At 39.2% G+C, this 57,671-nt stretch carries 48 protein-coding genes, 1 tRNA gene and 1 pseudogene (1 of these 50 running past the window's edge); 15 read left to right on the top strand and 35 right to left on the bottom strand.

Annotated elements, in window-relative coordinates:
* On the top strand, positions 1-373 hold the 3' portion of the coding sequence (gene rnjA / locus H9649_RS02220) for a ribonuclease J1 (RefSeq protein WP_191693028.1). The gene continues 1,295 nt to the left of window position 1, outside the view; 373 of the gene's 1,668 nt are visible here — the last part of the coding sequence; its start codon lies beyond the left edge, outside the window; its stop codon occupies positions 371-373.
* 57 nt (positions 374-430) lie between these two features.
* On the opposite strand, the gene H9649_RS02215 is transcribed toward rnjA, so the two are convergent.
* From H9649_RS02215 to H9649_RS02205, 3 genes are all read right to left on the bottom strand, one after another.
* Positions 431-1,090: a potassium channel family protein gene (locus H9649_RS02215; RefSeq protein ID WP_191693027.1), complete on the bottom strand. Its 660-nt coding sequence runs from the start codon at positions 1,088-1,090 to the stop codon at positions 431-433.
* Positions 1,091-1,209: 119 nt separating this feature from the next.
* Positions 1,210-1,659 carry a TlpA family protein disulfide reductase gene (locus H9649_RS02210; RefSeq protein ID WP_191693026.1) on the bottom strand — a complete coding sequence of 150 codons (450 nt, stop codon included), beginning with the start codon at positions 1,657-1,659 and terminating at the stop codon, positions 1,210-1,212.
* 75 nt (positions 1,660-1,734) lie between these two features.
* Positions 1,735-2,277 (bottom strand): peroxiredoxin, encoded by a 543-nt coding sequence (locus H9649_RS02205; protein WP_191693025.1) that lies wholly within the window; start codon positions 2,275-2,277, stop codon positions 1,735-1,737.
* A 284-nt stretch (positions 2,278-2,561) separates the two neighbouring features.
* Here H9649_RS02205 and H9649_RS02200 point away from each other — a divergent pair, with 284 nt between their 5' ends.
* The 6 genes from H9649_RS02200 (at position 2,562) to H9649_RS02175 (ending at position 9,330) form a co-directional block, all read left to right on the top strand.
* On the top strand, positions 2,562-4,022 hold the full coding sequence (locus tag H9649_RS02200; RefSeq protein WP_225229625.1) for a hypothetical protein: 1,461 nt from the start codon (positions 2,562-2,564) through the stop codon (positions 4,020-4,022).
* A gap of 197 nt (positions 4,023-4,219) precedes the next feature.
* The gene (locus tag H9649_RS02195; RefSeq protein ID WP_191693024.1) at positions 4,220-5,326 is read left to right on the top strand and encodes an ABC transporter ATP-binding protein; all 1,107 of its coding nucleotides are present in this window, start codon (positions 4,220-4,222) and stop codon (positions 5,324-5,326) included.
* Positions 5,316-6,140, top strand: a complete 825-nt coding sequence (locus H9649_RS02190; protein WP_191693023.1) for an ABC transporter permease — start codon at positions 5,316-5,318, stop codon at positions 6,138-6,140. Before H9649_RS02195 ends, H9649_RS02190 begins: the two co-directional genes overlap by 11 nt.
* Entirely contained in the window at positions 6,124-6,924 is an 801-nt protein-coding gene (locus H9649_RS02185; RefSeq protein ID WP_191693022.1) for an ABC transporter permease, read from the top strand. The genes H9649_RS02190 and H9649_RS02185 overlap by 17 nt, the downstream gene beginning before the upstream one ends.
* Positions 6,921-7,994 (top strand): ABC transporter substrate-binding protein, encoded by a 1,074-nt coding sequence (locus H9649_RS02180; RefSeq protein WP_191693021.1) that lies wholly within the window; start codon positions 6,921-6,923, stop codon positions 7,992-7,994. Before H9649_RS02185 ends, H9649_RS02180 begins: the two co-directional genes overlap by 4 nt.
* Positions 7,995-8,169: 175 nt before the next feature.
* Positions 8,170-9,330: an MFS transporter gene (locus tag H9649_RS02175; protein ID WP_191693349.1), complete on the top strand. Its 1,161-nt coding sequence runs from the start codon at positions 8,170-8,172 to the stop codon at positions 9,328-9,330.
* A gap of 265 nt (positions 9,331-9,595) precedes the next feature.
* On the opposite strand, the gene H9649_RS02170 is transcribed toward H9649_RS02175, so the two are convergent.
* The 16 genes from H9649_RS02170 to H9649_RS02095 all read right to left on the bottom strand — a co-directional run bounded on the left by H9649_RS02170 (position 9,596) and on the right by H9649_RS02095 (position 28,742).
* Positions 9,596-10,168, bottom strand: a complete 573-nt coding sequence (locus H9649_RS02170) for a hypothetical protein (protein ID WP_191693020.1) — start codon at positions 10,166-10,168, stop codon at positions 9,596-9,598.
* Between the two features lie 69 nt (positions 10,169-10,237).
* Positions 10,238-10,426, bottom strand: coding sequence for a hypothetical protein (locus tag H9649_RS02165; RefSeq protein WP_191693019.1), 189 nt, complete (start codon positions 10,424-10,426; stop codon positions 10,238-10,240).
* 31 nt (positions 10,427-10,457) lie between these two features.
* The gene (locus H9649_RS02160) at positions 10,458-13,052 is read right to left on the bottom strand and encodes a VWA domain-containing protein (protein WP_191693018.1); all 2,595 of its coding nucleotides are present in this window, start codon (positions 13,050-13,052) and stop codon (positions 10,458-10,460) included.
* The gene (locus tag H9649_RS02155) at positions 13,036-14,799 is read right to left on the bottom strand and encodes a vWA domain-containing protein (protein WP_191693017.1); all 1,764 of its coding nucleotides are present in this window, start codon (positions 14,797-14,799) and stop codon (positions 13,036-13,038) included. Before H9649_RS02155 ends, H9649_RS02160 begins: the two co-directional genes overlap by 17 nt.
* Positions 14,800-14,813: 14 nt before the next feature.
* Entirely contained in the window at positions 14,814-15,686 is an 873-nt protein-coding gene (locus H9649_RS02150; protein WP_191693016.1) for a DUF58 domain-containing protein, read from the bottom strand.
* On the bottom strand, positions 15,686-16,678 hold the full coding sequence (locus tag H9649_RS02145) for an AAA family ATPase (protein ID WP_191693015.1): 993 nt from the start codon (positions 16,676-16,678) through the stop codon (positions 15,686-15,688). Before H9649_RS02145 ends, H9649_RS02150 begins: the two co-directional genes overlap by 1 nt.
* Positions 16,679-16,699: 21 nt before the next feature.
* The gene (locus tag H9649_RS02140; protein WP_191693014.1) at positions 16,700-18,160 is read right to left on the bottom strand and encodes a hypothetical protein; all 1,461 of its coding nucleotides are present in this window, start codon (positions 18,158-18,160) and stop codon (positions 16,700-16,702) included.
* A gap of 13 nt (positions 18,161-18,173) precedes the next feature.
* On the bottom strand, positions 18,174-19,022 hold the full coding sequence (locus H9649_RS02135) for an ABC transporter permease (RefSeq protein WP_191693348.1): 849 nt from the start codon (positions 19,020-19,022) through the stop codon (positions 18,174-18,176).
* Positions 19,019-19,945: an ABC transporter ATP-binding protein gene (locus tag H9649_RS02130; protein ID WP_191693013.1), complete on the bottom strand. Its 927-nt coding sequence runs from the start codon at positions 19,943-19,945 to the stop codon at positions 19,019-19,021. The genes H9649_RS02135 and H9649_RS02130 overlap by 4 nt, the downstream gene beginning before the upstream one ends.
* Entirely contained in the window at positions 19,942-22,359 is a 2,418-nt protein-coding gene (locus H9649_RS02125; RefSeq protein ID WP_191693012.1) for a hypothetical protein, read from the bottom strand. The genes H9649_RS02130 and H9649_RS02125 overlap by 4 nt, the downstream gene beginning before the upstream one ends.
* Positions 22,360-22,440: 81 nt before the next feature.
* A complete protein-coding gene (locus H9649_RS02120; RefSeq protein WP_191693011.1) occupies positions 22,441-23,331 on the bottom strand; it encodes a LysR family transcriptional regulator in 891 nt (296 codons plus the stop codon).
* The gene (locus tag H9649_RS02115) at positions 23,318-24,757 is read right to left on the bottom strand and encodes an MDR family MFS transporter (RefSeq protein ID WP_191693347.1); all 1,440 of its coding nucleotides are present in this window, start codon (positions 24,755-24,757) and stop codon (positions 23,318-23,320) included. Before H9649_RS02115 ends, H9649_RS02120 begins: the two co-directional genes overlap by 14 nt.
* A 151-nt stretch (positions 24,758-24,908) precedes the next feature.
* Positions 24,909-25,346, bottom strand: a complete 438-nt coding sequence (gene cbpB / locus H9649_RS02110) for a cyclic-di-AMP-binding protein CbpB (protein ID WP_191693010.1) — start codon at positions 25,344-25,346, stop codon at positions 24,909-24,911.
* 113 nt (positions 25,347-25,459) lie between these two features.
* The gene (locus H9649_RS02105; protein WP_191693009.1) at positions 25,460-25,696 is read right to left on the bottom strand and encodes a hypothetical protein; all 237 of its coding nucleotides are present in this window, start codon (positions 25,694-25,696) and stop codon (positions 25,460-25,462) included.
* A 79-nt stretch (positions 25,697-25,775) separates the two neighbouring features.
* Positions 25,776-26,534, bottom strand: a complete 759-nt coding sequence (gene fadH, locus H9649_RS02100) for a 2,4-dienoyl-CoA reductase (RefSeq protein ID WP_191693008.1) — start codon at positions 26,532-26,534, stop codon at positions 25,776-25,778.
* Between the two features lie 156 nt (positions 26,535-26,690).
* A complete protein-coding gene (locus H9649_RS02095) occupies positions 26,691-28,742 on the bottom strand; it encodes a bifunctional diguanylate cyclase/phosphodiesterase (protein ID WP_191693007.1) in 2,052 nt (683 codons plus the stop codon).
* Between the two features lie 275 nt (positions 28,743-29,017).
* On the opposite strand from H9649_RS02095, the gene H9649_RS02090 reads away from it, so the two are divergent.
* A complete protein-coding gene (locus H9649_RS02090; protein ID WP_191693006.1) occupies positions 29,018-29,494 on the top strand; it encodes a YkyB family protein in 477 nt (158 codons plus the stop codon).
* Positions 29,495-29,537: 43 nt separating this feature from the next.
* On the opposite strand, the gene H9649_RS02085 is transcribed toward H9649_RS02090, so the two are convergent.
* The 5 genes from H9649_RS02085 to H9649_RS02065 form a co-directional block, all read right to left on the bottom strand.
* On the bottom strand, positions 29,538-30,407 hold the full coding sequence (locus H9649_RS02085) for an NAD(P)-dependent oxidoreductase (RefSeq protein ID WP_191693005.1): 870 nt from the start codon (positions 30,405-30,407) through the stop codon (positions 29,538-29,540).
* A gap of 145 nt (positions 30,408-30,552) precedes the next feature.
* Positions 30,553-31,791 carry a hypothetical protein gene (locus H9649_RS02080; protein ID WP_191693004.1) on the bottom strand — a complete coding sequence of 413 codons (1,239 nt, stop codon included), beginning with the start codon at positions 31,789-31,791 and terminating at the stop codon, positions 30,553-30,555.
* 6 nt (positions 31,792-31,797) lie between these two features.
* Positions 31,798-33,030: a hypothetical protein gene (locus H9649_RS02075; RefSeq protein WP_191693003.1), complete on the bottom strand. Its 1,233-nt coding sequence runs from the start codon at positions 33,028-33,030 to the stop codon at positions 31,798-31,800.
* Positions 32,973-34,181 carry a DUF58 domain-containing protein gene (locus tag H9649_RS02070; protein ID WP_191693002.1) on the bottom strand — a complete coding sequence of 403 codons (1,209 nt, stop codon included), beginning with the start codon at positions 34,179-34,181 and terminating at the stop codon, positions 32,973-32,975. Before H9649_RS02070 ends, H9649_RS02075 begins: the two co-directional genes overlap by 58 nt.
* A complete protein-coding gene (locus H9649_RS02065) occupies positions 34,181-35,116 on the bottom strand; it encodes an AAA family ATPase (RefSeq protein WP_191693001.1) in 936 nt (311 codons plus the stop codon). The genes H9649_RS02070 and H9649_RS02065 overlap by 1 nt, the downstream gene beginning before the upstream one ends.
* Before the next feature lie 245 nt (positions 35,117-35,361).
* On the opposite strand from H9649_RS02065, the gene H9649_RS02060 reads away from it, so the two are divergent.
* The gene (locus H9649_RS02060) at positions 35,362-35,547 is read left to right on the top strand and encodes a YkvS family protein (RefSeq protein ID WP_191693000.1); all 186 of its coding nucleotides are present in this window, start codon (positions 35,362-35,364) and stop codon (positions 35,545-35,547) included.
* 52 nt (positions 35,548-35,599) lie between these two features.
* Positions 35,600-36,229 (top strand): hypothetical protein, encoded by a 630-nt coding sequence (locus H9649_RS02055; protein WP_191692999.1) that lies wholly within the window; start codon positions 35,600-35,602, stop codon positions 36,227-36,229.
* A gap of 59 nt (positions 36,230-36,288) precedes the next feature.
* On the opposite strand, the gene H9649_RS02050 is transcribed toward H9649_RS02055, so the two are convergent.
* Both H9649_RS02050 and H9649_RS02045 read right to left on the bottom strand, forming a co-directional pair.
* Positions 36,289-36,729 (bottom strand): MarR family winged helix-turn-helix transcriptional regulator, encoded by a 441-nt coding sequence (locus H9649_RS02050; RefSeq protein WP_191692998.1) that lies wholly within the window; start codon positions 36,727-36,729, stop codon positions 36,289-36,291.
* Positions 36,730-36,804: 75 nt separating this feature from the next.
* Positions 36,805-38,238 (bottom strand): ATP-binding protein, encoded by a 1,434-nt coding sequence (locus H9649_RS02045; RefSeq protein WP_191692997.1) that lies wholly within the window; start codon positions 38,236-38,238, stop codon positions 36,805-36,807.
* Positions 38,239-38,383: 145 nt separating this feature from the next.
* Between H9649_RS02045 and H9649_RS02040 the strand changes: the two genes are divergently transcribed.
* A complete protein-coding gene (locus H9649_RS02040) occupies positions 38,384-40,129 on the top strand; it encodes a B12-binding domain-containing radical SAM protein (protein WP_191692996.1) in 1,746 nt (581 codons plus the stop codon).
* 38 nt (positions 40,130-40,167) lie between these two features.
* Here H9649_RS02040 and H9649_RS02035 read toward each other — a convergent pair whose 3' ends face one another.
* The 6 genes from H9649_RS02035 to H9649_RS02010 form a co-directional block, all read right to left on the bottom strand.
* The gene (locus tag H9649_RS02035; RefSeq protein ID WP_191692995.1) at positions 40,168-41,520 is read right to left on the bottom strand and encodes a TrkH family potassium uptake protein; all 1,353 of its coding nucleotides are present in this window, start codon (positions 41,518-41,520) and stop codon (positions 40,168-40,170) included.
* 124 nt (positions 41,521-41,644) lie between these two features.
* The gene (locus H9649_RS02030; protein ID WP_191692994.1) at positions 41,645-42,400 is read right to left on the bottom strand and encodes a TerC family protein; all 756 of its coding nucleotides are present in this window, start codon (positions 42,398-42,400) and stop codon (positions 41,645-41,647) included.
* Positions 42,401-42,814: 414 nt separating this feature from the next.
* Entirely contained in the window at positions 42,815-45,886 is a 3,072-nt protein-coding gene (locus H9649_RS02025) for an efflux RND transporter permease subunit (protein ID WP_191692993.1), read from the bottom strand.
* 195 nt (positions 45,887-46,081) lie between these two features.
* Positions 46,082-47,656: a peptide chain release factor 3 gene (locus tag H9649_RS02020; RefSeq protein WP_191692992.1), complete on the bottom strand. Its 1,575-nt coding sequence runs from the start codon at positions 47,654-47,656 to the stop codon at positions 46,082-46,084.
* A gap of 130 nt (positions 47,657-47,786) precedes the next feature.
* Entirely contained in the window at positions 47,787-49,277 is a 1,491-nt protein-coding gene (locus H9649_RS02015) for a UDP-N-acetylmuramoyl-L-alanyl-D-glutamate--2,6-diaminopimelate ligase (RefSeq protein ID WP_191692991.1), read from the bottom strand.
* 13 nt (positions 49,278-49,290) lie between these two features.
* Positions 49,291-50,340 carry a M42 family metallopeptidase gene (locus H9649_RS02010; protein ID WP_191692990.1) on the bottom strand — a complete coding sequence of 350 codons (1,050 nt, stop codon included), beginning with the start codon at positions 50,338-50,340 and terminating at the stop codon, positions 49,291-49,293.
* A 98-nt stretch (positions 50,341-50,438) separates the two neighbouring features.
* Here H9649_RS02010 and H9649_RS02005 point away from each other — a divergent pair, with 98 nt between their 5' ends.
* Positions 50,439-51,710 carry an ATP-binding protein gene (locus tag H9649_RS02005; protein ID WP_191692989.1) on the top strand — a complete coding sequence of 424 codons (1,272 nt, stop codon included), beginning with the start codon at positions 50,439-50,441 and terminating at the stop codon, positions 51,708-51,710.
* Positions 51,711-51,764: 54 nt separating this feature from the next.
* Here the strand turns inward: H9649_RS02005 and H9649_RS02000 are convergent, their stop codons facing one another.
* Positions 51,765-53,150, bottom strand: a complete 1,386-nt coding sequence (locus H9649_RS02000; protein ID WP_191692988.1) for an aldehyde dehydrogenase — start codon at positions 53,148-53,150, stop codon at positions 51,765-51,767.
* 337 nt (positions 53,151-53,487) lie between these two features.
* Here H9649_RS02000 and H9649_RS01995 point away from each other — a divergent pair, with 337 nt between their 5' ends.
* Both H9649_RS01995 and H9649_RS01990 read left to right on the top strand, forming a co-directional pair.
* On the top strand, positions 53,488-53,649 hold the full coding sequence (locus tag H9649_RS01995; RefSeq protein ID WP_191692987.1) for a hypothetical protein: 162 nt from the start codon (positions 53,488-53,490) through the stop codon (positions 53,647-53,649).
* A 166-nt stretch (positions 53,650-53,815) separates the two neighbouring features.
* A tRNA-Val gene (locus H9649_RS01990) sits at positions 53,816-53,888 on the top strand.
* Positions 53,889-54,159: 271 nt separating this feature from the next.
* Here H9649_RS01990 and H9649_RS01985 read toward each other — a convergent pair.
* Positions 54,160-55,437 carry a vWA domain-containing protein gene (locus tag H9649_RS01985; protein ID WP_318241638.1) on the bottom strand — a complete coding sequence of 426 codons (1,278 nt, stop codon included), beginning with the start codon at positions 55,435-55,437 and terminating at the stop codon, positions 54,160-54,162.
* 120 nt (positions 55,438-55,557) lie between these two features.
* Entirely contained in the window at positions 55,558-56,742 is a 1,185-nt protein-coding gene (locus H9649_RS01980) for an AAA family ATPase (protein WP_191692986.1), read from the bottom strand.
* Positions 56,743-57,082: 340 nt separating this feature from the next.
* Between H9649_RS01980 and H9649_RS01975 the strand changes: the two are divergent.
* A pseudogene (locus H9649_RS01975) lies at positions 57,083-57,671 on the top strand (collagen-like protein); the annotation flags it as partial.

Raw genomic sequence — 57,671 nt, 5'->3', positions numbered from 1 at the left:
TGGTAAAGTACCTTCTGGTGATGTCTATATTGATGGAAGCGGTATCGGAGATATTGGTAGCGTTGTACTTCGGGACCGAAAAGTACTATCTGAAGATGGACTTGTCATCGTAGTTGCAACAATTGATAAGAAGCGCAAAAAGGTTGTAAGTGGACCAGACATCATCTCCAGAGGATTCGTATATATGCGAGAATCAGGACTTATGATTAACGAAGCCCAACAACTTCTCTCTAAAGAGATGCAAAAGAAAGTTCATAGCTCTCCCGCAGATGTAGCTTCATTGAAGAACGACATTATAGATATTTTGTCACCGTTTTTATATGATCAGACAAAGCGCAGACCAATGGTTTTACCCGTTGTAATGGAAGTATAATACACAAAGCCCGATATCCTATTTGGATATCGGGCTTTTTCAATGATGACGATTCATTTAGTGTAACGCTTTCTTTTCAAACCGATGAATATCGATGTCTGAACCGATCACAATTAATATATCATTCAATTCAATCTCTTCTATTGCCTGTGGAGAAACTAAAATTTGTGTATTACGTTTAATAGCGACAATATTGACACCAAACTTCGCACGAATATCTAAATCAATTAAAGTTGAACCTGCAAGTTTTTCATTCGCCCGAATTTCCACAATGGAATATTCGTCCGAAAGCTCGAGATAATCCAGGATATTGTTAGATACCATATTATTCGCTATTCGTTTTGCCATATCCCGTTCAGGATGGACTACTTGGTCGGCACCAATTTTCCGTAACACTTTTTCATGATAATCATTTTGCGCTTTAACCGAAATATGCTTCACACCGACCTCTTTTAATATTAGAGTCGTCAATATACTAGCTTGGATATTTTCACCTATTGCGACAACGACATGTTCAAAGTTACGGATGCCTAACGAGCGCAAAGCTGATTCGTCTGTTGTATCAGCAGTAACTGCAGTTGTTGCAATCTGTGCGTATTCTTCTACACGATCCGATGAAATATCAATCGCCATCACTTCGGCGCCAAGTTCAACAAGCTCGGTTACAATACTTCCCCCGAATCGTCCTAAACCAATGACAACAAATTCTTTTTTCATAGCTTTCGCTCCAATTCCTAGATGGATGAAATAAGTGTATCACAAGAGTCGTTGTATCCTCAACGACAATAACCCAAATGAAAAAGCGACCAATAGAGGCCGCTCTTTCCATAGGTATCTTATTTTCTCATTTCATCCAGTACTCGGTTGACACGTTTTTCAAGCATTTTCATACCACTTCCGCCTGCTTGAAAATGTCGTAGTTGCCCATCTTTATCAAATACATAATAAGCGGGTACATATTGATTGTCGAATGCATCCGTCAATTTCAAGTCGCTGTCAACGAAAATCGGTTGAGTAATATCGTGCTCAGCAGCAACTTCTTTAATATTTCCCAGATCTACATCGTCTTCTGAGCGTGGCATATGCACAGCCATTACGTTCAACTCATCTTTATACTGATCTCTGAAGTTATTCACATCAGGCATTGCTTCCTTGCAAAGATGACAGCTGACAGACCAAAAATGAATGAGCGTAGGTTTTTCGCCAACGAGCTCTGATTTAGTAACTTCACCGTTAAGCCATGCTGTAGCGCCAGTCAATTCTGGCATTTGTTCACGTAATTTCATACTGTATCTCCTCCGGTTTAAAAGATCCCCACTGCTTATTCTATGCGTGGGGATCCGAAATGGTTGTAAGGAAAATTATAGTGTCTTCTGGCCAGGTCTCCAGTTTGCAGGGCAAAGTCCGCCTGTTTGAAGCGCTTGAAGTACACGAAGTGTTTCATCAACGTCTCTACCAATGTTATTGTGGAACACTGTCTGGTATTGCAATTCGCCTTCCGGATTGATGATGAATAGACCACGAAGCGCGATTCCTTCATCTTCAATCAATACACCGTAGTTGCGTGAAACTTCATGGTTTGTATCAGCAGCAAGTGGATACTTCAACTGCTCTAGGCCATTGTCTTTGCGATCTGTATTGATCCATGCAAGATGTGTGTGGATTGTGTCAGTTGACACACCGATCACTTCTGCATCAAGATCTTCGAATTCGTCATAACGATCTGACATTGCAGTGATTTCAGTCGGACATACAAAAGTGAAATCCATTGGATAGAAGAAAAGAACTGTCCATTTGTCATTCTTAATATTCTCTTCCAAACTTACTTTCCCAAAAGACTTGTCCGCTAATACAGCTTCCATTGTAAATTCTGGTGCTTGTTTACCAACCATTCGTTCTACCATGAGTAAATCCCTCCAATATTTCTTCGTTCAGTTCTTATTATCTCCTGAACAATCCTTATCAAGAATACCAAATCCTTAAACTAATTTCAATTATAACATCTCGAATGTAATAATGATTATCATTAAATGTGTCAAATGCTTGTATCCACTAGTTTTAAATTGATATATCCAAGCGAATCTAGCACGATTTAAATGTTTAACACATTGCACAATTAGGGAATACTAGTAATGACAATTCTTAATGGAAGCCGGTTAATTGAGAATGATTGGAGGCAGTTCCACTCTTGAGTATAATAAAACCATTAGATATCTTAAGTATTCATCAATCCTATATGACCTTTCTCATGCCTTTTAGCTATAACCAATCAGAGAAAAAGTCCATTACCGAAAAGCTGGAACAGAATAGTTTTACATATTTCCGCTTAAATGAAACTGAAAAACATAAAAATACTAAGGCGTATGGTGAACATATTAAAGTAGAAGTTCAAGAACTCGAACAATATTTCTTTCCTTATGTTGAACATAAACTGTTTCCCGCATCCATTACAGAAAGAGGTTTTCATCGCTTCACAAAGGTTGTTAATGAAAACTTCCAATTCGAAATTCATGAGTCGATTCAAACGTTTATTGTACGTAGTATCGATGTAATATTGGCACCGTTCGGTATTGCATTTCTATCGTTACGGACGGAATTGGAACAAGACAAAGAACTTTCTGACATTCTTGAATTTGCACAGCATTTTAGAGCTGTGGAATCACGGTTAGATGAAAACAAAGGCTCCAAAGTGATAGTTTCAACAAATTCGAAGAAATTATCTGTCCATGACTTCATCTTTAAACACTTATGCCCTTACTTAAAACCAGTAATTCTCCAAGACAAAAAACTTAAAGGTTATTTTGGCTCACTTCCCTATATTGAAGATGAAAGGATGTTCGTAACAAGCTTTTTATTGACGGAGGTAGACGCTACTATTGAACAAGAGCATCTATTCAGGATAGGCAATCTGAATGGAAAGACACCAGAAGGTCAACCTTTCATCTCCTCGACGAATCCTGCCTATATTAAACAATCATTGTCTGACACGCTCCATGACCGGTGGGCGCCAGAATTATATATGCTTACAACTGATCATGCTTTTTCAACGATATCCAATCGTTCTTCCGACGAGCTTACAATTGAACTGTCCCATTATATGGGAACGCACTATTATAATCTTCTTCTCCACTATTATTATAAAATCATGTTGCTGCGCATGTCTTTTGAATACAGTGAAATTGAATGGAAGAAAGATGAATACTACGTGAAATCACTCATAAAATTGATTACACTTTTTTCTTCTTGGTACTATTTCCTCCAGATTAGCACGCGAACAGAAGGAAAAGAATTGGCGGCATTATTTAGGAAGTCCTTCAACTTGGATTGCCTATACAATGAAGTAAGTGGAACATTGCAACAATTGTATAAAAGCCAAGAAAATAGCCGTGCTGACAGAGTAAATACATTACTTTTCATCTTGACCATCTTCACAGTCATTTCAGGAATTTACGGCATGAATCTAGTGATTTCAGATTGGGAAGCACCTTCCGGTTGGAAAAAATATACGACTTATACGGTTTTTGAATGGATTTCCCTTATTACCGCCGTTACAGGTATAGGCTTATCAGGTTATTTAATTTTCAACACTTTCGGTCGGATGTTTATTCAAAAGATACGAAGTTTGAAGCGAACAATTGATGTAGAATGAACACATATGTACGGCCGAAATCATTTCAACAGTGATTTTGGCTTTTTTTGATGAAAAGCTTTGATTTCCAAATAGTAACTTGTATAATTAAGCATCTATGCACAGCTAGGAAAAAGCATACTAAGTTAGGCGATCATACATATATGACATCCTGATATGATGTCCTGCAATGTGATGAATGAAGGAGGAACTTATGGATGAAAACAGAACCGATTATTCGCTTTGACAATGTTTTGAAAAGATATGGGGCTGATACTACTGTATTAGACAACGTTTCATTTGAAATGGAACGAGGGAAATTCTACACCTTATTAGGACCTTCGGGATGTGGCAAGACAACGATTCTTCGTCTAATTGCAGGTTTTATTGAGCCAACTGAAGGTACGATTTATTTTAATGGCAAAAATATTAACAATGTGCCTGCAAATGAGCGTCAAGTGAATACAGTGTTTCAGGATTACGCCCTATTCCCCCATTTGAATGTGTATGAAAACATTGCATTCGGATTACGCATTAAAAAAGTGAAAAAAGCAGAAATTGATACACGAGTGAAAGAAGCGTTGAAATTCGTCAACTTGGCGGATTATGAGAACAGAGAAATCACTGAAATGTCAGGTGGCCAAAGACAGAGGGTTGCAATTGCTCGTGCTATCGTTAATGATCCGGAAGTTATTCTGCTCGATGAACCGCTATCCGCACTTGATTTAAAACTTCGTTCTGAAATGCAATATGAGTTGCGTGAGCTGCAACAACGGTTAGGCAAGACGTTCGTTTTCGTCACACATGATCAGGAAGAGGCTCTTGCTATGTCTGACGAAATTTTCGTTATGAATGTCGGAGCAATTCAGCAGTCCGGAACACCACACGATATATATGATGAACCGATTAACCGTTTCGTTGCTGATTTCATAGGTGAATCCAATATTGTCTCAGGACGGATGATCGAGGATTATATCGTTGAATTTACAGGTAAACGGTTCGACTGTGCGGATGCAGGTCTACAACCAAATGAAAAAGTCGATATTGTATTGCGTCCAGAGGACTTGGAAATTACGACAGTAGACAAAGGAAAATTGAATGTCACTGTCGATACCCAACTCTTCCGTGGTGTTCATTATGAGTTGTCGACGTATGACAATGACGGCAATGAATGGCTCGTCCATTCCACAAAAAAAGCGGATGTCGGTTCGGTCATCGGTCTAGATTTCAATCCAGAAGATATTCATGTTATGCGTTTGAATGAATCTGAAGAGGATTATGACGCTCGACTTGAGGCGTATGGAGCTATGGATGATGAAGAATAATAATTTGCGCTCCATTTATACGATTCCTTATGCGGTTTGGATTCTACTATTCGTTCTTGCGCCCATCGGTTTAATCGTCTATTATTCATTTTTCGACCTATCTGGCAATTTTACACTGATGAATTATAAGAACTTTTTCTCATCAGTCTATTTGACTTTGACAATCAGTTCGTTCTGGTATGCTTTTCTTATCACGTTTTTCTCGTTACTCATTGCATACCCGACTGCATATTTTTTGACTAAGACAAAACACAAACAATTATGGCTGTTACTAATTATTATCCCATCTTGGATCAATCTTCTGTTGAAGACGTATGCATTTATCGGTTTAATGGGCTTATATGGTCCACTGAATGCCTTTCTAGAAATGATCGGAATCGGAAAACAACAAATCCTGTTCACAGACTTCAGCTTTGTATTCGTGTCTGTCTATATTTTCATCCCATTCATGATCTTGCCGATTTTCAATGCGCTTGACAGATTGAATCCTGCACTAATCGACGCTTCACGTGATCTCGGTGCAAATTCATGGACGACTTTTAAACGAGTCATTTGGCCACTTACGATAAATGGTGTTAAATCAGGTGTACAAGTTGTTTTCATACCGGCATTGTCACTTTTCATGATTACTCGACTTATTGCAGGTAACAAAGTTATTACACTCGGAACTGCCATCGAACAGCAGTTTCTTGTTACACAGAACTGGGGAATGGGTTCGACAATCGCAGTGTTCCTCATTTTGTTCATGTTTATCATCATGCTCGTTACAAGTGGCAACGAAAGGGGGATGAAAGTAAATGGAAAGAATCGGTAAACTCCCTAAAGTGTTTTTGGCAGTCGTCTTCATCATTTTGTATGCGCCGATTTTCTATTTGATCTTCTACTCTTTCAATTCGGGTGGAGGTATGTCTAATTTCGAATCGTTCACTCTTGAGCATTATGCAGCAGTTTTTGAAGATAAACGGCTCATTATCATTGTTATCAATACGATTGTCATCGCTCTTCTGTCAGCTTTGCTATCTACTGCCATAGGCGTAATGGGTGCTCTAGCTATTTATTTTATGCGTAATAAGAAGATGCGCAATGCAGTCTTGTCACTCAACAATATTTTAATGGTAAGCCCTGATGTTATTATAGGTGCTTCTTTCTTAATTCTATTTACGCTTATTGGGGTGAAGCTAGGATTCGCTTCGGTGCTCATTTCCCATATCGCTTTCAGCATTCCAATCGTTGTCATTATGGTGCTTCCGAAACTAGCGGAAATGAATCCCACTTTAATTGATGCAGCACTCGATCTTGGTGCTTCCAAAAAAGACATTATGAAACGGGTTATCATCCCTTTCATCCAACCTGGCATTTTTGCAGGTTTCTTCCTTGCATTGACGTATTCACTAGATGATTTCGCCGTTACATTTTTCGTCACAGGCAATGGATTCACAACATTGTCAGTAGAGATTTACTCAATGGCTAGAACAGGCATTAGTTTAACGATTAACGCTCTCTCAGGTCTCATTTTCATCGTTACGGCTGGATTAGTCATCGGTTATTATTTACTTAACCAAAAGTTGAAGACTCCATTTACGGGGGTGAGAAAATGAAATCGATCACACAATCAGTCATTCTCATCCTACTCATTTCAGGTGTTCTTCTTCTCTTTAATCGGGAGCTTAATGAAGGAAGTAAAACTGGAAAAGATACAATTACCGTCTATAACTGGGGACAATACATCGACCCTGACTTATTAAAACAGTTTGAAGAAGAAACCGGAATCAAAGTCATTTATGAAACATTCGATTCCAACGAAGCAATGATGGGAAAAATTGAGCAAGGTGGCACTTCATACGACGTGACCATCCCATCTGAATACATGGTGGAAATGATGAAAGAAAAAGACCTTCTTATACCTATTGATTATAGTAAGGTTCCAAATAGTAAAAATATCGATCCGTACTTCATGGATTTACCGTTTGACCCTAAGAACAAATACTCCATTCCGTATTTCTGGGGAACAGTCGGAATTGCTTTCAATCCTACCCTGCTGGAAGGACAGACGTTTGAAAGCTGGGACAATCTTTGGGATCCTTCTTTAAAACAGCGAGTGATTCTTGTTGATAGCGCTCGGGAAACGGTTGGAATGGGATTGAATTCATTAGGCTACTCACTGAATTCGACAGATACAAAAGAGTTGCGTAAAGCGACTGATAAATTGAAAGCTTTGAGAACAAATGTAAAAGCCGTTATCGGAGACGAAGTGACACAGTTGATGATTAATAACGAAGCTGCCATATCACTTACTTGGTCTGGCCAGGCAGCTGATATGATGTTTGAGAATGAAGATATTGATTATATCGTGCCTGAAGAGGGTTCAAATCTATGGTTTGATAATATCGTCATACCAAAAACAGTCGACAATATCGACGGAGCTCATGCTTTCATTAACTTCATGCTCGACCCGGAAGTTGCAGCGCAAAATGCTGATTACGTCGGATATTCAACGCCAAATCTTTCAGCACTAGACTTAATGGATCCTGAAGTCGTTGCAGATGAGCGGTTTTATCCTGATGAAAATACACGCAGCCACTTGGAAGTGTACAAAAACCTTGGACTTGAACTGCTCGGTGTCTATAATGAGCTTTTCCTTGAATTCAAGATGAGTTTGAATAAATAAAAACAATCGCTATTCACAAGCATTCTACAAGCTTGATGAATGGCGATTTTCCAATCTTTATGAAGTGTGTTTACTAAGTTACTATGGTAAACTATTTCAATAACCCGAAATAGTTTTGAAAGGCGGAGTGCTGTTGTCAAATTCTAAATCCACAAATTTCGCACTCTATGTCCTGATGTTCAATATGTTCATTGCGATGGCCGGTATCGGATTGATCATTCCGATTATGCCAGAGTTTTTAAAGACATTTGGCGTTGCAGGAAAAGTGCTTGGTTTTCTTATAGCTATATTTTCTTTTGCACAATTTATTTTCTCACCCTTATCCGGTGTATTATCTGACAAACATGGTCGCAAAAAAATTATCATTATTGGACTTTTCATATACGGAGCTTCTCAATTAGCATTCAGCCTATCGACTGAATTATGGATGCTATTTGTATCACGGTTCTTCTCAGGTATGGGTGCGGCTTTCCTAGTTCCACCAATGATGGCTTTTGTCGCTGATATTACTCCTCTTGAAAAAAGAGGAAGAGGGCTTGGTCTTCTTGGGGCCTCGATGTCTTTAGGTTTTATGATTGGACCGGGAATAGGCGGTTTTTTATCGACAATAAGTATTCACTTCCCTTTTTACGTGGCAGCAGGAGCTTCTTTCTTCGCGGCGATTTTATCCATTTTCATATTGCCAAATCCTACACCAAGCATTGCGATTGAAAAAGCGCTCGTGAAATCAGAGAATCTGATTAGACAACTGATCAGATCGACAAAATCCTCTTATTTTGTTTTATTAATTGTCATGTTCACTTTTTCATTCGGATTGGCCAACTATCAGTCCACGTTATCATTATATGCCGACCAAAAATTCGGCTACGACGCAACTCAGATTGCCATTCTCATAACTGTCGGTGGCTTTGTAGGAGTTGTTGTGCAGACATTTGTCATCAATCCATTATTTAAGCGCTTTGGAGAGATGCGGATTATTCTCGTTAATCTTTTTGTCGCTGCATTATCCATGTTCGCCATATTATTCGTGAACACATTTTTCACCATTTTGCTTGTAGCTACAATCTTCTCAACAGCGACTTCCCTTCTCAGACCCGCAGTGAACACGCTTGTTTCAAAGCTTGCTGCTGAGGACCAAGGGTTTGCCGCAGGGATGATGAACGCTTATATGAGTTTAGGCAATATGATCGGTCCTGCACTAGCCGGTTACATTTTCGACAAAAATTATTCGTTTCCTTATATACTCGGGACAATAATTCTTCTTATATGCTTCACAATTGCTACGACGTGGTCTAAGAAAAATACCGCGATGCTTGATGCATCTCGAACGCGATAAAACCTTATCTCCAATGCTTTTTGCATATGGAGATAAGGTTTTTTATTTACGCTCCAATCAACTTAGTGTCTGCAAAAAAATCTTTTGCGATAAACGCCCTCGTATTTGGAATAGTGTTAGATACGTTGATTTACGTTCCAGCCGTACGCTTTCCGGAGGGCGTGCCGTCTGGAGGGTAAAGCAACACTTTATATACTGCATAGTGGCCTGTTTATTTGCGATACTTTATTCGTAATTCTATTCACTCCTATGGCTGCACTTGACATTACGGTGTAATCAGAATTTCAATGTCGCCCTCATGCTCTGTCATCCAATTTTTCAAAAATAGATCAAGTTCCGCGTTGTACGCTTCCAATTCTTCATCTACACCATCATAGAGCCGAAAAGCCTCTTCATAAAATCTGAGCAAATACCACGTCATTTCAGTATGCATGACCATATACTTTTTGAAATAATCATTCACGTCCATGTTCAGCTTTTCTGACTGGGATAGGATGAACTTGCGCTCCTCTTCTTCCATCGGCTGTTCTTTGAAAGTAACGGATTCCATTGATGCCTTTACTGAGGCGATTTTAACAGAGAGATCGTCGTTGACATTCTTTGCTTTCGCTTCCTGGATCATCAGCTCCGTTTGCGCAGCAGCTTCAATGCCTGTGAGGACATCTTCATCCGCATAAAGAAATCGCAAGTCGCCAATTGTGATTTCTTTCCCTCTGACAATAGCTGCCACATCCGAATCCTCATATCCTTCCAACCCACTAGGAGCAGCCGTATTTCCGCAGCCTATGAGCGAAGCGATTAAAGCGATCGAACCGATGATAAGTGCAATTTTTTTCAAGCTAATCCCTCCTGTAAAATCACTTACTTCATATACGTTACCGTAGATAAAAAGTTTCAATTTTCAGCATTAAAAAAAGCACCGCGCCAGGCGATGCCGATCAATCATTTGTTTAGATGTTGCGCGTTGTGTCACTTTAACGCGAAGCCCCATCAGCTCTTCATATTCCATCAAGCTGATTTGACAGGATCGGAACTCTTCCAAGACCCATTGCGTAATGACTGGTACAATTGATAAAGAAACCAAATGAGCAAACATCTTTTCCCCCATCAACCGAACCAGTATTATTCTATCGTCTTCTTTTCTTTTTCAACAATTCTGCCACATGATTCTCAGACGTCGGCTGGGTTACAGTATCGATCGGAGCAACCGTTCGGGTCATTAATCCTGAGAACATCCCGAACCTGCGCAATGTAATATCAATGAAGAACAGAATCATCGCAGTCAAGATGAGCCAGTTCGCAATCGGAAGTCGATCACCACTTTTAAATGGATGCGCCCTAAATGCGTCAGCGGGTGAATCCAATACCATTCCGCCTGTTCGTTCTGCAATCTTTGCAAGCAGTGCAGAATCAGGCACTGATGGCCTATATTCATCGCTGTACGGGACTGAGACACCAGCTTCAAATAGTCCGCCTTTGTCATCAGACACTCCGAAGAACACAAGACCCGGTTCAGCATCTAGTTGAACCCTTACTTTCCCGGGAGCTAACGGTTCCATTTGAAACGGCACATCCACTCCTTTTTCATCTACAATCGAAATGTCAAGAAAAGCTGAATTCCGCGATGTGTCCGTAACTGTATACGTTCCGCCCCGGTCATGTGTGATGACATATGGCACATCCTCATAAGACGGCAGCAATCTTGAAACAGCAGCATTCCAGAAATCTGCGTACCCTTCCCACCTTGCCAGATCACCTGACCATTTGCCTGATGAATCGGAAGTGAAAGCGACTGTGCGCCCGAGACCATACATCCATTCTGCAATGACTGGATCCTCTTTCGGACTTTCAGCAACAATTGTTGCTGTCCCTTTTGGCGTAGCAGCAATATACGCATTCATTTGCGGAACGCCTTCACTAAAGATTGAAGTCCATTCGGGTACATTATTTAAGTTAACGTAGAAAGGATCGTCCTCAATATATGTCCTCGTTAACATGGATGTTTCCCTTGTTAAAATGGAAGGAACGGTCGACTCGTCGACTGCATCATAGAAACGCCCGCCTCCGATTTCCGCTAATTCTTCAAGAAGACTTACATCCGCATCTGAACCGATTGAAACCGTAGACAATGTGATATTTGAGCTTTTCCCTTCGGAAATGACATCTTCATAGTCCGCCGGCATGTCTGATTGTCCGTCTGTCAGTAAAATGATATGTTTTCGCTGTAGTTTCAAATCAGCCAAGTCTTCATATGCTTTCCTTATAGACGGAAAGATGTCCGTACCACCAGCAACAGGCACTGACAAGATTTGATCAATCGCTTCCTGTTTATCTTGAAGCGGTCCGACAGGAATCACTTCCCAGATCTCATGATCGAATGCCGTAAATCCGAACGTATCATCATTTCTGAGTAATTCCACTGCTCGTGCGGCCGCTTCCCTCGCTATGACGATTTTTGAACCCGACATACTACCTGAGCGGTCCAGTGAAATAACTAGACCAAGGGACGGCAACTGCTCTTTCCCCTTCACTTCCATTTCAACCGGCAGTAGCCGTTCAATCGGTGATTTGAAATAGCCGCCAAGGCCAAAACTGTCTTCTCCACCGACCATCATGAAACCTGTGCCGAATTTTTTCACAGCCTGCTCGATCACCGTCATTTTATGTTCGCCGACAAGATGACCGGGGACATTATCGAAAATGATTGCCCCATAACCTAAATAGCCAGACAGTGATTCAGGCAATAGGTCTGCATCAACAACATCTACATCCAATGCATTGTTGTCCAGCAGGGATGGAATGACTGAAGGATTTCGATCCGTCTGGACGACAAGAATCCTCGGTGACTGTTCAAGCTTTGTAATGGATAGCATCCGATTGTTTTCCAGGAAAGCATCATTAGGTACAATTAGTTTCGCTTCGTATTTCAATAAACCTTCGCCTCTTGCTTCCATATTGAATGCAAAAGAGTTGCTGCCTTCATCCAAAGTGACGTTCTCTTTTATGATTTCTTCATCATTCCTGTAAATCAGAAGCTGGCCTTCTGTTTTTGTTGACGAATCCACTTCCACACGGACCAATTGTTTTTCGCCTTCATATGCACTTCTCGGAGTTTCAAATAGGGAAACGGAGGCATCTGCCAAGTTTAATCTTTTTAATTCGACAGTATCTATTTGAACATAGCTGCCCTCGTATTTAGGCAGTAATTCCTCGATTGAGCCTTCTGTTTCCAGCCCATCTGACAATAATACAATACGAGTCGCCATCCCAGATTTCGCAACGGATGATGCTAAATCGACCGCATTGGCAATATTCGTTGCGCCACTCGTTTGCATTGGTTCATTTCCTGGTTGTAACAATTCTTTATGAGTGAGTTGTGTATCGGTACGGAATGTACCTGCGAACGAGTATAATCCCGCAGATTGGTTCAATTTCCGAGTTTTTAAACTTTCGGCAACCCATTCATCTGCAAGCTTCTGTGCTTCTCCTACAGAAACGGATCTGTCTACGACGAACAGTATCTGCTCCTCCTCATTTGGCAAAAGCATGTAAGGGACTGTAAGTGCAAAGACTATGCACAGGATTGTGATACTCCTTAGAGCATAAAGAATTGTCCCTCTGCTTTTAACTCTCATTTTAGATTTCATCCATGTGAAAGCCATGAATATGGCGATTGGAATTAGCAACAGCAGCCATAACGGTTCTTCAATTCGGATATCCACGACGTCTCTGCACCTCCCACTCAATCAGTAATAGAAGGAGTACAGGCAATAGAATTAGCCATCCAATCGTATTCTTACCTTCTTCTTTATCGTTCAATGTACTAATTCCTCCAAGAGAATAACTTGCACCATGTTTGACCAGTTTTTCAGATGATTCCAACTGAACTGTTAGCAGCTCTTCTTTTCCGTTATCCAGAAGCTTATAGATGCCGGGTTTGGCAGGAGCTACAAAACTGCCGCCGTCCGGATAAGTTGCGATATATTTGTCGTCGATTGTAAACACTTCGATACTTTCAGAACCGCCGCTCGTTAACAAAGCTTTCCGTTCATTCGGCGTAAAAATACCTGCGATATTATTATCTGTTGTTAGCATTTCAGCAGCACTCCAGAAAAACAATGGGAATGAGGGATGCAGCGGCCAATCCGTCAATCCGATATCTGTCAGTATGATGATATCGCCTCTTGGTGAACGTTGAATGAAAGGCTTACCTGAAACACTCGCTATCGTTTCATAATTCTCAAACGGCGGATATAAACCGCTAACATAAACGTCCTCAACCTGTGCAATCGTGAATAGTGCATCATTGGCTGTATCGACACGGCCTGACACTTGATCGGTTACAGAGTCATTCCTTCCTATCAACAGTATCGGTGACGTCCCTTCATTCAAAAACTTCGTTTCATTCGTCACAAGCAATGCCTGCTCACGTGCAATGTTCATTTCATTTACGGAACCCGATGTCACATCGAGTCCGATCGCTTCAAACGCTTTCTTTACAAGTTCATGCAATTGCTGATCAACAATAACTTCCGACGATTCATTGCCAAGCAGCACAAATGCTTCGTTATCCAAACTAAAATCATCATCGGTTTCAAGTACAGCTTTCACTGCAGATAATTCAGGAAGTTCCTTAAAAGATAGCAGCGTGTCGGATAGTCCATCCAAAGAGAATTCCTGTTTCGTCAGCTCTTCTCCGGTTATTTCGTTGCGAATGAGTATAGTGCCTGCCTGGACTGATGATTTTTGGTTTGACAGTTTAACGATTGCCTCGGTACCTTTGGTTGTTGAAACTACACCGAATTTTTCAATGCTTATATTCTCAAGTGGCAGATCATTCGTATGGACAGTCCATCTGATGCCGTTCTCACTTTCCATAAATACGGAACGATCCAAATAATCCGTGAAAAAATGTACATCTACACCGCCTTCTGCAGCAAGCGATTTCACAAAATCCAATGAGCGTGCCATATGCTCTTGCTCATACGTCAATTCGAGTTGATCGATAGCACCTAGAACAGTTCGCTCATCCGATTCTTCACGAATGACAAGTTTCGGTTCTTTACCCGTTGTCACAATCGTAAATTCAGTTCCTGTCCTTTCTTCAGCAAGTTCCATAATCTTCTTTTTATTGTGCTCAAACAATGAAAGATTGCCGTCCATCGCAGCCATACTTGCAGACGTATCTACTACAAACACTGTATGTGCAGCAGTATGCTCATCCTTTGGAAGATATGGTCCTAATAAGATGAAAACCAATAATAACAACGCAGCCATCTGCAAATAAAACAAAGCATTACGCTGCAAATTCTTTAAATAGGGAGAAACCTTCGTCTCCCGCATTGATTTCTCCCAGAAAAGTGTTGAAGAAATTGTTGCCGACCTATACTTTTTCCTAAAAAAATAATAAAGAAGGACGGCCAACGGAAATATTGCCGTCCACATCCCACCCAGATGTTCGAATCCCACTTAGCCGCCTCCTATCAACGTAGCCATCCGCTATGACGCATTTGTCTAGTAAACACATCCATTGCGCCGTCTGATACTTCCGTTCGCATAAGCTGTATGCCGAATTTGTTTGCTAATGCTCTTAATTCAGCTTCATGTCTGTTTTTCTTTTCACTATAATCTTGCATAACGCGTCTAGTCATCGACACTTCAACAGCTGCCTCATTTTCGACATCGATAAGCCGCATATCCCCTTCGTAAAGAGGAAGTTCTTCTGCCGGAGAATGTACCGTAATCAAACGTATATCTTTACAAATACCAGGCATCCTTTTAAACAAGGTTTCCCATTTCCTCAACTCCTCAAGTCCATCTGTAATTATAAATAGGACAGTAACAGCTTTTGGAATGTGACGTAGCGCTTGTTCTGCAAAACCCGTATCAGATGCTGGTTGTTCTAATTTAGAGATAAACTTCTTGAAAGAAGCGCGGTGCAAAACGCCTTTCTTTCTGAAGAAGTAATTCTGTTCTGCAGTCCAAGTTGAAAAGGATACAGTATCCCCACTTTTTAATGCAACCTGACCAAGCCCAATGGCAAGTTGGCGTGCAAACTTCCATTTTCCATCTGTACCCATCGATTTCGTGGAATCGAGCAATATATGTATTCGCATTTCCTGTTCATCTAGGAATTGTTTAATGAACGGCTTATCTGTACGCGCAAACACATTCCAATCGATATGCCGCAGATCGTCACCGGGATGATATTCCCGGAAATCAGAAAAGTCCAAAGAAGTTCCAGTTTTGCTAGATCGATGTGTTCCTTTATGCTGACCGAGACGTCTAGACCGTGTTGAAATCGATAAGGCTCCAAGCCTCTTCGTCAACCGATCGGGAAACAGTTCTTCTGTCATCAGATAGACGCCCCTTGGCGAATCTCTTCTACTAATTTATCAATGAGCTTATCCACATCTACCCCTTCCGCTTCCCCTTCATAATTAATGAGAATACGGTGTCTCAGTGCAGGCTTAGCAACTGTCTTAATATCAGCAATTGACACATGGAAACGTCCAGCCATAAGAGCTCTCGCTTTCGCCAATCGGATGATTGATTGTAAGCCTCGCGGTCCGCTGCCATATTGGACATATTGGGTCCATGTATCTCCCGTCTCTGCTTTATGATGAGTTGCTGCAACTAGATCAACGGCATAGTCCATCATTTCATCCGCAATGACGACCGTTTTCGCCATTTCCTGTGCCTCAATAATTGTTCTAGTATCCATCACTTTCTGGATTGGAATGGAATTCGGGCCAGTTGTCCTAATCATTATTTGCTTCAATTCTTCCTTAGAAGGATAAGGCAATAGAACTTTACATACAAACCGGTCCATCTGTGCTTCTGGCAACGGATACGTACCTTCCATTTCGATTGGATTTTGGGTTGCCAACACGAAAAATGGTTTAGCCATCTTACGTGTTTCTCCTAGGACAGTCACGGTTTTTTCGCCCATCGCTTCCAGCAAGGCACTTTGCGTTTTTGGTGTCGCACGGTTAATCTCATCCGCTAATACCATCTGACTGAATATCGGTCCTTCTTTGAAAACAAATTTTTGGATACCTTCTGGAGAACGCTCTAAAATACTTGTTCCAGTTATATCGGCCGGCATAAGATCCGGTGTGAACTGAATACGAGAAAAAGACAAATCCAACACTTCCGATATTGTTCTGATTAACATCGTTTTACCTAACCCTGGAAGTCCTTCTAGTAATGCATGACCATCCGCTAGTATCGAGTAGATGGAGAACTCTACGGCTTCCTCTTGCCCTACGATAAATTTTCCGATTTCGTTTCGCACCTCAGCAAGCTTTTTGCTCATTTCTTCAAATTGTTCAGGTGAAAATGACATATTCCCATCTCCTATCAAAAATTATTCAATTGACGAGAAATAATCAGATAAAACCCGTTGAAGATCTGGAGGCAACTTCATTTTATCGGCGCCTTTTAGATAGGCATCTTTATACGTGCCCACGACTTCTTTGTATGGTTTTATCGTTCCACGCTCTGTCAATCCTTCACGCTCATTTTCTTCGATGAATTCACCTTCACCGAGTTCGCCTCCAACAATCGAAGGATCTCCAGGTGTACCAATCCTATCGACAGGAATGGAAAGGAGATCTCGACCGCCTTTACCAGATCCTTGGCCCTGACCTGACCCTTGACCTTGACCTTGACCTGACCCTTGACCTTGACCTTGACCTTGCCCTTGACCTTCGCCTTGACCTTGGCCTTGACCTTGACCTTGCCCTTCGCCTTGGCCTTGGCCTTGGCCTTGACCTTGTCCTTGACCTTCGCCTTGCCCTTGACCTTGCCCTTGACCTTGCCCTTGACCTTCGCCTTGACCTTGGCCATCTCCTTGGCCTTCGCCTTTGTTCTCTCCCTGACCTTGCCCTTGTTCACCAGAAGGATTTTGACCACTTCCAGGCTTTCCAGTAGAACCTTGCAGTGCATTTCCACTCGGATTTTTATTCCCTGCGCTAGCTAATGCAGGCAAGGATGGCGCTTTACCGATTTTATTCAAAGCACTTTGCGTTTTTCCAGCTTGCTGGGCTAACTTATCTGCAAGGGGTTGCAATTGAGCCAACTGATCCTCTTCCTCGTCGCTTAAACTAGCAGCGTCATCTTTTTTCTTTTCCGCCAGTCGTTGTTCTTTCAGTTTGAATTCTTTTTGCTTCTTCACTAATTCCTTCAAAAGTTGTTCGGTCGTTGCAGTGTCCTTAAGTTTCTCGGCAAGCTCAATAAGCTCTTTTTGCAACTCAGGATTTTTTTCTTTCTGTGCCAGTTGTTGAACTTCTTTCTTCAGTTCTTCTGCAATTTCTTTCTCTTTTACAATGGTTTGTGCTTCCTCCTGTGTTGCTGAAGGAAACATAAAAAGAAATGTTGAAAAGCCGAATAAAACAATAAAACTAATTAGCATTTTCCCATTAACAAAATTCTTCTTTCGTTTCTTGAATTGTAAATAAGCGCCACCTATATTTTTCACTGCATGCCGCTCGATTGCATTTGCAAATTCGCTTTTCCTAACTCCAGGATCCATTGCCGTCACGAGCAGATTATCAGGTAAGTATTGATCCAACTGCCAGAGTGCTTCTTCTTTTCTTGTTCGTTTTATGAAAATAACGCTTATCGTCAGTAAAAGAGTGGCGACTCCTGCCCATAATGCAATCAAATCGTAGTAAGGCAAGACGAAAAGTCTGGATGCGGCAAGCAACAAAGCATATAAGAGAGCGGCAAAGAACAAGCCTGTTTGAAGTTTATAAATCGATTGTTCAAAGCGCAACGCTCTAAGTGTTTTAATTAAATAGTGGTGTAATGGCATTTTCCGTTCCATACTTGACACCTCCTCACTTATGACGTCTCATATTCACACGTAATTTCTTCACTGCAATGAAAATAGAAACTATCGATAGTAAAACATAAAATAGTAGATAACCCGCCCAAATTGGGAAATCGATAAGTGTCGTTTCTGACAATGTTCGGTTTAGTTCGGGCGATAAAAAAGTTGCAAATAATACGGCTGGATTTATAGATGCCAAGAAATGACCTAAGTATGAAGGACTAGTAACAGTCCCCATCTGACTGAACATTTTCACTTGCATCGTTATGATAAATAGAAAACCCGTTACAACGGATAAGAAGAGCATCGTTCCGTATGTCGCAATCATCGATACAATTGTCCTTCTGATTAATGTTGAAAACATAATTCCAATACTTCCTACCGCTAATAACGTGACAAAAAGAAAGACAAGGATTTTCACGAAATCCCATGGTGAAATGCCACCAAATAGGAAGACAAGGCTATAGACCGGCAGTCCCGCCACAATTAGAAGCAAAAGGAATGCAACAGAAGAAAGTAACTTTCCGGAAATAATCTGAAAAGAACTTTGAGATGTTGTCAATAGTATCGGCAAAGTTTGCTTTTCCCTTTCCGAGCTAATTGAACCAGCTGTTAGTCCGGGAGCGGTAAATAACACTAATCCGAGTTGGATGAATGACAGAAAAGCAAACAGAACAAAACTTTGGCTCGGTCTAAAATAAGAATTCCCACCAAGATTGACGGTCAGAAAAATATAACCGAATACAAATATACACATTGCAAGTAAAAAGAATAGTATTCCATTGAAGCCTTTAAATGACCGAAACCTTAACTTTAGTTCTTTTGAAAGAACCGGATTTGAAAAATTCATAGTCAGTCGGCTCCTTTCGTGATTTCCATAAAGATATCTTCTAAATCAGTTACGTGTTCATTAAAAGAAACGACAGGCAGATCATTATTCATTGCACTTTTCAGCATAGAAATTTGCTGCTCGTCACTACCTCTATACGTAAAGGAAAGTTCATCGTCTGATGGGAGTTCGATATTTGTAACGAATGGTTGCTCTTCAAAAAAGTCAACATGACGAACTGCTTCTCCTGCCAAACGGACTGTAATTACCTTTTCACCTTGTAACTTTTTTTGAATTTCTGCAACCGATCCATGAGCAATCAATTTCCCATTGTCAATTACACCAATCTCATCACACATCTCTGCCAGTTCAGGAAGGATATGTGATGAGATCAATATTGTCTTACCCATGCTTTTAAGCGTTTTTAAAATATCCCGCATTTCCACTCTTGCCCGTGGATCCAAACCAGAAGCAGGCTCATCCAAAATGAGAACTTTAGGGTCATGTATTAAACTTCTTGCTAAACATAGGCGTTGCTTCATCCCTCTTGATAACAAGTCAACATACGCATAACGCTTATGTGTTAGATTTACTAATTCAAGCAGTTGAGGGATTAATTTTTTCCGTTCTGCTTCAGGAATGCCATAACTAGCACCATAGAAGTCCAGGTACTCATCCGCCTTCAACTGATCATACACTCCAAAAAAGTCCGGCATATAGCCAATCATTTTCCGGATTTCAGCTGGTTTTTCTCTAACACTAATCCCATTAATGCGCACATCACCAGAAGTAGCTTGTAGCAAAGTGGATACTATGAGAAAAGTTGTCGATTTACCTGCACCATTTGCTCCGACAAATCCGAACACTGTTCCTTCATCCAATGTCAAGTTCAAATTATCTAGAGCAGTGAACTGCCCGTACTTTTTTGTCAACCCAGTAATTTCAATCATTTTTTCACCTCACCATGAAGCTTGATTTCTGGTGGTTGAGCTTCACTTCCATATTGGTTGTTAATGAATTCTAACCGTAAACTAAGCGTTCCCTCATCTGTCAAATAAGGACCGGCTGAATCGATTGATAGTTTTCTTTCAGATGCTAATTGCTCATATTCACCTGTTTGGTTATTTAAAATACTCACATCATAAATTGTTTTTTGTATTTTAGAAATATCAATTGATTTCCATTTGCTTACTTGCTTCAATAAATCATCTGGTACAGTCCACGTTTGTATATAGGTATCTTCATCAAAATAATATATATTTCCTTGATAATCCGAAGTATGCGCTTGAATATTATTCTTTTCTGACATCAGGTTCAATGTCATCATTTCTGAGTCGATTGTCATATCGCCACTAAATTCAACAACTGGACTGAAAGCTTGAGAAACCATAGTCAATGAATCCATAGATGCTTTGGATCCTTCCATTTCAAGCGGAGCAATTTGTGAATCTGTATAGCCGATAATTGTAGGTTTCATATGATTGTTCATATTGTTTCCAGAGAAACTAATGATTCCTTCTTTCCTCATTTTCATCAAATCATCTGTAGATGATGGATTCTGACCCATATACATCGAGTTTGTCGGTTGTTTTCTAACTAAACTTGATGTTTTCAATGTTTCATCCACTTTTAACGTTTCGCCTGGTCCAAGGTCTCCTAATACAATTTGTTTCGCACCAGACCAAATGGATACATCTTTTAGCTGAAACGGGAAATTGTTTGTCACTTCCCCCGTCAATTTTTTATCCTTCACAGATAAATCCACTTTATAAGTTCCGACATTTTCAACCGTCGCTTGCCCATACACTGTCGCTACGTTCCAATAACCGATGTCTCGCAAATACAACTTCGATCCTGCAGCATCTCGTTCAATGATTGCTTTTTTATGCGCGCTTGAGTTCGACTGTGAAGTGCCGAACAGACCAGATGAGTATGGTGTGTATGTAGATATTGTTACTCCTTTAGGAACTGAAAACAGGAAATCTCCGGCTTTGTTCGTCAAAACCGATTCAACAAAATAACCTGATAGAGTTCCGTCCTGATCTACATCAAAAACGGATGTCTGTTGTAGTTGAGCTTTCCCAATTCTGTCTTTAGCACCATAGGAGAAGATGAAAAGCGAAACTGTTATAGCTATAACAGGAATGATCCACCACGCATGTTCGCGTTTGTCTTTCCGTTTTAGAATGAAATATAAAATAGGTATTATTAAAATGATATAGATAATAATTACTCCAAATATAAATGGTGCAGATACTTTAAATGATGGAAATAGTTCGTTAGGGTTTCCAATTGTCCAAGTTAACGCTTCCATCGGTTCATCATAGTATGGAGTCATACCTGACGACATTCGTTGCTGATCTGCCGCATCTATTACTTTACTCCAAACTTTCGATGCGCCTGCCATTTTCGAAAACGGCTCATCCCCCAATGAAAAAGAAGTCTGAATGACAAAACCTTTTCCAAGCTGTTTAGATGCCGCTAGAATATCTTCACCAGCTACATAAATGATGTGCGAGTCATTGTTTAATGTCGACTTTGCAACTGTCACTTCTTTATCAAAAGTTTCGCCGCCAATCCATTCATTGAAAACTTCTCCACTTACTGTTTTTCTTTCACCAAGCGTTAATGGAAGTGATTCGCCAAAAGTTCCCGTTTCTGTCATTACATCGTCTGATCCACCAACAATCAGCATTCCCCCTGCACGTACCCAATTGAGTAGAGCTTCCTGCTCAGCTGAAGTTAAGTCTGCTATTGGATATTCATCAATGACAATGATGTCTGTTGGTCCCCAACCTGATGCTTCATCTGGCAACTTAACCGAAGAGATTTTGGAGGCATCAATGATTTGCAAATTCCCATGATTCGCTAATCTAGCACTCTTTAATAATGAGAGTCTATCGATGTTATCAGTGAATGCTGTAATGATTTTCGTGTCATCATGATACATCGCAACCGTAATTTGTTGCGCACCTTTATGCTTAATTTCTTTTCCGTTTTTCCAACCACCTTCGTAAAAATATATCGACTTTGTATTCATACCGTACATATTGAAATCGAACATCTTCGGCACAATGAAAGTAATTGTTTTTGTTTCCCCTGCCTCAAGTTCCAATGGGAATACTTCACCTACACCAGATTCATACGTCTGCTGCGTGTCAATGACCATATCACCGCTAAACGATGAAGTTCCCTTGTTTTCAACTTCCACTGTTATTGGCGCGCCTTTACCATATTTGGCTTTACCATCAAATCCGGCAGTCACTTTCACATTCAGTGCAGAATCAGCCGAAGCATGGACAGTCGGTAGGAATATACATACTACAAAAAGTGCTATAATTATTCCCAACTGTTTCTTCCACATTACACAATCCCCCTATTAGCTCTCGCCAAGTTCTGTAAACCTTACATAATTAGTACGTTATTAAGCAAGTAAAGTTCCTGCCTATTCAGATTCTTTTCTGAGCTTTTCTGCATATATATTGACGACTTCTGTAAAAGCGCTTACTTGTTTTAAAGCAAAAGTTGAATCATATCCTATCAACCATGTATCACGTGTCAATTCGAACTCTTCTTCACTATTAAGCAAGGGGATTTTATTCACTTTTTCATCCCCCGCCAGCGTGATATTCGGTAGTATTGCATATCCAATTCCATTTAGTGCTAACTGTTTGCACGTTTCAATCTGATCGACTGTAATTTGCCTGCCAGGATACTGTGAAAAATGACGGTGCCACCACCGTTGGATTTCCATATAGTAATTTGAATCACTTTTAAACTGGATGAATGGACGTTTTGTATGTTTCAACTCATCTATGGAAGTGATTTCCTGATCAACCAGATACAACCGGTCCCTGAACAAATAGGTCTTACTGCTTTTCCAATCAACCTGTCCGCGCACAATTCCTACATGTGCCTCTCCTTCATACAGCGCCTTCATAATTTCCGAGCTCCACCCTGTCATAAGCGAAATTTTAGCATCAGGATATCTTCTCACAAACTCCTTTAAAACTTGCGGCAGCCATGTTTGACCTATAATGGATGCACAAGCAATCTTCAGTGTCCCATGAACTTTATCCGCTAGAGATGCTATCATTTCAGCAGTATCCTCTTTCCTCTGAATCGTCTCTTTTGCATACGTAATTACAAGTTCACCTGCTGGCGTAGGTTCCAACCCTTTTTGAGAACGGATGAATAACAATGAACCCCAGTCTTTCTCAATTGTCTGCAACCTTTGGGATAAAGCTGGTTGCGATAGAAATAAGCGTTCAGAAGCTTTTCTCATATTTCCTTCTTCCGCTAAAGCTTTTATAATTTCCAGTTCAGTTGTCGTCATGTTGAACCACCTTCCCTTTCGGAATACGCAATATAAGCAGAAAACTAATAACCGCGAATAGCAACACTGTCCAATACACCCATTGCAATGAACTATCAAGTGCAAATTGTAAATATTCCGATTTACCATCGATTAACGTATTCCTAGTTTCCTCAGTTAACAATGAATTAATGTCATCTACGTTGTAATCTAAACCAGATTTCTTAAATAAGGCTAGTAACGTTGCATTCAATACTGCTCCAAATATTGCCGCGCCAATTGTATTTCCGAAATTCCTCATGAACATATTGGCGGCTGTTGCCACTCCGCGTCGCTCTCGGCTTACATTCCCTTGTATCGTTACAATGAATGATGTACTCGTCAGTCCCATTCCAACTCCTATGAAAAAACTGGAGATTGCTGCCCATAATGGTCCTGAACTTGCATTCATTAAGACAAATAACACAGCCCCGATGATCAAAGACAAACCACCCGTAAACGACACTGTGTAAGGACCAAATCTAATCAATAGATGCCCTGCAACTGAGGAGGCAATAGGCCAGCCTATTGACATTGCTGTCAATGTAAAACCAGCTATAATAGCAGGTTGTTCCATAACTCCAGTGACATAAGTCGGTAAATATGAAGATACGCCAATTAAAATTACGCCTGTCGTTAATGAAACAAGATTGGCATACAGTATGACCGGGTTCTTCCAAATTGCAAAAGGCATCATCGGATCTTCTGCTCTTTTTTCCACAAGGATAAATAAGATAAATAGCGAAATACTTAGTACAATAATAGCAAAACTTATGATCGATATACGTTCGAATAATTGTCCACCTTCAACCAGCCAATAAAGAAATCCTGATAATGAAATCATCAGGAGCACTGCACCTTTTATATCTAGAGACACTTTACGATTCATTTTAGGTTCACGGAGAAAAAAGAATACTCCCGCCATTGCTAATAAACCAAGTGGAATGTTAACCCAAAACACATATTTCCAATCCATAAATTGAATAATCAAACCTCCGATTACCGGTCCGGAAACTGCTGAAATACCCCATACACTCGACAAGTATCCTTGAATTTTGGCTCTCTCTTCTGTCGAATAAATATCTCCGACAATTGTCGTCGCAATTGGCATGACAGCGCCTGCACCAAAACCTTGGATTAAGCGGAAGACAATTAACATCTCCATGGATGTTGCAAGACCACAAAGGATTGAACCAACTAAAAACACGGATAATCCAAAGAAAAATACAGGTTTTCGACCAAATACATCAGCCAATTTTCCATATATCAGCACAGTGACTGTACTCATGAGCAAGTAAGATGAAAATATCCAACTATATCTGGAGAATCCACCCAACTCAGCAGCAATTGCCGGCATTGCAGTCGATACAATTGTCGCCTCAACTGCTCCAACGAACATGGCTAACATAACTGCTATGAGAACAAATGTCCGTTTTGTTTCTTTCTGCTGTTTCAATGAAATACAACTCTCCTTTCAACTTCGCTTTACATAATCCATTAAACAGCAAAAGGCTCCTAATAGGAGCCTTTCCATAAATGGACTTTTCGGTCCCACTTCATTAATTTGTGTAAATGTACTTCTTAAATTCTTTCAGCATGACTCTTCTCGTCAATATGCCTGCAAATGTGCCATCTTCTTCAGTAACACATAAAAAGGTATGATTGATAAGCAGATCTAGCCCCTTTTGGAATTTATCAGTTGTTATAATCCGAGGAATAGCTACGTCCATGATGTCATCGACTCGCAAGTCTTCGAGACGCTCATATTCGATCCGCTCCATCCCTAAAATGGAATCTGTTATCATGCCGATTCCAAGTAGCCCTTTTAGGTGGTTTTTCGTATCAAGTACTGGAATTGCAGAATAACCTGTTTTCGTTAAGACGAGAAGGGCGTGTTCAGCATTGTTACCGATTTGCACATGCGCCACTTTCTCAGCCGGAATAATATAATCGGCAATCGGCACATGTAGAAAATCCCTGTTATTTACAGAAATCATAAAGAATCGCTCCTTCAGTTCATAAGCTGTTATGAAACTCATACTACTCTATCATATCATATTAGAAGGAGAACGGCTCATTGAAAAAGCGATGTACTATATAAAAACCTCTTCTATATAGAAGAGGCCCAGTAGTAAAATATTATAAACAATACAAACAAAGACACGATAGCAATAATCCAGATGATTGGATTTACTGTAAACGGGTGATCTTCTATCGCTTCAGGAATACGCTGATCTTGTTCATTAAGCCTGACTACTGGCGAATTCCAATTTCTAACCGACTTAACAGCAATAAAAACACTAATAGCGATTACAATTACAACAGGTATCAACCAAATGTCCATCATACTTCTATCTCCTCCTTACCAATAAGTCACTGGTAGGATGGATAAATTCGCAGCAATCATACTATAGTGGTTTTAAAAATTAAAAAGGATATTGATTTAACCATTGTCCACCATCTAACGTAACAATCTCACCATTCATATAAGATGCTTTTTCGGACATGATGAATGCTGCTAATTCTGCAATTTCTTCAGGTTGACCAACTCTACCTAGCGGTACAGAGTTGATTGTACGTTGAACTGCTTTCTCCGATTGGAATAATTTCTCAGCTCCACCCGTTCTCTCAATCGGACCTGGCGCAATACCGTTAACTCTAAATCCATATTTACGTCCCCATTCAACAGCTAACGTTCTCGTAAGAGACATTACCCCAGCTTTTGCTGCTGCCGAGTGGACAACACCTGGTCCTGCGTCCCATGCGTATGTCGCAAGCATATTCAAAATCGATCCTTTTTGACCTTTTTTTATCCAATAGTTGCCGACCGCACTTGAACAATAGAATGTCCCATTCAAGACTATGTCAATCACAGAATTCCAGCCGTTTGGTGAAAGGTCTTCTGCTTGCACAATAAAATTCCCAGCTGCATTATTCACTAAACCATCAATTTTGCCAAATGTCTTATCCGCAAACTCAATGAGTCCCTGTACATTTTCAACATTTCTCACATCCATTTGAAAAATGTGTGCATTATCCCCAATTTCTTTTTTTGCAACTTCAAGTTTCTCAAGATCGCGACCCGTAATAATTACATCGGCACCTTCGTCAGCAAATTTCTTCGCCATATATTTCCCCATTCCACTTGAACCACCCGTTACGATCATAACTTGTCCTACATACATATAATGATCCCCCTTTTTAATGAATGAATATTCACTCATAATTGTAACATACTATTCTATTAAATACGACAGTCATTCTTATATAGAAATAAAGAAAAAAGAGATTCACTTTGTAATTCACAAAGTAAATCCCTTATGTTAAAAGCTTATATTTATCTAATTAAAGTACTTTTGTACAATTACTCCTGCAGGCACCGGTCTACTGAAAAGAAATCCTTGAGCTTTGTGGCAATCAGCTTCTTTAAGAATTTGTGCTTGCAAATCTTTCTCTACACCCTCTGCAATGACTTCCATTCCAAGATTATGGGCAAGATTGATGATCGTCTTAGCAATTGCTTCGTTTTTTTGATCCATTTCAATATCTTTGATGAACGATCGATCAATCTTGATAATATCAATTGGATATTGCTTTAAATAACTTAGAGATGAATAACCCGTCCCAAAGTCATCAACTGAAATTGTCACGCCTATATCTTTTAGTTTTTTGAGTGTAGCTAATGTATCATTCATGTGCATCAATGCAGTTTCTGTTATTTCAACTTCAAATGAAGAAGGATGGATGCCATGTTTTTGAATTAGCACTCCCGTTTTCTCCGCGAAGTCACTTGTTCTAAATTGTTTTGGTGAAATATTAACAGCAATACGAACTGGACGGAATTCTTTGTCTTGCCATTCTTTAAGCTGCTTGCAAACACCTTCAAGAACCCAATTACCAATAGAAAGAATCAAATCTGATTCTTCAGCTAGCGGGATAAAGTCTGCTGGTGAAACAAAACCAAATTTACGGTTATTCCATCTTAATAACGCTTCAAAACTATCTATTAATCCCGTTTTCAAATTTACTTGGGGTTGATAATGGATTTCTAGTTCATCAAATTCAATTGCACGACGAAGATGAGATTCCAGTAATGCGGTATTAGTGAAAGAAGCATTCATATCTTCTTTAAAGAATCGATAGTGGGACCTTCCCTGATCTTTCACATACATGACCGCTTTTTCTGTTTTTTGCAGAAGATCTTCAAGTACAAATCCATCGTCAGGATAAACTGAAATTCCTATTGAGCAAGAAATAAAATATTCTTGATGATTAAAGTAAAAAGGTTTTGTGAAATCGCTCAGAATTCTTTGAGCGAGTTTTTCCGTTTTTACAATACAAGAATCGCGGAAGGTGATAATATACTCGTCTCCACCGTTACGATAGAGCTTTGTAGTATTTGGGCACGCTGTCTTTAATCTTTCAGCAATCATCTTCAGTATTTCATCTGCTCCATTTCGCCCGATAGAATCATTAATTGTTTTAAAACGATCGAGGTCAATATAAATAAACGATAACTTTTCATTGGTCCTTTTTGCTTCTTCTGCATCCTCAACAAAATGTTCTTTTAAGGCTCGCCTATTCCATAAACCTGTCAGTTGATCATGGTAAGATAAGAATAGTAATCGTTCACTATTCTTATGATGCGAAGAAGTGTCACGTAAAATTAAATGGACTTCTATTACCTCATTGTTTACAGTGACGGGAACTGTTTTCAAGTACGTTTGCATATATTGGCCTTTTTTATGAAAGAATCGGATATCCTCAATCTCAATCGACTCTCCATTGAATGCCATTTTTAAAAAATGATTAAATAAATCTGTTTGGTCGTCCATTATTAAATCCGCTATTGTGCGTCCTCTCAATTCCTGCATTTTATAGCCAAATGCTTTATGGACTGCCGGATTGGCATGAGCAATCCGGTAAGTTGGATCAATTGTTAGTAAAGGATCAAGATTATGATCAATGACCGAATTGTACTTTTGTTCAAATTCCATTCTTTTTATCTGCTCATCCATGAGTTGCATTTGTGGGCGAAGTTCAATAACATACATCTTTTCAGATGACATTTCTACTGACAGTAATTCCATTTCAAATAAATTTGGTGAGTTATCGATAAAAATAGGTATGTAAGTTTTACTAATTGATTGGTTTTCCATTTTATCTATTTCTTTTGTTATCAAGGACCAGAATTCGCCCATAAACAAAGCCGCATTGCAATTAAGAAGTGTGCTGCCAAAAAATGCAGTAGCAATCTCATTAGCAAATACAATCTCCCATTCCGCCAGTTTATTTCCTTTAATAATTACGAACATATTTTGAGGATGAAGTGTTACATAATTGTTTATTATAAGATTAAGTGCGTCTTCGAAAGTAGTGTTTTTACTGTCCATGAATGCCTCCATGCATATTAATTCTATTACGTAATCCTGTTTATCGTACTTTAAAGAACACGATTCGAGCATTTGGAAGCTAATACAATAGTAATCTCTGTTATTTTATAAGTATACCTTTTAAATCGTAAGAAAAAAAGATATTCCTGAATATTTGCGTATATAATTACGAATCTAATGGAATGTATGGTAGAAAAAATCTTTAGAAGATTATTTTGATGACATTTATGGTAAAATGAATAATAGAAGAATCTTACTTGGAACGGAGGTATAAAGTGAACAAAGAAGAAAAGATTCGCCAACTCGCCATAGCTGTATATACAGTAAATAGACATGCAAAGACAGCTACAAATAATAGAGATTTATATGCTTTAAAGAATAAGACAATTGAACGTCTCTTAACTGTAGGTGATGCTCATAAAATAGGCTTACATTTCATTGATAATCCCCAGCTTAGCCAACAAAGTTCAACTGTGCTCGTTAAGTGCAGTGATTTCCTCTTTCATACCTTACCTGAGAAACAAGATTTCACTTCACTTCCTCACTTAGGCAACCAAGACCAAAATTTTCGTAATCCCCAAGAACGCATGAATTTAAAAGTGGCGAAAGAGTTACTCGCTGAATATATCGGTGAGGAAAAGAAAAGTGAAAGTATTGCTCCAAAAAATGAGACTCCGACCAAACTACAGTCACAAAAGCGAAGGAGAGTAAGTAATACACAAACATTTCGTTCTTCTTATTTAGATGGATAAAAGACCGCTTGTCAGCTAGTTATGAGCTGGCAAGCGGTGTTTATCATTTTTCAGTTAACTGTTTATATAAAACCTGTGTTCCTTTATCTCCAAAACCTTCTTCTGACAGACGATTGTATAGATCCCTGGCCATCTGAAGTCCAGGTAAAGGCAGTTTCATGATTTCTGCTTCTGCAAGTGCAATATCCATGTCTTTCAAGAAATGCTTAACATAAAAACCAGGTTCGAAATCCTCTTTGATCATCCGTGGAGCCAAGTTGGACAATGACCAGGAACCTGCAGCCCCAGACGATATCGATTGAAGAACAGTATCCAGATCTAAGCCCGCTTCTCTTCCATAGGCAAGCGCTTCACAGACACCAATCATATTTGTGGCAATCGCAATCTGATTGCACATTTTTGTATGCTGTCCAGCTCCTGCATCGCCTTGATAGATGATTTGGCTGCCAAACACTTTAAACAGAAATTCCATCTTTTCAAATGTCGCCTGATCGCCTCCACACATGATCGATAATGTACCATTTTGTGCTCCTACGTCCCCACCTGAAACCGGTGCATCGAGCGAGAATAGTCTTTTACTTTTCGCATCCGCATAAATACGCTTCGCAAGTGCAGGACTTGATGTTGTCATGTCTATTAGAATTGCTCCTTCAGCTGCATGGTCAAGAATCCCATCAGCATAATAGACTTCTTCAACGTCGGACGGATAACCGACCATAGTGATGACAATTTCCGCATTCTTCACTGCCTTCGCAACACTGTCAGCCCATGTCGCCCCATTATTCACAAGCATTTCTGCTTTCTCTTTCGTCCGAGTGAATACTGTCACTTCATGATCAGCTTTCAATAAATGCTTTACAATGCTTTTCCCCATTACCCCTATTCCAATAAATGCAATTTTCCTTTTATCCATATGTATCCCTCCATCTTTACTCATATCCATTATAATCTTTTTTCACAAAAAAAGGAGGACAGATCCTATAATAGGGTCTGTCCTCAAAAGGGGGAAATGAGAATGTTGCTGTGTTCAATTATAGTATCCCCCGGTTCAAACCTTTCTAAACCTCTTTTTTGAAAAACTTTTCTTTAATTTGTTTTAAGCAATTATCAAATAGTTGTTGTTCTTTTTCAGTAGGCACATGAGATCCGTAGCGAACTTCTTCGTATATGTTGAAAAGTACGCTATCTGTTCTCCATCCCATCCTTGTAAACCATTCTTTCACAGTTTCACTTTGTGATCGAGCGAAGTCATAGGATTTAGCTTCGTTCTCAAAACGTTCAAACTTCTTTCTCACTTCGTCCCTTGCTTGTGAATAGTCATATGTGAGCTGTTTCGGGACAGTTTCTTTCCCCTTTTTCCCTCTGAAAGAGAATGAATATACATTCTCTTTGCCTAGTAACTTTGCTTCACGTCTTTTTCTGACCAAAATGACAGCAATTGTGATGAGTATGACAAACGCCAAAATATAGGCAGTATATTCAAACGGCGATGCAGATGCTCCATATATTTTCACTTCATCTTCCATCTCGAAGTCGATGAAAGTGCTTTCCTCTTCCAGTTCTGCATTAATCCGTTCCGACTCTTCACGGAAATAATCCAAAATCGGCTCGACAGCTCTACCAAACACGGTAAAGACCCCACTAAATAAAAAACCGAAAATCGAAAATATCGCTAGTCTAAACGGTTTTAATAATAGGTATATGACTAAAAACACACTTATACTTATACCGATAATAGAACCAAATGCTTTATTCGCATCTTTCATTTTAAAGTTGCCTAATTGTCGACTATTTATCCAAATAGTGATCATCCGAATGAAAAAGTAAAGGAAAGATGTTAGTAAATAAATAAGCATCTGTTTCTCGACTAATAATTCAGGATTATGATATGCAAACATTAGCCGCGCCATTGAAGTCAAAGCGACAAATACAAATGTATTGACGATTAGAAATGGCCATCCGACAATCCTTGACCCGTTAAAATTAGCTTGAATTCTCCATAATATATATACAAAGAATATGACAACGTTCATGAACGGAACACTGAACAATAGTAATGGAACAGTAAGGACCAGAGATAAACCTGCTCCAAGCCCTAACGAGTAATCTCTTCCATTAAACAAGAAATAACTAGCTATTCCAGCAATGATTGAAACGCCTAACCATATATAGGACATACCGTTATTCGTTTCTCCAAGGAAGAAAACAAATATGTAGGAAAGGAGAAACAATTCGACGACTAAGCGCTCAGAATAGCTAAACCGGTTTCGATCTTTCTCTATCGCATTAGAATGCATTTACTTTCACTCCTTTTCAGAGAAGCGTTCTGTCAACTTCCTTAATTCTTGATTGAACCGATCCAACTCGTCGTTTGTTGGATTATGCAATCCGTAACGAACGTCGTTATAGGTTAAACAGACAAAATTGTATTCTTGCCATCCCATCCTTGAGAACCATTCCGTAATTGTTTCACTATGTGAGCGCGTATAATTATGAGACTTAGCCACTAGTTCAAACTTCTCGAACTTCTTTCGTACTTCATCTTTCGCTGCAGAATAATCATAAAGCATTTGCTTTTTAACTTTCTCTTTTGCTTTTTTGCCTTTGAATGCCAATGAATAATCATCTTGCAAGTCAATAAATTTCTTTTCCTGTCTTTTTCTAATCAGATTGATAATAATAGAAATTAAAACGACAAAAATAAAACTATAAAACGCAATTTCAAATGGTGAAACTGATGTTCCGCTAACTAGCAGTTCATCTTGCATTCTAGTTTCCATGTAATAATCTTGTTCTTCCTCTTCCTCTACCCGTTCTGCTTCTTCCCTGATATAATCCAACATCGGACTTGACACTTCACCAAAAACCCTAAAAACAGTATGGAATACAAAACCAAAAGATATAAGAATACCTAGCCTTATGGGTTTCAGGAATGTAAAGACTAGTACGAATACAAGAGCGGCTAAACTAATGATCTTTCCAAATGCTTTATTAGCATCTCGTAATTTAAAGTTTCCTAGTTGCTTGCTGTTTACCCAAATCGTAATCATTCGAATGAAGAAATAGAGGAATGATGACAGTAAATAGACAATGATTTGCTTATTTACTAATAGATCTGGGTTTCCATAAACAAAGAGCAACCTAGCAATAGATGCCATCAAAAAAAACACTAACGTATTAATCGTTAAGAATGGCCAACCCTTAATTCTTGAACGATTAAAGTTAGCTTGAATTCTCCATAGTGTATAGGCAAAGAAGATTAGGAAATTCAACAGAGGTACACCGAATAACAATAGTGGAACAGTGAGAACTAGCGCAACACCGCCACCTAAACCTATAGTGTAGTTCCTTCCGTTAAATATGAAATAACTAGCTATCCCACCTATTACGGAAATGGCAAACCAAAAGTAAGCCATATCGGAGTTTGTCTCTCCTAAGAAGAAAGCGAAAACATAAGCTAGGAGAAACAATTCAACTACTAGGCGCTCGGAATAGTTGAATTGGTTCCAGTTCTTTTCACGTCTTGCTTCTTCCATTCGTTTTCAATCCCTTCAAATGATGAATCGACAATAACCGAAAAGCGTTTTGTCCAACGATGAACTTGTCTTTTGATATTGTCATTTTCATGAGTCACGAGCACAATTGTAGGAGGAAGTTGACCGGTACTTTCCATATGCTGCATCATTTCATTAAATGGAAGTTTTGCGTATTTATCCGATATTTTAGCAAGCATCTCCATTAACATTTGAAATTGGACCTTGCCCGAACCAGATGGTAAGAAAAGATACGGTCTCCCTCCAAATGTCCGTAAGTTCATAGCGAAAGCGTAAGGTATGTCGTTTTTCATGCAATGATCTGCATATGCGACTATCCGTTCAATTTTCTTTTCAAAATCCTCATTCATTCTATCCTTTTCCAACGCATTCAACATAAGCAAAACATTTTGCGCACTAACAGGAAGAAACTCTTTTGTCTGCAGTTTTTGCATACGAGCACTCGCCGTCCAGTGGATTTGGTCAAACCGATCTGTGGGCACATAATCGCGTGTTCCAATTGGTTGAAAGGGATCTGTGAAAAGCGACTGCCTTTGCTGAGTTTCTCCCGGTTTGAAGGGAGAAGGTGCAAGTTCACTTGCTAAATTTGTCACTTTAGGATAGACAAGACTTTGATAAACGACCGGATCTTTCAGTTCCATATTAACTGAACCATCACCAAACAAATGGGGTATTTCCAAGAAAACTCGCGTAATCTGAGACTTCCCACGTTTTTTTCCTTCTAGCGGAACTCGAATTTCTGTTTTTTGATTACTCCCGATGGCAAATGGAATGTATACGTCATAAATTCCGCTATAATTTTTAGCGGATTCATGTCTCGGTGCAACAGCATCTTCCATAGATATTATTAATGTGCCATTCCAAATCGGAATTTTCCCATTTTCAAACTCCATAATCAGTTCTTCATGGTGACCAATTAAAATCCGTTGTTGCTCAGCCTTGAAGTTGACTTTCAATCCTTCTCCTAACTTTGAGAAATACACATTTTGAAATGCAAGCATAGCAAAGACGGCAGCAAAACAAGCTGCCAATGTAGAGATTGCAAAAATAGCACACAATATGAAAAGTGTCGCTGTAAGGAGCATCCCATTATGAATCGTCTTGAATCCATTTTCATAACGTATCCAATTCATTATACAGTCGCCTCTAGAGGTGCTGTAACTGAGTTTGTAATTTCTTTCAATACATCTTCTATTTTCTTAGTCAGGACTCCTTCAGTAGACAATTCCATTCTATGCAATGTAGCAGGAGGTAAAATCATTTTTACGTCATCTGGGGTTGCAAAGGAGCGTCCTTGCAAATAAGCATAAGTACGTGTTGCCTGCAATATCGCAAGAGCTGCACGAGAACTTAAGCCGAGCTCCAAAAACGGATGTTCTCTAGTCGCGCGGACAATTTTCAATATATATCTCTCTACATCTTCATGTACTATAACTTCCCCCGCTTCAGAAGCCCATTGCTTAACTGTATCGGCATCAACTATACTAGTTGTCCTAATTTCACCCGGCTTATGTCCGTATTGTCGCAGAATATCATGCTCTTCTTCGAAAGACGGATAATTTATAGTCAATTTAAATAGAAATCGGTCCAGTTGCGCAGCTGGCAACGGAAATGTCCCTTGCTGAGATTCAATCGGGTTCTGTGTTGCTATGACCATGAACGGATTTGGCAATGGAAGAGTTTCTCCATCGATTGTGACCTGCTTCTCTTCCATGGATTCAAGTAAGCTGGATTGCGTCCGGGGTGTCGCTCTATTAATTTCATCCGCTAATAAGATATTTGTTTGTATAGGACCTGCCTTAAGTACAAATTCTTGGGATTGAGGGTTAAAATAACGAATGCCCGTTACATCTGACGGCAATACGTCAGGAGTAAACTGAACTCGCTTGAAATCTCCTTTGAAAGCGTTCGCAAAACTTTTTGCCATCATTGTTTTTCCGGAGCCCGGAACACTCTCAAGTAATACATGCCCCTTTTGAAGCAATGCAATTAGCATAAGATCGAATTCTTTCTCTCTGCCTATGACTGCTTGATTAAGCTCATTTCTAAATTCATTAATTGTCGTCAATTTAAACACCCTTCCCCTTTGGTCTATTTCTGTTTACTAGTAATAGTTTATGTGGTAATGCTAACTAAAAAATAGTTAAAAAAATAATTTACTCGTAATATACTATTATAGCAGATTTAATAGAAAATTTACAATAGAAATTTGATTAATGAAAATCACTTATTTTATTTTCACATTAAACACTTTACGTAGACATTAATTTAAGGCACACTATAAAGGATAATCAGTTAAAGGAGCTGTTACCTATGAAAATAGCTGAAGTTGGAAATATTATAGAGTTTAAAGATGGATTACAAGGGATTGTAGAAAAGGTAAACGAAAACTCAGTCATCGTAGATCTAACGATTATGGATAACTTTGAGGAACTGGAGTTGGAAGAAAAAACAGTAGTAAATCACAAGCGATATACAATTAAATTTAATAATAATTAATGAAACATTTTACTTCACTACTCGTCCAATAATTATGAGGAGGCGATTTTCAATGAAACTGAACAAAAAAATCTTATACACTGGATTTGCAGCTGCACTGCTTCTATCTGCATGCGGTGCTAATGGTGAGTCATCTACAAACAATTCAAAACCAAATTCTACAAGTGAAGTTGAAAAACACAATGCTTCAGACGGTCAATCATCTGAAACGAATACCGACAATCAAAACGAGGAAAGCACATCGAACACAGCAATGACGGACGCAATAACGACTCAAAGCGACGCACAAGACTATACGATCAGCGTTTTGCCCGGATTTACTCTGACTAGCGAAGAACCTGGCAGAGACAGCCTTTATTCTGATGAAAACTCTTCTGCTTTTATGCGTATTGAAACAAAACAACAAGAAGAAGATTCCTATGAATATCTATTAGAAAATATGCAAGAAGTGTTAAAGGCATCGAGTGAAGGTGTAGAACCTACTGAGACAACTGATATCTTTAAAGAAGATGCTGGAAGTGGTATGAAAAACGTAAAATCATACACTGTCGATACGAATGAAGGTCCTGTAACAGGAATACTCTATGAAACAGATAATAAAATAGTTAGACTAACCATTTATGATACGCTCGATGAGCAGTATAAGACAGACTTCTTAAATATGGGCAAGACAATAAAATGAGGAAGAGCCGAACAGTAAAATCTGTTCGGCTTTTATTAGTTATTTGGTTTTTTAATAATTCACGATAGGTTTCTTATCGACAATCCTAACTTTTTTAAAAGTTCAATAGCTAACACCTGTTCCTCGTTTGTCAGAACAGACATCATCTCTTGTATACACTTTCCATGGTTAGGGAATATTTCTTGTATTAGTTCTTTTCCTTCAGAAGTTATTGATATAAATGTAATTCTTTTATCTTCTTCATTTGTTAGCCTCTGAAGCAATCCTCGCTGTTCGAGTTTGTCCACTACATAAGTCATAGATCCGCTTCGAAGAAGAATTTTCTGACCAATTTTTTGAATTGGTTGTGGTCCTTTATGATACAACAGTTCAAGTACAGCAAACTCTGAAGGATTAAGATTATGTTTTTCTATTAAGCGGTTCGATTCCTCCAAAATGACCTTACTCGCTCTTGAAAGGACAATAAACAACTTCAATGCACGGTCAGTATCTCTTTCCATTCCTAAATTCCACCTTCTAACTTCACTGTTTGAATATCAAAATATTACGCACATAGACATCTGACACTCATAAGACTATGAATATACAGAATGACTTCCCGAACTATTCACTTGTTTGTCCATACTATTCCCCTTAGGCAATGTAACAATGAATTGTGTACCCTTGTCAATTTGGCTATCTACAGAAATAGTCCCACCGTGCTCTTCAACGATTTTTAAAACGAATGGTAGACCTAGTCCTGTTCCACCTGTTTTGGAGCTGAAAAATGGCATGAATACCTGATTCAAATGATGACGAGACATTCCTGTCCCTGTATCTTGTATGGACAGCATAAATTCGCTCTCCACTTCTGACAGTTTAATTGATAATTTCCCACCACTTGTCATCGATTCTAATGCATTTTTGAATAGATTTAGTAGAACCTGTTTAAATTTATCTGAATCACCAAAAATAAAAGCATCTTGTTTATCGTTTAATAAAGTTTCAATCTCAATTTCATCCATGACCGCTTTTGGTTTTAATATCTCTACCATATCACAAATAAGACTAGTCAAAGAAAAGATGCTTTTCTTTTTTGTAATAGGCTTTGACAATAATAACATTTCACTAAGAATCGACTCCATACGATCAATTTCATCTTCAATTACAGAGATATAACGAATCGACTCATCAGTTGCGCTAGCCTTCAATAGTTGAGTAAAACCCTTTAATGTAGTAATAGGATTTCTAATTTCATGTGCGATGCTAGCAGCAATTTGTCCCACTGCTGATAAAGAACCCGAATGAGCCAATTGTACTTGCAAATTCTCTTTTTCTGTACAATCTTCAATCTCAACAAAAAATAAGGTTGTCTCTTTATCGTAAGTAGTAGTAATATGATAATGCCTTATATCATCAATTGAACGTTGATATGCTTTCGTCGACTTAATAATTCCTAGGTTTTTGACGCTAGCAAAATAACTACTATAATCATAATCATTTTCAGGGTCGATCAAATCGATAATCGTAGTAAATTCTTTTCCAATCATATCTTCTTTACTACTATCAAATAGATTTATATATCCAATATTGACATCTTGGATGATTCCTTGTTCATCGACAAGAACCATAGCATTGGATGATCGGTTGAAGGCATTAATGTATTTTTTTACGGAAAGACTGCCAATTCGGGTTTCAATTTTAAATTTCATTATAATAATTGGATGGCCGGGATTTGATAAAACGTGCATTTCACCCGTGTAAGTCTCATTTAGATAAACTGTAGTTGGGATTGAGTTAACCAAAGTCACTTTTGAAGCAGCAGCTTTAGTAACAAAAGCACGAAATGCTCTTTCAGAGGCACTATCAATGATTGACTTTATTTTCAGCGTCGCCAACTTACCCGAAAGTATTTTAAATGGCTCATTTACATGCAAGACATCTCCATTTAGATGTACAATGAGACTTGGTTGTATATAGTCATCTATAAGGAAAGAAAAACTATCTCTCATTTCATCATAATCATTCAAATTGACACCTCCTATGACGATGATAGATTTTATGACAAATAACTCCTGCTGATGCATTCGATTTACCGCAATTAATTCTGATTATTTCATATCGACAAATGATATAAAATAGATATTAAGTACTAAAAACTAAAGGAGCCCGATCATGCGTACAGTTCTGACAACGTTAAATGCAAAATACATTCATACCAATTTGGCTATAAGGAATTTAAAATCATATGCCATGCCTGAATATGAACCGATTATTACAGAATATACGATTAAAGATCCCATTATGAATATTGTATCAGATATTTATCAAAAAAAACCAGATATCGTAGGTTTCAGTTTATATATTTGGAATATCGAAGAATCCATTAAAGTAATGCGAATTCTAAAAAAGACCAATCCTCATATTGTTATTATTGCCGGTGGACCTGAAGTGACTTATGACTATGACAAGTGGTTACTGAAAGTGCCAGAAATCGACTTCATCGTTATAGGTGAAGGAGAAAGGACTTTCAAACAATTGCTTGATTATCATGCAGGTAAACTCGCGCTTGACCAAGTAAATGGAATTGCTTATATGGAGGGCGGATTGTTGAGAGCGACAGCACCTGGTCCCAAACTGGACTTGCGAGAACTCCCTTCCCCGTTTCGTTTTAAAGAAGATGTAAACCAACTCGCCAACCGAGTCACTTATATTGAAACGAGCAGAGGTTGTCCTTTCTCCTGTCAATTCTGTCTGTCTTCAATAGAGGTCGGAGTTCGATACTTCAATAGGGATGCTGTTAAGGAAGATATTCGTTATTTGATGAAAAACGGTGCGAAAACGATAAAGTTCGTTGACCGAACCTTTAATATTAGTAGAAGTTATGCGATGGAAATGTTTCAGTTCCTCATTGATGAGCACCTCCCTGGGACGGTTTTCCAGTTTGAAATCACTGGAGATATTATGAGACCTGAAGTTATTAATTTCCTAAATGAAAATGCTCCAACTGGATTATTCCGCTTTGAAATCGGTGTCCAATCGACGAACGATTTGACGAATGAACTAGTTCAACGCAGACAGAACTTCGAGAAATTATCCCGCACGGTCACGATGGTAAAAGAGGGTGGCAAAATCGCTCAGCATCTCGACTTGATTGCGGGACTGCCAGAAGAAGATTATCATTCATTCAGAAATACATTCAATGAAGTATTTGAAATGCGTCCAGAAGAGCTTCAACTCGGCTTCCTTAAACTGTTACGCGGGACTGGACTACGCATTCAAGCTGAACAGTACGGCTACACTTATATCGATGAAGCACCTTACGAGATCCTCTCTAACAATGTGTTGACGTTCGATGATATACTCCGTATTAAACAGACCGAAGACGTTCTAGAGAAATACTGGAATGACAATAGAATGCCGAGAACAGTTGAGTACTTAGTATCTGAAGTTTTCGAAACACCTTTTGATTTCTTCCAACAGTTCGGCACTTTTTGGGAAACAAAAGGATGGTCCAGAATCGGTCATCAGCTTCAAGACTTGTACACCCGACTTGAAGAATTTTTGACTGTTTCATACAATGGAGACATGAATGTTATTAGAAGCCTAATGAAGATCGATTATTTAGCGCACCATACTTTCCAGCCGCGTCATATTTGGTGGAATGATTCGCTAGATCAGGATATGCTCGCAAGTCTAGAACGATCAGTCTTGCAAAATACAGAGCTATTAAACAGTCTTTCTACACCGACACGATTAAATGAACGTAATATTAGAAAGCATACATTCATTACATCTGTTGCAGTGAGGCCTTCAGATAATGATAATTCAAGTATTATAAAAGAAGATGGTTTCCTCGTGACATTTTTCAACAAAGGACACAAGCCGCAATTCCATTTTTTATCTACTGTTTCTGTATAACAAAAAGCATCTTCCACAAACGGAAGATGCTTTTTATATTACCCGATAATGACCCGTTCTTTAGGGTAGGAATACGGCCTTTTGTTTTGCTTGCCTCCAAGTGTATAAAGGAAAGAAATAAGACCTACTCGCCCAATGAACATGAGTATCATAATGATTAATTTTCCTATAACGGATAAATCTGACGTGATGCCAAGCGACATTCCACAGGTCCCAAAAGCTGAAGTGATTTCAAATAGTAAAGCGACGACGGGCAGTTCTCTTTCTGTGATAAGTAGTATGAGCAATGCTGTCATAACCATCATCGTGGCTAAAAGAATAACTGCGTAGGAACGATAAACATCGATTAACTTAATTTCACGTCTAAAAATATTAATAACATCATTTCCACGCGCAAAATTAATCAAAAATAAAATAGCTATTGCGAATGTAGTCGTCCGAATTCCCCCACCTACAGAACTTGGTGAAGCACCAATGAACATTAACGATGAAATGAAAATATCTGTCGCATCACTAAATTGTGTCACATCATAAGTCGTCAATCCTGCAGATCTCGCAGATACAGAATGGAATAAAGAAGTGAAGATTTTTTCATGCCAGGCGAGTCCTTTGAAAGAATGAAAAGATTCTAAAATGAAGATCATAATCGCACCAAATGCGAGTAAAATTCCAAAAGTGGCAGTCGTAATTTTAGTAAATAAAGAGAAGCGGAAATGCGGAACCTTCTTCGAAAAGAAACTTTTCACTTCTATAAGTACTGGAAAACCAATTGCCCCCAGTATGATAAGCGTCATTAGAATGAACTGAACAAAATAATCATTAAAGTATGGCTTCATCGATTCGCCTGTAATATCGAATCCTGCGTTCGTAGTTGCTGATACAGCCATGAACATACCATTCAACAATGCCTCATTGAACGAATCATAAAACCTCATAATATAAACGGTTAAAATGATACCTCCTATTGCTTCAATGAGAAAAATGATTAACACGATTTGTCTAATAAGCTGGACGACTCCAGCAAAAGAATACTGATTATGATCGACCATAATCAGTTGTCGTTCACGAAGCCCTATCCGCTTTTTAATAAGCAACCAAAAAAACGTACCAATTGACATAATACCGATGCCACCAAGTTGCAGAACAAGCATGAGCATGCATAGACCGAATACAGAATATGTGCCACCTATACTTATTGGTGTCAATCCTGTCACACTCACTGCGCTAACCGCAGTAAAAAGGCTATCAATAAAGCTTACATGAACCCCAGGCAAGTAAACCCCGGGCAGATTCAGCAATAGAAAAGAAAAGCCGATTGCCAGAAAATAATAGAACACAATGACTTGCGCGGGTGTAAATCTATGCAAACTTTCTCTAGTGAGCTTTTTCATTTCACCATACCTTTCTTCAATGAGTGAATCATCTCTCCATTTTAGAGAACTTTACGCCAAAAAGAAAGGTTTGTCCAAAAAAATAAAGATCGGCACATATTCAGCATGTACCGATCAGAAATGATTATGCTTTTTTACGTGATTGTAGGAAAGCTGTCAAATAACCACCTATTGCAATTCCAGCAAGTACAATCCAGAATATTAACTTCCAAGTCGTGGAGTGTGGAAATGACGTATCAATAATTGCAAGTTTTTCATGCGCCAATGTTAACACGACAAGCTTGACTCCTACCCAGCCGACAATTAAAAAAGCAGCCGTTTCTAGAGAAGGGAATTTTTCCAATAAGACAACAAATTGTTTTGCCGCAAATCGGATTAAGACAAGACCGACAATCCCACCTATAAGCATGACGATGAATTGTCCACCATTAATGCCTCCGATATGAAAGTTCCCAAGTTCCGGTAACGTAACAGCTAGCGCAACTGCAGCCAGCATTGAATCGAGTGCAAATGCGATGTCTGCTAACTCGACTTTGAGAACAGTCATCCAAAACCCTGATTGTTTGCGTGGTTTTTTTGATGTCGAACTGTTGTCATCTTTTCCTTTGTCCAACAAGCTTTTTATGGAGATGAAAAGAAGATAAGCGGCTCCTAATGCTTGTATTTGCCAAATATTCACTAAGAACGTAATCATAAACAAAGCTGCAAAACGGAAAACAAATGCACCTAATAATCCGTAGAATAACGCTTTCTTCTGCTGGACTTTTGGCAAGTGTTTTACCATTACTGCCATGACTACCGCGTTATCTGCAGCGAGAAGTCCTTCCAAAACGATTAGTACGACAAGTACCCATGCATATTCCAATAATATTGCTTCCACTCTTTTTCCTCCTAATAGTTCCATATAAAAAAACCCTCACCTAATAAAAGGCAAAGGTCTCGCTAAGTCAGAAATTTCCAAGTGAAAATCCAGCTATCATAACCGATGGAAAATTCCATGTATTGACGACTATGAAATAGGTCTCCCTATAGCTACTCCCCTTTGACAACCGTCAAAAGAAATATTAAGTTGTTGAGTGCTTTTTAAAAAGTATATCATTAATTTATATGGAGGACAATTCATTTCCTGAAAAATTCTATCGTAAGTGAACATTTTAGTTTAGGTCTGATCCACTTAGTAAAGCTGCCCTTTATATATATTATACTTATTACAGTTCAAAGCTAATTATTCCGAATTAGTCACGAGTAAAAATAAAAACTAGGAGTACTATAACACCTCCCAGTTTTCTATACTTTATTTTACTTTTTCTACAACTGCACGCCTTCTTGTTTGACTGTCAAACAAACTGTAAATGATTGGAACGATGTAAAGTGTAAGGAATGTCGAACTAATCAGTCCACCAATTACCGCGATTCCCATCGGCTGATTCATCTCCGTTCCCTCTCCAATCCCTAGTGCTAACGGTAGTAAGCCAAGTATTGTTGTTAGCGCAGTCATGAGAATAGGGCGTACACGGTCCCTCACTGAAGTGATAATCGCTTCATAGGATTTCATACCTGCTTGTTTACGTTGGTTAATATAATCGACGAGCACAATGCCATTGTTGACGACTATTCCAACGAGCACAAGAATACCGATGACCGCTGTAACACTTATTGGTGTTGATGTCAGGAACAATCCTAGTGATACACCGATAATCATTAATGGCACTGAGAACATAATTACAAATGGATACTTGAATGATTCGAACTGAGCTGCCATAACAATGTACACAAGCACTACTGCAAGTACAATCGCAAGAAGCATATCGTTTATAGCACTGTCAAATAACTCTCTATCTCCGCCGTATGACATTTCAACTTGTTCAGGCATATCGATTCGCTCGACAATTTCATTAACGCGGTTCGTCATTTCTCCAAGTGATAAAGAAGATGCATATTTCACATCAAACGTAACGGAATGAGCCTGATCAACGCGTTGAATGGAGACAGGACCCTCCTGTATAGATATGGAGGCAACATCTTTTAACGCAACAAATTCACCAGTTCGGGTTCTTAATTTGATTTTTTTCATCGCTTCAATACTATTTCGGTATTTTTCATCATATTTTACGATTACAGACACGACATTTTCTTTTTTGTCCGTGAATTGAGACGCAAAAGCTCCACGTGTAATCGTATTGACAGTTTGAGCAATTTGATAAGGTACCAATCCTAAATCAGCGGCCTTTTCACGATCTACGTCAATATGGATTTCTTCTATGGTGTCTTGCAGATTGTTCGATATTTCTTGAATGGAATCCAGTTTTCCGAGTTCAGTATTCAACTTCTCAACTGATTCGTTCAACCTTTTCTCATTTGTGTCTTTCAATGAAAATGAGAGTGTATTGGGACTGGAACCCGCTGCTGTTTGCATGTCAAAACTAATATTGGCGTCATCTCCAACTAGGGCTAACACTTCAGGTTGTACATCGTCTACAAACTCGAAAACAGAGCGGCTCCGGTCAGCTAACGGTACAAGTTTCACATACATTTCAGCAGTATTCGATTCCGAACTGCCTTGCGCCATACTCTGCTGCGTCCCGCCTATTAGACTCACGTACACTTCTATATCCTTTTCTTCTTTAAGTTTCGATTCAATCTTTTCAACGATTTCATTTGTCGAAGAAAAAGCAGAACCGTTCGGAAGATTTACAGAAATACTGAAAAATCCTTCGTCTGTCGGAGGTAAAAATTCCGTTCCAACTTTAAATAGACTTAGTCCGCTAGCGACAAGTAGGATGACTGTCGTAAGCAAAACGATTGTCCTGTGTTTTAAAGACCATTTCACCGAGCGTTCAAAGCCATTCAACGTTTTCGACCGACGTCTTCTCGCCTCTATATTTTTACTTGGTTTTTTCAGCATTCTGCTTGCCATCATAGGCACTACTGTCAGTGCAACAACAAGTGATGCAAATAAGCTAAATGAAATTGTTAGCGCAAATTCAGTGAAAATCTGTCCGATTAATCCGCTAATGAAAATTACGGGAACAAACACAGCCAACGTCGTCAGTGTAGAAGCCGTAATAGCTCCACTTATTTCCTTTGCTCCTTCTCTAGCTGCCGTCATCCGATCCTTACCCATCGCCAAATGTCTTTCAATATTTTCGATTACAACGATGGCGTTATCAACAAGCATTCCAATCCCTAAAGCCAATGCGCCGAGCGTCATTATATTCAATGAGAAATTTGCGAAGAACATTAGTACGAACGTGACAATTACAGAATATGGAATTGCTACACCTATAATAATCGGGCTCTTAATACCGCGCAGGAATAGGAAAAGAATTATCATGGCGAACAATCCACCTAGAAGAAGAGATTGTCCAATATTGCCAATCGCTAATTTCACATAATCGCCTTGGTCAAAAAGAATGTCAGCTTCTATTCCATTGAATTCTTCTTTATTAAGTAAGCTTTCCAACGACTCTTTGAATGCAGTTGAAACCGTTGCTGTATTGGCTCCTGATTCCTGCAAGACAGACATAAGTACGGCTTGCTGATCGTTCGCTCGTGTTTCTGAAGTGGATTCCGCTTCTAGTAGTGCAACATCTGCTACATCTGCAATCTTAATTTTATCGCCACTTAACGGATTTATACCAATCATGACATTTCGGATATCTGTTATCGTCGTCAATGAACTAATAATACGAGTAGTTAATTGCTTGCCATCTTCGGTTTCTATCGGTTCACCAGGCATGGATACGTTGTTCGCTTGAATCGCCTGCACTATGTCTTCCTGAACAAGACCAGAATCCTCTAGCTTTTTCTGATCAAGGATAACTTGGACTTCTTCTACTAACTTCCCTGAGACAGTTACACTTGCGACGCCTTTCGTCCTTCTGAGTTCTGTTTCAAGTTGTTCTGCAATGTTTCGAATGTCCACATCTTCTGCACTCGTGCGCAAAGATAACTGGATGACAGGAAATTGGGACGGGTCAAATTTCATGAATTTTGGTGCATTCGATCCTTCTGGTACAGGAACTTGGTCAATTCTTTGCATGATATCTAACTGCACATCGTCTATGTCAGTGGACCAATCGAACATGAGCAAGATGAAGTTTGCTCCTTCTTGGGAAGAAGATTGCATCGATTTCAACCCAGGAGCTGTAGATAAGCTGTTCTCAAGAGGCTTGGTCAGTTTTTCGCTCACTTCAGTAGAAGAAGCCCCTGGATAATTTGTCACCACAACTGCAACAGGCGGATTCAATTCAGGTATTAGTGTTACAGGGATTTTGAAGAATGATACGGCACCTAATATAATGACTAAAAACATTGTCACTATTGTAAAGACGGGTCTTTTAATGGAAAAATCACTGATTTTCATAGATACATTCCTTTCATCAACAAAACATCACTATATCCATCATATTGAAAGAACGTTTCAACTTCAAATACGAACTCTCATTGCTGTATAGAAGATAAAAAAGCGCTCTTCACTTTGTCACATTTTGAAATTATCCAACAATAAAAAACACCGTCAAGACTTTAACATAAAAGTCTTAACGGCGCGTGCTTATTTTCACAAAAGGTTATACAGTTTAATGTCTGGGTATTTGTCACCGAACCAGCGGAGTGCAAAATCATTTTCAAATAGAAAGACGAGATTGTCAAAACGGTCTTTTACGAGCATTGATCGTTGTCCTGTCATCGATTCTTTAACGTCTGACTCGTTTTCAATCCAACGCGCTACTTTTGATCCGATATGCTCCATGATAACTTCAACATGGTATTCGTTTTTCATTCTGTGTTCGAATACTTCAAACTGTAGCTGGCCGACCGCTCCAAGCAACACTTCTTCTGTGTGTAATGTCTTATAATATTGAATTGCACCTTCCTGTACCAATTGAAGGATTCCTTTATGGAAATGTTTCGATTTCATTACGTTTTTAGCTGTCACACGTACAAATAACTCTGGCGTAAACTGCGGCAGTGCTTCGAACTGGAAATTTGATTTGCCACCAACTACCGTATCTCCGATTTGATAGTTACCTGTATCATATAATCCGATTATATCCCCAGCTACCGCTTCATTAACTGTCTCACGGTCATCTGCAAGAAACTGTGTTGTCTGCGACAGTTTAACGGTTTTTGAAATTCTTGGAACCGTCACGGACATTCCTCTTTCGAATGCACCTGATACGATACGGACGAAAGCGATACGGTCTCGGTGTGCTGGATTCATGTTCGCCTGAATTTTAAAGATGAAACCTGAAAACTCTTCCGACTGCGGATCGACCAGCTCTGCCTCTTTTGTCAATCTCGGTTGTGGCGGTGGAGCAAACTGAAGGAATGTCTCCAGAAATGTTTGTACACCAAAGTTTGTTAATGCACTACCGAAAAATACAGGTGTCAATTCACCTTTTGACACACGGTCTATGTCAAATTCGTTACCGGCTTCATTCAACAACAAAACATCTTCCACCGCCTGCTTGTAATAGGAAGTTGCAGTCATCGGGTGCTCAACTGCAAGCTCCCCTTCTTCATTAAGAGGAAGAAAATGGCTGTCACCCTCAACACGAGCTTGTTCAATTCGATTATTATACCGGTCATAAATACCGATGAACTCTTTTCCCATACCAATCGGGTAATTCATAGCATATGATTGAATTCCAAGCACTTCTTCAAGTTCTTCCATTAACTCTAAAGGTTCCTTACCTTGTCGGTCCATCTTATTAATGAACGTAAAAATAGGAATCCCTCTCATACGACATACTTTGAACAATTTAATTGTCTGAGGCTCAATCCCTTTTGCAGAATCGACCATCATGACAGCAGCATCAACTGCCATCAACGTTCGGTATGTGTCTTCACTGAAGTCTTCATGTCCCGGCGTGTCCAAGATATTAACCCGTTTATTGTCATAATCGAATTGAAGAACGGAAGAGGTTACAGAGATACCACGTTGCTTTTCAATTTCCATCCAGTCTGATGTAGCATATTTACCGGACTTTTTTCCTTTAACAGTACCTGCATCACGAATGGCACCACCAAAATAGAGCAGTTTCTCCGTCATTGTTGTTTTCCCGGCATCCGGGTGAGAGATGATTGCAAACGTCCGTCGCGACGCTATTTCTTCATTTATCGGTTTTAGCATTTGAATGAACTCCTTCTTTTCCACTTTTCTAAGCATAGACAGAATGCAAGTGATTTTCAACATTTTTTTATTATATGAGCAAAATTGAAATCGGATAACAAAAGAGCTGCCTCAAATGACAGCTCCTTCGTCAATTCTGTATGGATCCAGTTCCAAATTTCTTCTCCGCTTCTTCTAACGCAATCTGTGCATCTGAGTGAGGTAGTTTCTCTTTTCCAATGATTTGAAAATCTTCATGTCCTTTACCAGCAAAAATAATGATGTCGTGTTTATCTGCTACTTCTACTGCATGTCTGACCGCCGCTTCCCGATCACCGATACAAGCGTAGCGATCATGCTCCATTCCGACTTCCAATTCAGCTAGAATCGTTTCGTATGCTTCATCTCTCGGATCGTCTGTTGTTAAAATTACATAATCAGCGATTGAGGCTTTTTTCGCCATAATCGGCCGTTTAATACGATCACGATTCCCACCCGTTCCTATAACAAATATTAGTTTACTTCCCTCTTCTTTGTACGGCAGAACAGCATCAATCGCTTTTTCGATTGCATCAGGCGAATGTGCATAATCCACATAAATCGTCAATGGAAGATCTGTCTCGACTTTCTCCATTCGACCTTTTGCAGCCGGGATAATTGCAAGACCATCAATAATATCTTCAATTTGAATTCCTTTTGCATATAGCGCAGCAATTGAAGCTAGTGCATTATATACATTGAACTCTCCAATTAGAGAAGTCTTCACGACAAAATTCCCCACTGGAGAACTCAGTTTGAATGATGTCCCTTCTACAGTTAACTTAATATTTTCAGCTTGGAAATCCGCTTTAGATTGTATACCAAAAGTAAAAACCGGATGAGCGGTCATTTCTCGCAAACGTTGTCCCCAAGGATCATCAGCATTCACAATACCGTATTTTTTTTGTTCTAAATCTTGTCCAAGTTGAGCAAACAATAATCCTTTGGCATGTCCGTAATTATCCATGCTTCCGTGAAAATCCAAATGGTCATGTGATAGATTCGTAAAGATTGCGATATCGAATTCAGTACCAGCCAAACGACCTTCCAGAAGCCCATGAGAAGATACTTCCATTGTCATTGTGTCACATCCAGCATCCGCCGCCTGCCGGATAAGCTGTTGCGTCGTTAGTACGTCATTTGTCGTATTCTCTGTATCATACAATACCCCGTCCAAATCAAAGCCAATTGTGCCTGTCACCGCAGATTTCTCGCCAACATTCCTCAAAATAGAATGAATCATATTACTGACACTTGTCTTGCCATTTGTCCCTGTAACACCAATCATCGTCATCTCTTTAGATGGATATCGGTAAAAGCGAGGTGCAAGCAAAGCGATTGCTCTAGTTGTATCTTCGACATAGACAACTGCAATTTTCTCTGTATCCACGTTTACAAACTCGGACGCCACAATAACCCGCGCACCCATTTCTACTGCTTTATGTGCATAAGCATGTCCATCCACTGTAAATCCTTTAATACATACGAATACCCCTCCAGCATTGACCATCCGTGAATCGACAGCCAAATCTGTGACTGTTTCAGGCAATATGCCTTCGACACGTTTTATAGGCAAGCTGGATAATAAATAATCTGTTTTCATCAACCGAAACACCTCAATCTATCATGTCCGACGTAACATATGCGTATAGCAATTGTGCCGTTGCTTTCAACGAATCCGTATGAGTCCTCTCTAGTGCATGTGAAGATTCAATACCCGGACCAAATAATGCATGTCTCACGTCAAAGCCTGCCCGAATTGCAGCTGAAGCATCCGATCCGTAATATGGATAAATATCAAGTTTGAACGGAATATCCGTTGTACTGCATAAATTCGTCAAATGTCTAGTTAGTTCATAATGGTAAGGGCCGCTGGAATCTTTCGCACATATCGAAACTGTAAATTCGTCTGAAGCTTGCCCGTCACCAATGGCTCCCATATCAACAGCAATGTATTCCACAGTCTCCTCAGGGATATTGGAATTTCCACCATAGCCGATTTCTTCGTTATTTGAGATATAGAAATGTGTTGTATTCGGTAGCTCTATATCATTTTCAGACAGGTTCTTTATCAGATCGATGAGTAAAGCAGTACTTGCTTTATCATCTAAATGTCTAGATTTAACAAAACCGTTGTCAGTCGTTTCAAAACGCGCATCAAAAGAGACGAAATCACCAACTTCAATACCAAGCGCCCTTGTCTCTTTTGCATTTTTAACTTTTTCATCAATCCGTATTTCAATATTTTCTGCGCTTCTTTCAGCAGTTCCAGCATTTTTGTAAACATGGACTGTTGTCTGATGCATCAATATTGTCCCACGAATATCTTTTCCTGAAGCAGTATGTATATAACAATACTCACCTTCAACAGCATTCCAATTGAAGCCACCAATCATTGATAGTTTAAGTCTACCATCACTTTTCACTTCTTTAACCATTGCACCAAGTGTATCTACGTGCGCGGTAAGCAGACGGTGACGAGTATCATCTTTCCCTTTGACAGTCGCAATTATAGCGCCTTTATTCGTTTGCTTATATGTTGCACCAACCGCTTTCAATTCATCTTTAATAACATCCATTACTCGATGTGTGTATCCTGAAGGGCTTGGTGTTCCGACGAGTTTTTTCAGAAGTGCTACGACATTCTTTTCATTAAACTGTTGCATTGTATATCATTCCCTTTCTAAACTCAGAAATCTCAGTGTTCAGATAACGATTCTTGATGTATACTGTCTATATTACTACTTAACGAAGAGGTGATTCAATGAAAAACGAAACATCTTTTAGAACTCGTAATCGATTTTTCATGCTTGTTTCTTTAACTCTAGTTCTTTTTCTTCTTTTCACAAGCATTATCAACGAAGTTCACCTCTTTATAATAATAACAGAAATCATATTTATTGTATTGATGGTCCTTTATTTTTCCAGTTTCACCCTCTTCCAAAAGAAGAGAAAAATAGTTGAAGAAGATTATTTGGAACTTTTTTATAATCAATCGCAAGATGCCATTGCAGTTTTCTCACTGGACTCGAAAATCATTACGGTTAATCCCGCTTTTTTGGATTTATATCAATATACAGAAGAAGAGTGTATAGGAAAACCATTGGAATTTTATGACCCGATTGAAAAAGAACTTGTTGAAGAACGAATTAAACTCCTTTTGAAAGGACATAGTTTCAAGAATATACGTACTAAAGAACAACGGAAAGACGGATCAACATTCATTTCTGCGACAACACTGACCCCTATGTATAAAGAAAATCGACTTATTGCCATATCCGTTCTCATACGGAATATCGATGAACGTATCGAGTCGGATAAACTGGTCATAGAATGCATCCGGATGAACGCTTTTGGTGAACTTGCGGCTTCTGTCGCACACGAAATACGCAATCCATTAACTTCCGTTTCCGGCTTCGTACAGATGATGAACATGGATAATGAAAATCCCTATCGCGTCTATACCGAAATAATGGAAAGCGAGATTGATAGGATTAACCTTATTGTGAATGAATTCATAATCCTGTCCAAACCCCATCTCAAAACGAGATCCGAATTGAACATCGAGCTTATTCTGTTTGAAGTTGAAGAACTCTTCAAAGATAAATTGAATGAAAAGAATATCATTTGCGATATCTACTTGGCAGAATTCCCTTTTACCATTTCCGGGAATTCAGTAAGTCTTCAACAACTTTTTATCAACCTGTTGAAAAACGCCATAGATGCAATTGGAAATGGCGGATCTATCACTTTCATCGTCGCACTTAATAACAATCATGTTACAATTACGATTCGAGATACTGGTTGTGGCATTCCAAGTGAAATCAGCGAGCAATTATTCACCCCGTTCTTCTCAACAAAAGAAGAGGCTGCCGGCTTAGGACTTATCATTACGAAGAAAATCGTCTTAGATCACCAGGGAACGATTAAAATAAACGAAGATTTCAGTGACGGCACAGAAATCACAGTGACATTCCCCACCACTTCGATTAATGGAAAACCAACTGCCATTTCAACTTCGAAAACCGTGACTTGATATCCAGAAAAATCGTCCTCTTTTGTAAAAGGACGATTTTTCTATTGAACTATTTCATTTTAATATTTTTTTAATAAGTGACAGTTTATTGCCATATGGTGGGAATGCAACACGCATAGGAACTTTCGTATTTTTCTTCATGATCGATTTCTTATGGGAAAACAGATCGAAACTTGCTTTTCCATGATAGGCGTTCATGCCGGAATTGCCGACGCCACCGAACGGCAAGTGGATATTCGCTACGTGCGAAATCGTATCGTTTATGCAGCCACCGCCGAACGAAAGGTTTTCCAAAAAGTACTCTTGCGCCAAGTCATTTTCTGTAAAGAGATAGGCAGCTAACGGTTTAGGTAGTCTGCGAATTTGTTGAATCGCTTGTCCCAGGTTTTCATATACAATAATCGGAAGAATCGGCCCAAATATTTCTTCTTTCATCGATGGACTGTCCCATGAGATTCCATCCAACAGAGTCGGACTCATATACAGATCAAGACGATTTACCTGACCACCATAATACACATGGTTTCTTTCTGCATTTAGAATCTTTTCCAGCCGATCAAAATGATTTTCATGAATCAGTCTCCCATAATCAGGACTTTTCGAGCTGTCTTTGCCATAAAAATCCTCTATAACACTAATCAATTCCTTCATAAAGCTATCTTTGACATCTACATGAACGAGTACATAATCAGGCGCTACACATGTTTGGCCATTATTTACGAATTTCCCCCATGCTATTCGCTCCGCAGCTAAGCGAATATTCGCAGTTTGATCGACGATAGCCGGACTTTTCCCACCCAATTCCAATGTAATTGGCGTCAATCGCTCAGATGCTGCTTTCATCACGATTTTGCCAATTTTTGCACTACCCGTGAAAAAGATGTAGTCGAATGGCGCGTGAATTAATGCTGAAGTTTCATCAATGCCACCTTCCACAACTCGAACGTAATCAGGTGGATAGATAGTGCTTAAAATACTTTTTACAATTGAAGCTGTATGCGGTGCAGCTTCAGAAGGTTTGACAACAGCACAGTTCCCAGCCGCAATTGCACCTACTAAAGGATCCATCACAAGTTGAAACGGATAATTGAACGGACCAATAATAAGCACAGAACCGTACGGCTCACTAACGACAAAACTTTTGGCAGGTTGCAAATGCATTGGCGTCTTCACTTCTTCAGGCTCCATCCAACTTTGCACGTTCTTAATCATATGGCTAATACTTGATAATACAAAGCCAACTTCTGTAACGTACGATTCGAAAGCGCTCTTGCCTAAATCTTTCATTAGTGCTTCAAGAATTTTATCTTCATTCGCCTTGATAGCATTTTTCAAACGTTCAAGCATTTCAATTCTGAACGTCAATTCTTTAGTAGTTCCCGTAAAATAGAACTTATGTTGAAACTCGATGATGGATTCTATATTTTTAGCAAGCGACATAAAAAAATCCTCCTATCAATAACTAATTGTCAATATAGCAAAAGAACCGAATTCACAACAACAAATTCCGACCAATTACGCAGTTTGGGAAATTGTTCGACAACATATACTAAAAGTACAGCTTTCGTTGAATTCTTTTTTCTTCCATACAAATTCGATGCTGAAAACAAATCAATCAGACCATTTTTCATAATTAACGCACGTATTTCAACAATTACAAACTATAGGCCTTACGATTCCTTTTACAAAAATGAAGTTTGACTTGCTCATTTTCAAGGGTAAAGAATTATCACACAGCTACAAAATACATACTAAAATTGAAATGGAGGAAATGGACATGACAACAACAGAAACTTGGTGGGAAACAATATTTGAAGGGAATCTTTCATTAGGACTCAACAAGGAGCGCATCTCAGACCTTGAAGATGAAACATTCCTCTACTACGGTGAATTTGAACACCATACGGATCCCAATCAAGCAAACATGAACCCACAATAAATAATTCGAAGCTTCCCTCTCTTGGTTTGAGAGAGGGAAGCTTTTTCAATATGTTGCTTTGCACTAGTGTACCATTATACAGTTGCCAAAAAAACTTTTTAAAATAGTGTTGACTTCTTTTGTAGATTCGCTATAATAGAACATGTGCAGTAAGCAAGTACTTCCCGATTCCTTAGCTCAGCTGGGAGAGCGCTACCTTGACAGGGTAGAGGTCGCTGGTTCGAGCCCAGTAGGAATCATAGGGTGCCAAACCCATGAGGAAACCGTCGGAACAACGGTTTACCTCGCAAAACAGTCCTATTAGGCCGGATGCCTAGGGGCTGTTTTTTTATGTCTAAATTTAATGTACCTTCACCTTTAGGGTACCTGTGCAAGAAACATTCATGATAATTCGAGCAAATTGAATAATAATTCAAAATAAATTTAACAACGGCCAATCATCAATGCCATCATTTAATATTTATACAAGTGTAGTGTATTAACTGAATAGTCTCTTGCACAGGTACCTAATTACACTTCAAATGCCGTGAAACTCGCTTCGTCATTGAAATCTGTGATTTGTACGACTTTATTTGAGAAGGACTGTACCGTTTCGCAGTCAGTTCCTAAAACTAACGACAACACTTGGAAGCCCTTTTCCTTTTTCCTTTTACCGAACGCTTCCAAAAACGGTGCATTTAACTTCCCCTCACCGTCCGTAACCAACACGAGATCTGCTCTAGCAAAACGACTTTCGTTGATGACTTTCAATGCTTCTTCAAGGACAAGTGTGAAATTTGTTCCTCCACCTAAATAGATGGTAGCCAATTTCATCATTTCCGACGGCTTTACTTTTCCTTTTTTGTATGTAAACTTTAGGGTCCGACTAGAAAAAAGCAGCAGACAAAAGTCCCTCCGCTGTTTTTTAGCAATTGCCATAAGCGCAAGACTAAATCCTTTGGAAGGTGTGTCAAGTCCACTCATGCTGTCTGACTGGTCCAGACAGAGGACAATTGGACCTTTCCCCAAAACCTCGGATCCTTTTTTCTCATACATCATCGTCTGACCTTCCACGAGACGACGAAGAAAATCTATTTTCGTTAAAGGATAAGTGTAATAACTCAATTCAATCGGCAATAATGCATCAATTTCTTTACCGATTGAAACTCCATTTTTCTCAATAGATTCGCTATACTTGGTTTTTTGCTTTTTCCTAGCAACTTGTTTAAAACGACCTGCCCACTCCGCTATTTCTTTAATCTGTTTATTTTCCGCTATCTTTTCTGCCAGAAGTATTTGATCACGTAACGGAATTCTTTTCATCGCCACTTCTCCGTCACCTGCTTTCATACCGCCGACCAAAGATTTTATGAGCACCTTAACTTGCTTTGTTTCAGACATCACTTCGGTAGTCATTCCACAAAATAATTCGTAATTATCCTCGAATGATTGCTCCAACTTCTCTACCAAAGCACAAAAAACATCTCCCTCCAAATCAGCTTGATCGTAATGCAGATGGCTATTTGCCGCCTCTCCGAACAGATGATTCGCTTCAACATCTTTCTTGATAAGGACAGACATCCACAACAGAATCATTTCGGCAAATCGTATCGTACCAATCGCAGAAGCAAAATCATCCAATCGAGTAAATTGACGAAATGATACGAACTGTTCATGTTCCATAATCTTTTGGATGAATAGCTTATTCAGTTGTAATTTCATGTCAATCTCAATTGCGACGATTTCAGGTTTCATCTTATACAAGGACGCCCACACATCTCCTAGTAACGCTTCAAACAACGGATACACTGATTCCTGCCCAAGTTGCTAAAGCCTTTCAGACATATGAAAAATTTCGTTAAAACGTCTACGATCGAACAAATCGGTATTTAATACTGATTGGTTGTCCATTTCTTTTGCTCCTTGCAATTAAGAATTATAATAGATCGATGATATTTCTCTCTTATTTTTCCTCATTTTTGCAGCCGCATCAAAATAGTGTGGCTCTAATAGAAAGGACAAAATTTCTTCTTGTATGGATTTTACTTTTGAGAGTAAAATTTCAATTTCCTTCTCTCTGTGATGATTCGTTTCTTTCAGCTTAATCAAATCAGTAATTAGCGATTTCAACTTTTGAGAAGCTTCCAACCCTGTATTTGTACAATGCTTTTGGATAACTATATTAAACAACTCTATGGCTTCCTCATGAATTGCATCTAATTTTCGTATGACAAAGTCCTCTGCATACCTACGAATAATTATTGATGTCGCTTCTTTATCATCTATCGTTACCCATAAGACATTCTCTAGTATGGACAGATCTTCAACTTGAACAGTTTGTCTATTATCCATTAACGCTTTCGCTTTTAAGATGCCTAGTGAATGCTTAAAACGGCGATCAGAAGGAAGAATCCCTTCATCGCACAGCTCTTGACGAATATTCAGTAAAGCTACAAACACTTCTTCCGGAATAGTCACGTCCTCTACCATCCTCTGTAAACAATACAATTCTTCAATAGTCATCATTGGCTCATCGTCAGATTGCCGATCACGCGTTAACATCATAAGGAAATTGTCTCCATCCTTTATATAGTCCACTTCATATCTCAAAAGAAAGCGATCAAATAGTGCGTCTAATCCCTCACCTTCTTCAGGATATTCATTCGATGCGCCGATAACAGACATTAGCGGTACATTTGTTGGAGTTCCAGCATTATAAAAAAGTCTTTCATTCATCACTGTGAGTAAAGAGTTTAAAATAGCGCTATTCGCCTTGAAAACTTCATCCAAAAACACAATATCTGCTTCCGGCATCTTTGTTTCCGTGTTTCGCTTGTACACGCCTTGCTCTAAACCCTTTAAGGATAAAGGTCCAAAAATTTCTTCCGGAGTACTGAATCTCGTTAGCTGCCATTGAAAGTATTTTGTCCTTTTTACAATTTTCGCAAACTCTACAGCTAATGCTGATTTTGCTGTACCTGACGGACCGATCAAGAGCATGTGTTGACGAGCTAATAAAGCAATCAACATTGCTTCAACTTCTCTTTCTCGCTCATAAAACTTAAGATTCAATGCATTTTTAATTTCTTTCAACTTCAAAATATTGTTTGGCATACAAAACCAATCCTTCCAATACATTTAGCTAATTCCAAACAGCTTTTCCAATAACTCAGAATGCTAACCATTATGTCGGATTGGATAACTTGATAATTAATGATCCCACAACAATTGATAATGTTTGACAAGTGGTTAATTTTTATCAGAAAAGCTCATAATTTTCTTTTGAACCATCAGGTACTTTCTAGGTATAAGTTATTACTCAATTAAGTGCCGATCTAAAGACCTCAAAAACATTCCGTAAGTGCGTTCTAAAAATATTTTTTCTAAAAAAAAGTTGTTTGCCCGTCCTTCTCATGTTTTCGATAATAATATAGCAGAGAAAGGTGGTGAGAAAATGAATTGTTTCAACAACTATAACTCGGGATGTTCAAGGAAATATATCTCAGGAACTTTTCGAGCTATCGAGATATGTGATTTAATTGATCCAATACCAGGTATTCCTGGACAAGGACCCCAAGGACCGCAGGGACCTCAAGGACCACAAGGTATCCAAGGGCCACAGGGGCCTCAAGGACTTCAAGGACTTCAAGGACCTCAAGGTATCCAAGGGTCACAGGGGCCTCAAGGACTTCAAGGACCACAAGGTCTCCAAGGAATCCCTGGTGCTGATGGCGCTACTGGACCACAAGGACCGCAAGGGTTACCAGGTGCTGACGGCGCTACTGGACCACAAGGACCACAAGGACCTCAAGGACTTCAGGGATTGCCAGGTGCTGATGGTGCTACTGGACCACAAGGACCTCAAGGTTTACCAGGTGCTGATGGCGCTACTGGTGCTCAAGGACCTCAAGGTTTACCAGGTGCTGATGGCGCTACTGGACCACAAGGACCTCAAGGTTTACCTGGTGCTGACGGCGCTACTGGACCGCAAGGACCTCAAGGACTTCAGGGATTGCCAGGTGCTGATGGTGCTACTGGACCAC

This window comes from Sporosarcina quadrami (assembly GCF_014836615.1).
GTDB lineage: Bacteria > Bacillota > Bacilli > Bacillales_A > Planococcaceae > Sporosarcina > Sporosarcina quadrami.
Note: the sequence above shows the minus strand (reverse complement) of the source record. Positions and strands in the feature narration are given on the sequence as shown.

Bases quoted from the DNA above. Each gene is read 5' to 3' on its own strand.
- H9649_RS02215 (WP_191693027.1), bottom strand. From the start codon at position 1,090: ATGAAAAAAGAATTTGTTGTCATTGGTTTAGGACGATTCGGGGGAAGT.
- H9649_RS02210 (WP_191693026.1), bottom strand. From the start codon at position 1,659: ATGAAATTACGTGAACAAATGCCAGAATTGACTGGCGCTACAGCATGG.
- H9649_RS02205 (WP_191693025.1), bottom strand. From the start codon at position 2,277: ATGGTAGAACGAATGGTTGGTAAACAAGCACCAGAATTTACAATGGAA.
- H9649_RS02195 (WP_191693024.1), top strand. From the start codon at position 4,220: ATGAAAACAGAACCGATTATTCGCTTTGACAATGTTTTGAAAAGATAT.
- H9649_RS02190 (WP_191693023.1), top strand. From the start codon at position 5,316: ATGAAGAATAATAATTTGCGCTCCATTTATACGATTCCTTATGCGGTT.
- H9649_RS02185 (WP_191693022.1), top strand. From the start codon at position 6,124: ATGGAAAGAATCGGTAAACTCCCTAAAGTGTTTTTGGCAGTCGTCTTC.
- H9649_RS02180 (WP_191693021.1), top strand. From the start codon at position 6,921: ATGAAATCGATCACACAATCAGTCATTCTCATCCTACTCATTTCAGGT.
- H9649_RS02175 (WP_191693349.1), top strand. From the start codon at position 8,170: ATGTTCAATATGTTCATTGCGATGGCCGGTATCGGATTGATCATTCCG.
- H9649_RS02165 (WP_191693019.1), bottom strand. From the start codon at position 10,426: ATGTTTGCTCATTTGGTTTCTTTATCAATTGTACCAGTCATTACGCAA.
- H9649_RS02150 (WP_191693016.1), bottom strand. From the start codon at position 15,686: ATGACAGAAGAACTGTTTCCCGATCGGTTGACGAAGAGGCTTGGAGCC.
- H9649_RS02145 (WP_191693015.1), bottom strand. From the start codon at position 16,678: ATGTCATTTTCACCTGAACAATTTGAAGAAATGAGCAAAAAGCTTGCT.
- H9649_RS02140 (WP_191693014.1), bottom strand. From the start codon at position 18,160: ATGGAACGGAAAATGCCATTACACCACTATTTAATTAAAACACTTAGA.
- H9649_RS02130 (WP_191693013.1), bottom strand. From the start codon at position 19,945: ATGATTGAAATTACTGGGTTGACAAAAAAGTACGGGCAGTTCACTGCT.
- H9649_RS02125 (WP_191693012.1), bottom strand. From the start codon at position 22,359: ATGTGGAAGAAACAGTTGGGAATAATTATAGCACTTTTTGTAGTATGT.
- H9649_RS02120 (WP_191693011.1), bottom strand. From the start codon at position 23,331: ATGACGACAACTGAACTGGAAATTATAAAAGCTTTAGCGGAAGAAGGA.
- H9649_RS02115 (WP_191693347.1), bottom strand. From the start codon at position 24,757: ATGTTAGCCATGTTCGTTGGAGCAGTTGAGGCGACAATTGTATCGACT.
- cbpB (WP_191693010.1), bottom strand. From the start codon at position 25,346: ATGATTTCTGTAAATAACAGGGATTTTCTACATGTGCCGATTGCCGAT.
- H9649_RS02105 (WP_191693009.1), bottom strand. From the start codon at position 25,696: ATGATGGACATTTGGTTGATACCTGTTGTAATTGTAATCGCTATTAGT.
- fadH (WP_191693008.1), bottom strand. From the start codon at position 26,534: ATGTATGTAGGACAAGTTATGATCGTAACGGGTGGTTCAAGTGGAATG.
- H9649_RS02095 (WP_191693007.1), bottom strand. From the start codon at position 28,742: ATGGACAGTAAAAACACTACTTTCGAAGACGCACTTAATCTTATAATA.
- H9649_RS02085 (WP_191693005.1), bottom strand. From the start codon at position 30,407: ATGGATAAAAGGAAAATTGCATTTATTGGAATAGGGGTAATGGGGAAA.
- H9649_RS02080 (WP_191693004.1), bottom strand. From the start codon at position 31,791: ATGCATTCTAATGCGATAGAGAAAGATCGAAACCGGTTTAGCTATTCT.
- H9649_RS02075 (WP_191693003.1), bottom strand. From the start codon at position 33,030: ATGGAAGAAGCAAGACGTGAAAAGAACTGGAACCAATTCAACTATTCC.
- H9649_RS02070 (WP_191693002.1), bottom strand. From the start codon at position 34,181: ATGAATTGGATACGTTATGAAAATGGATTCAAGACGATTCATAATGGG.
- H9649_RS02060 (WP_191693000.1), top strand. From the start codon at position 35,362: ATGAAAATAGCTGAAGTTGGAAATATTATAGAGTTTAAAGATGGATTA.
- H9649_RS02055 (WP_191692999.1), top strand. From the start codon at position 35,600: ATGAAACTGAACAAAAAAATCTTATACACTGGATTTGCAGCTGCACTG.
- H9649_RS02050 (WP_191692998.1), bottom strand. From the start codon at position 36,729: ATGGAAAGAGATACTGACCGTGCATTGAAGTTGTTTATTGTCCTTTCA.
- H9649_RS02040 (WP_191692996.1), top strand. From the start codon at position 38,384: ATGCGTACAGTTCTGACAACGTTAAATGCAAAATACATTCATACCAAT.
- H9649_RS02035 (WP_191692995.1), bottom strand. From the start codon at position 41,520: ATGAAAAAGCTCACTAGAGAAAGTTTGCATAGATTTACACCCGCGCAA.
- H9649_RS02025 (WP_191692993.1), bottom strand. From the start codon at position 45,886: ATGAAAATCAGTGATTTTTCCATTAAAAGACCCGTCTTTACAATAGTG.
- H9649_RS02020 (WP_191692992.1), bottom strand. From the start codon at position 47,656: ATGCTAAAACCGATAAATGAAGAAATAGCGTCGCGACGGACGTTTGCA.
- H9649_RS02015 (WP_191692991.1), bottom strand. From the start codon at position 49,277: ATGAAAACAGATTATTTATTATCCAGCTTGCCTATAAAACGTGTCGAA.
- H9649_RS02010 (WP_191692990.1), bottom strand. From the start codon at position 50,340: ATGCAACAGTTTAATGAAAAGAATGTCGTAGCACTTCTGAAAAAACTC.
- H9649_RS02005 (WP_191692989.1), top strand. From the start codon at position 50,439: ATGAAAAACGAAACATCTTTTAGAACTCGTAATCGATTTTTCATGCTT.
- H9649_RS02000 (WP_191692988.1), bottom strand. From the start codon at position 53,150: ATGTCGCTTGCTAAAAATATAGAATCCATCATCGAGTTTCAACATAAG.
- H9649_RS01995 (WP_191692987.1), top strand. From the start codon at position 53,488: ATGACAACAACAGAAACTTGGTGGGAAACAATATTTGAAGGGAATCTT.
- H9649_RS01980 (WP_191692986.1), bottom strand. From the start codon at position 56,742: ATGCCAAACAATATTTTGAAGTTGAAAGAAATTAAAAATGCATTGAAT.